The sequence below is a fragment of the Delftia sp. BGA-UO-ETr-SB1 genome, from assembly GCF_059567865.1.
Genome location: NZ_JCAQOW010000004.1, coordinates 2018689 through 2069324, shown reverse-complemented (window position 1 = coordinate 2069324; position 50636 = coordinate 2018689). Strand labels below are relative to the sequence as shown.

General features: G+C 64.2%; 51 protein-coding genes and 4 pseudogenes. 45 read left to right on the top strand and 10 right to left on the bottom strand.

Annotated features, from left to right (window positions below):
* The 11 genes and pseudogenes from AC57B5_RS10150 to AC57B5_RS10100 form a co-directional block, all read left to right on the top strand.
* A partial coding sequence (locus AC57B5_RS10150) for an RHS repeat-associated core domain-containing protein (RefSeq protein WP_496399421.1) occupies window positions 1-1158 on the top strand: 1158 nt, incomplete at its 5' end.
* Window positions 1159-1568: 410 nt separating this feature from the next.
* A pseudogene (locus tag AC57B5_RS10145) lies at window positions 1569-2445 on the top strand (RHS repeat-associated core domain-containing protein); the annotation flags it as partial.
* 5 nt (window positions 2446-2450) lie between these two features.
* Entirely contained in the window at window positions 2451-2894 is a 444-nt protein-coding gene (locus tag AC57B5_RS10140; RefSeq protein WP_496399420.1) for a hypothetical protein, read from the top strand.
* Window positions 2895-2970: 76 nt separating this feature from the next.
* A pseudogene (locus AC57B5_RS10135) lies at window positions 2971-3381 on the top strand (RHS repeat-associated core domain-containing protein); the annotation flags it as partial.
* Window positions 3382-3485: 104 nt separating this feature from the next.
* Window positions 3486-3710: a hypothetical protein gene (locus tag AC57B5_RS10130; protein WP_496399419.1), complete on the top strand. Its 225-nt coding sequence runs from the start codon at window positions 3486-3488 to the stop codon at window positions 3708-3710.
* Between the two features lie 70 nt (window positions 3711-3780).
* Window positions 3781-4134, top strand: coding sequence for a hypothetical protein (locus tag AC57B5_RS10125; protein ID WP_496399418.1), 354 nt, complete (start codon window positions 3781-3783; stop codon window positions 4132-4134).
* A 117-nt stretch (window positions 4135-4251) separates the two neighbouring features.
* Window positions 4252-4492: pseudogene (locus AC57B5_RS10120) on the top strand (RHS repeat-associated core domain-containing protein); the annotation flags it as partial.
* A gap of 185 nt (window positions 4493-4677) precedes the next feature.
* Window positions 4678-5256, top strand: coding sequence for a hypothetical protein (locus AC57B5_RS10115; RefSeq protein WP_496399417.1), 579 nt, complete (start codon window positions 4678-4680; stop codon window positions 5254-5256).
* A gap of 281 nt (window positions 5257-5537) precedes the next feature.
* Window positions 5538-5786, top strand: a complete 249-nt coding sequence (locus AC57B5_RS10110) for a hypothetical protein (RefSeq protein ID WP_349613885.1) — start codon at window positions 5538-5540, stop codon at window positions 5784-5786.
* A 628-nt stretch (window positions 5787-6414) separates the two neighbouring features.
* Window positions 6415-6930, top strand: a complete 516-nt coding sequence (locus AC57B5_RS10105; protein ID WP_496399416.1) for an SCO4402 family protein — start codon at window positions 6415-6417, stop codon at window positions 6928-6930.
* A 174-nt stretch (window positions 6931-7104) separates the two neighbouring features.
* On the top strand, window positions 7105-7506 hold the full coding sequence (locus AC57B5_RS10100) for a hypothetical protein (RefSeq protein ID WP_123693936.1): 402 nt from the start codon (window positions 7105-7107) through the stop codon (window positions 7504-7506).
* A 19-nt stretch (window positions 7507-7525) separates the two neighbouring features.
* Here the strand turns inward: AC57B5_RS10100 and AC57B5_RS10095 are convergent, their stop codons facing one another.
* Window positions 7526-8272: an enolase gene (locus tag AC57B5_RS10095; RefSeq protein ID WP_496399415.1), complete on the bottom strand. Its 747-nt coding sequence runs from the start codon at window positions 8270-8272 to the stop codon at window positions 7526-7528.
* Window positions 8269-8523: a DUF7661 family protein gene (locus AC57B5_RS10090; protein WP_017407498.1), complete on the bottom strand. Its 255-nt coding sequence runs from the start codon at window positions 8521-8523 to the stop codon at window positions 8269-8271. The genes AC57B5_RS10095 and AC57B5_RS10090 overlap by 4 nt, the downstream gene beginning before the upstream one ends.
* A 187-nt stretch (window positions 8524-8710) precedes the next feature.
* On the opposite strand from AC57B5_RS10090, the gene AC57B5_RS10085 reads away from it, so the two are divergent.
* Genes AC57B5_RS10085 through AC57B5_RS10055 form a run of 7 tightly spaced genes read left to right on the top strand, consistent with a single transcriptional unit; the run spans window position 8711 to window position 16487 of the window.
* Window positions 8711-11059 (top strand): bifunctional salicylyl-CoA 5-hydroxylase/oxidoreductase, encoded by a 2349-nt coding sequence (locus AC57B5_RS10085; RefSeq protein ID WP_496399414.1) that lies wholly within the window; start codon window positions 8711-8713, stop codon window positions 11057-11059.
* Window positions 11056-11859, top strand: coding sequence for an SDR family NAD(P)-dependent oxidoreductase (locus tag AC57B5_RS10080; protein ID WP_496399413.1), 804 nt, complete (start codon window positions 11056-11058; stop codon window positions 11857-11859). Before AC57B5_RS10085 ends, AC57B5_RS10080 begins: the two co-directional genes overlap by 4 nt.
* Before the next feature lie 45 nt (window positions 11860-11904).
* Window positions 11905-12762, top strand: a complete 858-nt coding sequence (locus AC57B5_RS10075; RefSeq protein ID WP_349613879.1) for an enoyl-CoA hydratase family protein — start codon at window positions 11905-11907, stop codon at window positions 12760-12762.
* A gap of 2 nt (window positions 12763-12764) precedes the next feature.
* A complete protein-coding gene (locus AC57B5_RS10070; RefSeq protein ID WP_496399412.1) occupies window positions 12765-13934 on the top strand; it encodes an acyl-CoA dehydrogenase family protein in 1170 nt (389 codons plus the stop codon).
* Window positions 13935-13975: 41 nt separating this feature from the next.
* Window positions 13976-15616, top strand: coding sequence for an AMP-binding protein (locus AC57B5_RS10065; RefSeq protein ID WP_043821269.1), 1641 nt, complete (start codon window positions 13976-13978; stop codon window positions 15614-15616).
* Window positions 15617-15625: 9 nt separating this feature from the next.
* On the top strand, window positions 15626-16078 hold the full coding sequence (locus AC57B5_RS10060; protein ID WP_496399411.1) for an acyl-CoA thioesterase: 453 nt from the start codon (window positions 15626-15628) through the stop codon (window positions 16076-16078).
* A gap of 4 nt (window positions 16079-16082) precedes the next feature.
* On the top strand, window positions 16083-16487 hold the full coding sequence (locus tag AC57B5_RS10055) for a RidA family protein (RefSeq protein ID WP_012206268.1): 405 nt from the start codon (window positions 16083-16085) through the stop codon (window positions 16485-16487).
* Window positions 16488-16574: 87 nt separating this feature from the next.
* Here the strand turns inward: AC57B5_RS10055 and AC57B5_RS10050 are convergent, their stop codons facing one another.
* Both AC57B5_RS10050 and AC57B5_RS10045 read right to left on the bottom strand, forming a co-directional pair.
* A complete protein-coding gene (locus AC57B5_RS10050) occupies window positions 16575-16853 on the bottom strand; it encodes an H-NS histone family protein (protein WP_012206267.1) in 279 nt (92 codons plus the stop codon).
* Window positions 16854-17094: 241 nt separating this feature from the next.
* Entirely contained in the window at window positions 17095-17487 is a 393-nt protein-coding gene (locus AC57B5_RS10045) for a hypothetical protein (protein ID WP_496399410.1), read from the bottom strand.
* A 134-nt stretch (window positions 17488-17621) separates the two neighbouring features.
* Here AC57B5_RS10045 and AC57B5_RS10040 point away from each other — a divergent pair, with 134 nt between their 5' ends.
* The 6 genes from AC57B5_RS10040 to AC57B5_RS10015 all read left to right on the top strand — a co-directional run bounded on the left by AC57B5_RS10040 (window position 17622) and on the right by AC57B5_RS10015 (window position 24688).
* The gene (locus tag AC57B5_RS10040) at window positions 17622-18236 is read left to right on the top strand and encodes a TetR/AcrR family transcriptional regulator (protein WP_012206266.1); all 615 of its coding nucleotides are present in this window, start codon (window positions 17622-17624) and stop codon (window positions 18234-18236) included.
* Between the two features lie 134 nt (window positions 18237-18370).
* Window positions 18371-18760 (top strand): DUF2946 family protein, encoded by a 390-nt coding sequence (locus tag AC57B5_RS10035; RefSeq protein ID WP_496399409.1) that lies wholly within the window; start codon window positions 18371-18373, stop codon window positions 18758-18760.
* Window positions 18761-18877: 117 nt separating this feature from the next.
* Window positions 18878-21085: a TonB-dependent siderophore receptor gene (locus tag AC57B5_RS10030; RefSeq protein ID WP_496399408.1), complete on the top strand. Its 2208-nt coding sequence runs from the start codon at window positions 18878-18880 to the stop codon at window positions 21083-21085.
* An 8-nt stretch (window positions 21086-21093) separates the two neighbouring features.
* Complete coding sequence (locus AC57B5_RS10025; protein WP_496399407.1) at window positions 21094-21903, top strand: ABC transporter ATP-binding protein; 810 nt, start codon at window positions 21094-21096, stop codon at window positions 21901-21903.
* Complete coding sequence (locus AC57B5_RS10020) at window positions 21900-23327, top strand: ABC transporter permease (RefSeq protein ID WP_496399406.1); 1428 nt, start codon at window positions 21900-21902, stop codon at window positions 23325-23327. Before AC57B5_RS10025 ends, AC57B5_RS10020 begins: the two co-directional genes overlap by 4 nt.
* Entirely contained in the window at window positions 23324-24688 is a 1365-nt protein-coding gene (locus AC57B5_RS10015; protein ID WP_496399405.1) for a DUF3526 domain-containing protein, read from the top strand. Before AC57B5_RS10020 ends, AC57B5_RS10015 begins: the two co-directional genes overlap by 4 nt.
* Before the next feature lie 114 nt (window positions 24689-24802).
* Here AC57B5_RS10015 and AC57B5_RS10010 read toward each other — a convergent pair whose 3' ends face one another.
* Window positions 24803-25228 (bottom strand): Fur family transcriptional regulator, encoded by a 426-nt coding sequence (locus tag AC57B5_RS10010; protein ID WP_012206260.1) that lies wholly within the window; start codon window positions 25226-25228, stop codon window positions 24803-24805.
* A gap of 681 nt (window positions 25229-25909) precedes the next feature.
* Between AC57B5_RS10010 and AC57B5_RS10005 the strand changes: the two are divergent.
* A pseudogene (locus AC57B5_RS10005) lies at window positions 25910-26325 on the top strand (phage late control D family protein).
* Window positions 26326-26449: 124 nt separating this feature from the next.
* On the opposite strand, the gene AC57B5_RS10000 reads toward AC57B5_RS10005, so the two are convergent.
* Entirely contained in the window at window positions 26450-27226 is a 777-nt protein-coding gene (locus tag AC57B5_RS10000) for an SDR family oxidoreductase (protein WP_063325673.1), read from the bottom strand.
* Window positions 27227-27376: 150 nt separating this feature from the next.
* Window positions 27377-28264: a LysR family transcriptional regulator gene (locus tag AC57B5_RS09995; protein ID WP_496399404.1), complete on the bottom strand. Its 888-nt coding sequence runs from the start codon at window positions 28262-28264 to the stop codon at window positions 27377-27379.
* Between the two features lie 122 nt (window positions 28265-28386).
* Between AC57B5_RS09995 and AC57B5_RS09990 the strand changes: the two genes are divergently transcribed.
* The 14 genes from AC57B5_RS09990 (at window position 28387) to AC57B5_RS09925 (ending at window position 42004) form a co-directional block, all read left to right on the top strand.
* Complete coding sequence (locus AC57B5_RS09990) at window positions 28387-29250, top strand: amidohydrolase family protein (protein WP_496399403.1); 864 nt, start codon at window positions 28387-28389, stop codon at window positions 29248-29250.
* Complete coding sequence (locus AC57B5_RS09985; RefSeq protein ID WP_496399402.1) at window positions 29247-30257, top strand: tripartite tricarboxylate transporter substrate binding protein; 1011 nt, start codon at window positions 29247-29249, stop codon at window positions 30255-30257. Before AC57B5_RS09990 ends, AC57B5_RS09985 begins: the two co-directional genes overlap by 4 nt.
* Window positions 30258-30441: 184 nt before the next feature.
* Window positions 30442-30960, top strand: a complete 519-nt coding sequence (locus AC57B5_RS09980; protein ID WP_034395652.1) for a hypothetical protein — start codon at window positions 30442-30444, stop codon at window positions 30958-30960.
* Window positions 30961-31140: 180 nt separating this feature from the next.
* Window positions 31141-32265 (top strand): 4-oxalomesaconate tautomerase, encoded by a 1125-nt coding sequence (locus AC57B5_RS09975; protein ID WP_428145495.1) that lies wholly within the window; start codon window positions 31141-31143, stop codon window positions 32263-32265.
* A gap of 101 nt (window positions 32266-32366) precedes the next feature.
* Complete coding sequence (locus AC57B5_RS09970) at window positions 32367-33749, top strand: MFS transporter (protein ID WP_496399401.1); 1383 nt, start codon at window positions 32367-32369, stop codon at window positions 33747-33749.
* Between the two features lie 49 nt (window positions 33750-33798).
* Window positions 33799-34827 carry an amidohydrolase family protein gene (locus AC57B5_RS09965; protein WP_496399400.1) on the top strand — a complete coding sequence of 343 codons (1029 nt, stop codon included), beginning with the start codon at window positions 33799-33801 and terminating at the stop codon, window positions 34825-34827.
* Between the two features lie 33 nt (window positions 34828-34860).
* The gene (gene ligK / locus AC57B5_RS09960) at window positions 34861-35544 is read left to right on the top strand and encodes a 4-carboxy-4-hydroxy-2-oxoadipate aldolase/oxaloacetate decarboxylase (RefSeq protein WP_013801814.1); all 684 of its coding nucleotides are present in this window, start codon (window positions 34861-34863) and stop codon (window positions 35542-35544) included.
* 13 nt (window positions 35545-35557) lie between these two features.
* Entirely contained in the window at window positions 35558-36475 is a 918-nt protein-coding gene (locus tag AC57B5_RS09955) for an amidohydrolase family protein (protein WP_123693905.1), read from the top strand.
* A 48-nt stretch (window positions 36476-36523) separates the two neighbouring features.
* Window positions 36524-36979, top strand: a complete 456-nt coding sequence (ligA, locus tag AC57B5_RS09950; protein ID WP_496399399.1) for a protocatechuate 4,5-dioxygenase subunit alpha — start codon at window positions 36524-36526, stop codon at window positions 36977-36979.
* 1 nt (window position 36980) lies between these two features.
* Window positions 36981-37850, top strand: a complete 870-nt coding sequence (locus tag AC57B5_RS09945) for a class III extradiol dioxygenase subunit beta (protein ID WP_013801816.1) — start codon at window positions 36981-36983, stop codon at window positions 37848-37850.
* A gap of 82 nt (window positions 37851-37932) precedes the next feature.
* Entirely contained in the window at window positions 37933-38892 is a 960-nt protein-coding gene (locus AC57B5_RS09940; RefSeq protein WP_180319234.1) for a Gfo/Idh/MocA family oxidoreductase, read from the top strand.
* 167 nt (window positions 38893-39059) lie between these two features.
* The gene (locus AC57B5_RS09935; protein WP_012206245.1) at window positions 39060-39944 is read left to right on the top strand and encodes a 4-hydroxyphenylpyruvate dioxygenase; all 885 of its coding nucleotides are present in this window, start codon (window positions 39060-39062) and stop codon (window positions 39942-39944) included.
* 65 nt (window positions 39945-40009) lie between these two features.
* Complete coding sequence (locus AC57B5_RS09930; RefSeq protein ID WP_065346192.1) at window positions 40010-40906, top strand: sugar phosphate isomerase/epimerase family protein; 897 nt, start codon at window positions 40010-40012, stop codon at window positions 40904-40906.
* Window positions 40907-40978: 72 nt separating this feature from the next.
* On the top strand, window positions 40979-42004 hold the full coding sequence (locus AC57B5_RS09925; RefSeq protein ID WP_496399398.1) for an aldo/keto reductase: 1026 nt from the start codon (window positions 40979-40981) through the stop codon (window positions 42002-42004).
* Between the two features lie 16 nt (window positions 42005-42020).
* On the opposite strand, the gene AC57B5_RS09920 is transcribed toward AC57B5_RS09925, so the two are convergent.
* Window positions 42021-42458, bottom strand: coding sequence for a nuclear transport factor 2 family protein (locus AC57B5_RS09920; RefSeq protein WP_496399397.1), 438 nt, complete (start codon window positions 42456-42458; stop codon window positions 42021-42023).
* Between the two features lie 17 nt (window positions 42459-42475).
* A complete protein-coding gene (locus tag AC57B5_RS09915) occupies window positions 42476-43246 on the bottom strand; it encodes an IclR family transcriptional regulator domain-containing protein (protein ID WP_012206241.1) in 771 nt (256 codons plus the stop codon).
* Window positions 43247-43442: 196 nt separating this feature from the next.
* Between AC57B5_RS09915 and AC57B5_RS09910 the strand changes: the two genes are divergently transcribed.
* From AC57B5_RS09910 to AC57B5_RS09885, 6 genes are all read left to right on the top strand, one after another.
* Window positions 43443-44837 carry an MFS transporter gene (locus AC57B5_RS09910; protein WP_099751513.1) on the top strand — a complete coding sequence of 465 codons (1395 nt, stop codon included), beginning with the start codon at window positions 43443-43445 and terminating at the stop codon, window positions 44835-44837.
* Window positions 44838-44885: 48 nt separating this feature from the next.
* Window positions 44886-45719, top strand: coding sequence for a shikimate dehydrogenase family protein (locus tag AC57B5_RS09905; RefSeq protein ID WP_065346196.1), 834 nt, complete (start codon window positions 44886-44888; stop codon window positions 45717-45719).
* Window positions 45720-45810: 91 nt separating this feature from the next.
* Window positions 45811-46962, top strand: coding sequence for a porin (locus AC57B5_RS09900; RefSeq protein WP_496399396.1), 1152 nt, complete (start codon window positions 45811-45813; stop codon window positions 46960-46962).
* A 10-nt stretch (window positions 46963-46972) separates the two neighbouring features.
* On the top strand, window positions 46973-48031 hold the full coding sequence (locus tag AC57B5_RS09895) for a Gfo/Idh/MocA family protein (RefSeq protein WP_496399395.1): 1059 nt from the start codon (window positions 46973-46975) through the stop codon (window positions 48029-48031).
* A gap of 55 nt (window positions 48032-48086) precedes the next feature.
* Window positions 48087-48524, top strand: coding sequence for a type II 3-dehydroquinate dehydratase (aroQ, locus tag AC57B5_RS09890; protein ID WP_496399394.1), 438 nt, complete (start codon window positions 48087-48089; stop codon window positions 48522-48524).
* Window positions 48525-48608: 84 nt separating this feature from the next.
* Window positions 48609-49880 (top strand): MFS transporter, encoded by a 1272-nt coding sequence (locus AC57B5_RS09885; RefSeq protein ID WP_496399393.1) that lies wholly within the window; start codon window positions 48609-48611, stop codon window positions 49878-49880.
* 6 nt (window positions 49881-49886) lie between these two features.
* On the opposite strand, the gene AC57B5_RS09880 is transcribed toward AC57B5_RS09885, so the two are convergent.
* The gene (locus AC57B5_RS09880) at window positions 49887-50543 is read right to left on the bottom strand and encodes a GntR family transcriptional regulator (RefSeq protein WP_043821229.1); all 657 of its coding nucleotides are present in this window, start codon (window positions 50541-50543) and stop codon (window positions 49887-49889) included.
* Between the last annotated feature and the right edge of the window lie 93 nt (window positions 50544-50636).

Sequence of the window (50636 nt, the reverse complement as noted above, 5' to 3'; positions counted from 1 at the left end):
GGCAGCTTCACGCCCCTGGTGCGCCTGAGCACCACGGCCAGCGGCGACCCCCAAGACGAGCCCCACCTGCTGGTGCAAGCCATCACCGCAGGCCTGCCCGACCAGGACGACCCCAACCACAGGCCGGCCCTGGCCCTCATGCAAACCATGCTCGACGCCATGCCGCGCGACATGCAGCAAGACGCCGCCCGCCATCTGCGCCACACCCTGGACCACGGCCTGCCGCCCAGCGCCCAGGCCATGCTGGGCGAACAGGCCGAAAGCACCGCGCGCCTGCTCACCGGCATGCAGGCCAAGCTGCAGGAACAGGAAAAAGAACAGCACGCCCGCATCGCCATCCACCACTACCACTGCGACCACCTGGGCACGCCCATGGCGCTGACGGACAAGACCGGCCAGGTGGCCTGGGCCGCGAAGCTGGACCCCTGGGGCAATGTGCTGCAGGAGTACAACCCGCAGGGCATCCACCAGGCGATCCGGCTGCCGGGGCAGCACCATGACAGGGAGACGGGGCTTTATTACAACCGGCATCGGTATTACGATCCGTTGGTGGGGAGTTATATCAATCAGGATCCGATTGGTTTGATGGGTGGGACTAACCCCTACGGATATGTTAGAAATTCGCCTGTTAATTTGGCCGACCCGCTTGGTCTTGAGCCAGGAACAATGGCGCAACGGGGCTATTTAAGCAACAATAGAAAGAGCTACCCCGGATTGCTAGGCGAAGACAGTAACGGAGTAATGCTTTTTGATGAAGGCAACAACGACTTTCACAGTTACAACACGAGGAATTCTTGCAAGAAGAGTACAAGTGGCTGCACTCTTAAAAACGTATCCGAAGGACTAATGCGTTATCCAGCTCCAGGTGCAAAAGGGGAGCCTATACAAAACGGCCAGCGCGGTTTCGCAATTCCTGTGGGCCCCGTGAGCCATGTAGTTAATTCAGATCGTACAATGGTCGTTAACGTTACGGAAAATTCGCACCTACTCTACCCAGGAATAGTACGCCGTTGGGTCTCAGAAAGCGCAACTGAGGTGACAGTGCATACGTTCGGGGAAGGTGTTGGTCCTATGGGTGGAATAAACAGTGCACTTGCAGACACACTTTGGGGCCAAGTTGATAAAAATGTCTTCGAATATGCGGAAAGCTGCAAATGATTAAGTTAATACAGCCAAGCATCGTTTCATCTGTAATTATTGGATTTCTCTTTACGGGGTTAATGACGGATAAAGATTATAAATCGCTTTATGTTTATTTTTTCTTATTCGTTTTTCTAATTTCGCTGCCTCTTAATTTTTTGTTTCAATTATTTCTTGGGTATTTAAAAAACAAATACGGCATATTTTTCTATTTCTGTATCTCTGCAACTATTGGAGCACTTGCAGTCATCACAATTAAGAAATTATTTTTCAATTTATCCTTGGCAATTGATCTTCTCGATTTTTATTATCTGATATTTGGTTTTTTTGCTGGCATCATTTCGTCTATGATTTTTGTCATATTTGAAATAAAAAATAAACCAATTTGAATGTGCCAGATGGGGCGATTTTATGCTGAGCGCCATGCGCACAGCCTGCAGCCCAGCGCCCAGGCGATCCTAGGCGAACAGGCCGAGGGGGCCACACGCCTACTGAGCGGCATGCAGGCAAAACTGCAGGAACAGGAGCGGCAACAGCGCATCGCCATCCCACTACCACTGCGACCCACTGGGCACGCCAATGGCCCTGACGGACCAGACCGGCCAGGTGGCCTGGGCCGCGAAGCTGGACCCCTGGGGCAATGTGCTGCAGGAGTACAACCCGCAGGGCCTGCACCAGGCGATCCGGCTGCCGGGGCAGCACCATGACAGGGAAACGGGGCTGTATTACAACCGGCATCGGTACTACGATCCGGTGGTAGGGAGTTATATCAATCAGGATCCTATTGGGTTGGCCGGAGGGGTTAACAAAAGTATATATGCGATAGATCCCATGATTTCCATGGATCCTTTGGGCTTGGCCCCCGTAAAAACGTGTGCAGAGAGAATTTTGAAAGCAGCGGAGAAATTAAATAATCAAGAAAGATACTCATACTCCTCGAATTATGGCTTTGGGTCAAAGAGAAATAAATGTAATCTCTTTGTTCATGAAGTGCTAGAAAATGCAGATGTCGAATCTCCCTCGCGCTACAGATTTGGAATTATCCCAAGAGGACCAGCAACTGCTGGAGATTGGGCAAATCCACAAAAAGCGATTCCCGGATTCGAAATTGTTACGTCTCCAAAGCCTGGTGATATTGTTGCGGTAGCATATCCATATGGGGACGCTACTGGGCATGTGGCAGTCGTGACAGGGAGTAGTACAACCATTGGCGCAGGCTCAGAAGACGGATCACATTCAACAGGTTGGCCATGGAATGGGGCATCGCCTAAAGGCAATCCAATATATAGAAGATGCAAAGATTGAAAAAGATGATGAAGACAGTAATTTACATAATAGCCGCAACGCTTGGTTTTCAAATAATATCTTTGCTAACTTTCTTGATGGCACCAATGAAAATTGATTTGTCGGATATAGAGGGATTTAATTTATCTTATATTTTTAATAAACTGGGAAATCCAGACTATGATTTGAGTGTCAAAGATATACTGGGATGGCAAAGCCATCGTTATCTAATTCGTCAAAATGTCGAACTTAGGATAAAAGAATCGAGCATTAAACCAACTGCTTTCCCTGCATCAATAAGTATTTCAAATACATTGGGAGAAGAAACTCATTATTTCAAGTTATCAAAACACTCAAGATCTGACGGAAATAAAAATTTTATTAGAACGACCACCATAACCATATGGCCATACGGTGATTTTCTAATAAGTAAAGAGATTGTTGAAAATAAAGATCACCAGTCACAGTGAGTCTCGATATGCGTGGATTGTTCAGCCCCATGGGTTATAACAAGATGGGGCCAAAACGCGCGCAGATCGCTTGGTCATGTTGGGTATCCACGACGAGCACACCATAAAAATGCTGCAGGAGATGCGCAAGTAACTGCAAAAGCAGGAGCGAGCGCAACAGGGCTCCGTACCCATCCATCATTACAACTGCGACCATCTGGGCACGCCCATGGCCCTGACGGATCAGACCGGCCAAGTGGCCTGGGCCGCGAAGCTGGACCCCTAGGGCAATGTGCTGCAGGAGTACAACCCGCAAGGCATCCACCAGGCGATCCGGCTGCCGGGGCAGCACCATGACAGGGAAACGGGGCTGTATTACAACCGGCATCGGTATTACGATCCGGTGGTGGGGAGTTATATCAAACAGGATCCGATTGGGTTGACTGGAGGTGCAAATATGAGCAGCTACCCAACAAATCCTGTGGATTGGATTGACCCACTGGGATTAAATAAGATGAGGAGAGGTAAAAGTGGTTTTACGGGCAAAAGCCTAAACCTCCGGTAAAGCCAGATCCAACATCAACGGGGAAAATTGCTGAAGGCTGGAATCAGATGAAACAGAAAGTTTCCGATGTGACGGATTCATTTGCAGAATTGAGGAACAAACTCTCAGGCAAGGATGATATGCAGAAGAGGACTGAAGAAGCAATTGTTTGCACGAAACAGGAGAATAAAGAAACCAAAGAAGTTTCAATTCCCACAGACATCATTGTCCCGGACTCTAGAGGTGTTGGGGTGATAAGACCTCCATCTCCATCCGAAATAAAAATGCATTAGCCAAAAGCTAAGAGTCATACCGTCAGGGCCACTCCCAGGTATGTCAGCGCCTGGTCAATAAAATCTTGGTATGAGAAAACATATATATAAAACAATGGTAATTGCTATATCATTCTATGCAGGATATTGGCTGGGTATCTATAAAAATAATCAATACACTATGGAGTATATGAATTTCTTAAATAGTCAGTATATTGCAATAAGAGCAGCTAATGGAATTCATGGTATTTCAAATATGAAAAACCATATTATGAATAAAAATCTTTTACTTTGCGAAATGAAAAAGGAAGTTTCTCGTCTTTCAGAAGATTGGATGGATTGCAAATCTGATAAATCTTGTTCAAAAGAAGTTGACGGTGGGTTTTTCTCAAATATCGAGGGAATAATATCTGAATTTAAAAATGAAATCTGCGAAGATAACTAATTGCCAAAATACCATTAAATTCAATACTATATTAGCGAGCAGCATGCAAGTCTAACTGTAAGCACAATACAAATAACAAACAGATCATCCCTATCCACTACCAATACAGCTCCCCCAAAACAGAGGGGTCAGGTGGCCTGGGCCGCAAAGCTGGATTCCTGGGGGCAATGTGCTGCAGGAATACAACCCGCAGGGCATGCACCAGGCGATCCGGCTGCCGGGGCCGTACCATAACAAGGAGACGGGGCTGTATTACAACCGGCATCGGTATTACGATCCGGTGGTGGGGAGTTATGTGAATCAGGATCTGATCGGGTTGATGGGTGGGGTAAATTTCTTCACCTATCCCTCAAATCCACTGACAAGAAGCCACGATAGTATTCCTTCCACTCCTAAATCAATGCCTTTACCAGTTGGCGAAAAATGCAATAAATCCCGACTGAAGAGCGACCCCGCCGGGCCAGGCACCGCTCCTGCAGCAGATACGGACGATATATTGGAAATGATGCAAAAAATCAGGACTAGAAAAATAGGCACTCGACGATGAGATATTTATTTTATGTATTTGCTATTTGTTTGAATTTTTCTTCATCGTACGCCAAAGATATTGAAAATCGAGAGCCGGAATGTTTGGTTGGCGTAGACTCAAAGAAATTTGTGGCCAGTTTTCAAATTATTGATAAAGATCAAAAAATATGGATTATTAATGATAGAAGTAATGAAAAAAATGAAATCAACTATTATTGGATGGTTGAGCCTGGGTTAATAAAGAATGGTAATTTTCTTCCTGTAAAATATGCATTTGGTGTCGGGCATAGAAATGAGTATGAATCAAAGGGGAGGCAAGAAAATTCGCTATCGGTTTTGTTGGAAGAAATAAAAAATAGTGGAACGATTTATATAAATAGCCCTGATAAAAAGAATAGGCAGAAAATATCGAGGATTTTGGAAAATGTTCAAATTCATATGCTTTTAAACAAAGATGAAATAATTCTCTATTCCAGGGATATTGAAGGAAAAAATGCTATTTTCTCAAGTAAGCCTACACATGCAAGGATGACCATGAGAACTCCATATAAATCGCAATCTTACATCTGCTTAGCAGAAATTGATTATCAATAGAATTCGTGTTGGGAGATCATTGATTAGTTTGTTGCGGATTATTTGTATCTCTGAATTCGGTGTGTTTATTGCTATTGACGCAAGTGGGGTATTCATTTTAATTAATTGACTGTGCTTTGGGGGCCAGGCTGGGTATTTACTTAGGGAATTTCTGCACAAAGCACGATTTCTACTTTGTAGACATAGTTGGTTCCTTAGGAGCAGGGGCACCGTTAAACAGTATTAGGATATCAGTTCGACCAGGAGCAAATGAATTAATAACGACATATCTTGAGTGAATTATGAAAATATTCGAAACCATTGAATGTCCAAGCTGCAGGCAAGATAAATTAATTATCTCGAAAAATACAGATACGGGAAAACTTTATTTGTATTGTAGCGAATGCTTTGCTGCGTGGAATTCAATTGAAGAAGTTTCCGAAAAAAATCGCATGTTTATTGATCTGGATGGAAATTCAGAAGATCCTAGTTACGAAGAAATATTGGCTAATGGATGGGATTTATTAGTATCTAGAATAATTGAGGTTTAATTTTCGGAAAATAACAATTAATGTGAATATATTTATTTCCGATTAAAAATCCAATTTCCATTGACTGTGACGTGGTTTGGGGTTGTTGGTTGAATAGTATTTGATAAATATTATTGCTTTCTATTTTCTTTGGTTTATAATCCAATGAAAACGGCAATCTCATGAATGTAAGATAAATGGGCGCTGCAGAGTTTTACTTTGGATGCATATTCCTGGCAGGGCCCTTGGTTTCAAAACACCAAGCCTAGAGACATTGAACCAGAGAGCTTGATGCAATTGTTGAGTCCTTCTCCCGACGAAGTGATGCATATGCACCCCATGCTGTGCTTCCCCATCGAAGGAAAGGGAGGGCAGACATGGGGTGTAGTGGCCACCTTCGATCCACAAAACAAGCTGAGTACTTTCAGCCTGGTGCATTCTGGAGATTGGCGCGAAGCAGCGCCTATTCCACAACCTGAGCAAGTCAGTGCAGCGCCCGTCGAAACACCTACACGCAGATCATTGACTTGCCGCTCTGGAGCAAGAACACCCGAATCAGGTATCTGGGAAGGGCGGCTACCGGCAGGCCACCCACAGGCTCAGATGCTGGCAGAGGCACCGCACAGGTTTGTTTTCAAGCGTGCTGGTGATGCAATGGCTGACTTGGGTCTTGCCCCGTTTGATGAAGCAACGGTGGTTTGGACTTGGCTACGAGCCTAGTGCTACTCACAATCGACAGGGAGCAAGACAGGACGATATTGAGATGCCTCGCTTGAAATACCCTGAAATGAGGATGGAATTGCTCGGATATTTGAGGAAACTCAAGGATTTGAAGTATCAAATGAAAGCCTGGGTGAACCATAATTTCCCTGCAGGCGTTCAATACGACCATCTTGATTTGGCCATACATTTCATTTTTGACGATACGGATCTTGGCAGTGATGCTCGTATGGCGATCGGTGAGATTCTTCTCGATGAGCAGGAGGCAGCGCTGATGGGGCAGTTGGTGGATGCCATCAATGCCATCTTTGAGGCGTACGGCACGGACATGCCGGACGGCTTCTACATGCAAGTTGGCGAATGGAGGGTGGTGGCCTGTGCCGAAAGGGCGTTCGATTGTCTGGAGGGGAGCAACGCCGCTGGCTGCCCCGAGCCGCTGGATTGACACGGGCATGCCTGCCAGCCGACTAGCCGGGGCAAGACCATGGCTGATCGTGATGTCCAGTCGATGGTGAAGAGTACCGTAGCGTTGCCAGGTTCGTGGAACAACAAGATGTTTTCCACTGGTAGCCCGCCCCCAAACCTGCCGGACAATCCATGGAAACCAAGGCACCGTTCCATGACAACTTCAACCCTCCTTCCCGAACCCGAATTGAGAGCCTTCGCCGCAGCGGCGGCCGAGCAGCAGCGATGCACGGACTGCGCTGTGCTGTGGAGGCCGGGCTGGGAGTCCTTGTCGGGGGCGGACAAGACTTCGCATCTGCAGCAGGTTGGTGCGCTGGGCACGCCGGAGACACGGGAATTGCTCGATGAATATCACCCACAGGGCACGAACCAGTGGTCGCCGGATGCTCCCATCGCCCTGGGCTGGCACCCGTACAACCGCTGCACGCTTTGGCGCTGCCACCATTGCAATGCCGCCTTTCTGCGCTACACGGAATACGGCGGCTACTACCAGGACGATCGCATCCGTCCGCTGCTGGCGCATCTGATCGTCACGCCCGAGCAGGGCCGCGTCTGAGCGGCGCTGCTCGGCCGGCTCAGGTCCAGTCGAACGTGAACAGCACCGTGCGGCTCTCCGGTTCGTAGAACAGTAGGATGCTGTCCGCTCCCGTGGCGCACCAGTTGTAGCCGGCCACGTTGGCCACGTGGAAGAAGGGTTTGCCGTCGCGGGTGATGCGGATGCCGTCGTCTTCCAGTTCATCGCCCATGCCGGCGTTTTCCGCTTCGTCCAGCTGAAAGGCCGGGGGAATGGGCGGGTGGCCGGTCCAGTTGCCGTACCAGATTCCGCCGCCCAGGCTGTCCAGGTAGTCGTGCTCCATGGGCTCGCCCTTGCCGTAGCGCGAGTAGCTGGCCAGGCGGCCGTGCTCGGCGTAGTAGGCACTGGCCTTGGCGTGGCTGGCCAGCATTTCGTCGGTGTGCTCGCAGGCGAAGGCATCCTTGGTGAACTGGCCGCCATGCTGCGGCGCGCGCTGGAAGAAGCCTTCGTTGCCCAGGAAGCGGTAGCGGTTGTCGGGCGTCAGCTCCAGTGCAAACCAGTTGGGGGCGGTGAAGGCGTTGTGGTGGGCTTCGGTCTCATCGCCGATGCAGCCCTCGAAGGGCTCGACGGGGCACAGCATGTGGACCACGGTGCCGGCCAGTTCGGGCCGCACCAGGCCCAGGTCGATGGAGATCAGCGGCAGCAGGTGCTCGGCCAGCCAGGGCTGGTCGGCCACGAAGATGTCGGCGGCATCGGGAAAGGGGCTGAGGCCCGGCTTCAGTTCGCGGACTTCGGTTTGCTGGGTCAAGAGGAACTCCTGGGTGAGGGGATGGTGGTGCCGGGGGTGATCTCGAAGATGTCCTGGTCCGATGCGGCCGCGCTCTCGTGGTAGATGTCGTAGAGGTACTGCGCCAGTTCGGCATGGGTGACATCGCAGGGAATGGCCAGCAGGGCGGGCGCGCGCTTGCCGTCGGCGCCGACGTTGAAGCAGCGCCACTGGGCCTGCGCGCGTTCGATGGCGATGATGCGGCCGAAGACATTGAACCGGTATTTTTCCAAGGGAGATCCTCCTGGCGATCCGGCATCGTAGCGGCTGTCGGGGGGCTCATGCGTGTTCTCCCTAGGTTCGTGCCGGCGTTTCGTCTATATATTTCAAACCTAAACTATTCAGGCTTAAAGTTCTTGGGCCTGGATTCTGAACCTGGGGCGTCCTGTGCCGTCGCCCTGCGAGAAAAGGGTTTGCGGTATGAAGATCGTCTGTATCGGTGGAGGTCCCGCCGGCCTGTACTTCGGCCTGCTGATGAAGCTGCAGGACCCCGCCAACGAGGTCACGGTGGTGGAGCGCAACCGGCCCTACGACACCTTTGGCTGGGGCGTGGTGTTCTCGGACGCCACCATGGACAACCTGCGCGAGGCCGATCCTGTATCGGCCCGCACCATTGGTGACGCATTCAACCACTGGGACGATATCGACATCCACTTCAAGGGCCGCAGCCTGCGCAGCAGCGGCCACGGCTTCATCGGCATAGGCCGCAAGAAGCTGCTCAACATCCTGCAGGCGCGCTGCGAGGACGTGGGCGTGAAGCTGGTGTTCGAGAACTTCGTGCAGGACGACCAGGCGATTGCGCGCGAGTACGACGCCGACCTGGTCATCGCCTCGGACGGCATCAACAGCCAGGTGCGCACGCGCTATGCCGATACCTTTCGGCCCGATATCGACCAGCGCCGCTGCCGCTTTGTGTGGCTGGGCACGACCAAGGTGTTCGATGCCTTCACCTTCGCCTTCGTGCAGACCGAGCACGGCTGGTTCCAGGCCCATGCCTACCGCTACGAAGACGGCATGTCTACCTTCATCGTGGAGACGCCCGAGGAAACCTGGCAGGCCGCCGGCATAGAGCAGATGAGCCAGGAAGAGGGCATTGCCTACTGCGAGAAGCTGTTCGCCCCCTGGCTGGATGGCCATGCCCTGGTCAGCAATGCCACGCACCTGCGCGGCTCGGCCATCTGGATCCGCTTTCCGCGCGTGATCTGCAATACATGGGTGCACTGGAATGCGCTGGACACGCCGCGCGGCCCGCGCAGCGTGCCCGTGGTGCTGATGGGCGATGCGGCGCACACGGCGCATTTCTCGATTGGCTCGGGCACCAAGCTGGCGCTGGAGGATGCGATCGAGCTGGCGCGCAGCCTGCGGTCTGCGGGGGGCATCGAGGCCGGCCTGCGCCACTACGAGGAGGTGCGCAGCGTGGAGGTGCTCAAGATCCAGAACGCGGCGCGCAATTCCACGGAATGGTTCGAGAACGTGGAGCGCTATGCGGGCCTGGAGCCGGAGCAGTTCGCCTATTCGCTGCTGACGCGCTCGCAGCGCATCTCGCACGAGAACCTGCGCCTGCGCGATGCCGCCTGGCTGCAGGGCTTCGAGCGCTGGATTGCCGAGCATGCAGGCGAGACGGTGCCCGAAGGCCGCCGCCCGCCCATGCCCATGCTCACGCCCTACCAGGCGCGCGGCCTGAGGCTGAAGAACCGCATCGTGGTCTCGCCCATGGCCATGTATTCCTGTACCGACGGCGTGCCTGGCGACTTCCACCTGGTGCACCTGGGCGCGCGCGCCATGGGTGGTGCGGGCCTGGTGATGGTGGAGATGACCTGCACCTCGCCCGACGCGCGCATCACGCCCGGCTGCCCCGGGCTGTGGAACGACGAGCAGGCGCAGGCCTTTGGGCGCATTGTCGATTTCGTGCACGCGCAGGGCGGGGCGCACATTGGCGTGCAGCTGGGGCATGCGGGGCGCAAGGGATCGACCCAGCTGGGCTGGCAGCAGATCGACCATCCGCTGGAGCAGGGCAACTGGCCGCTGCTGTCGGCATCGGCCCTGCCCTATATCGAGGGCCTCTCGCAAGTGCCCGCCGCCATGACCCGCGCCGACATGGACCGCGTGCGCGAGGACTTCGTGGCCGCCACGCGGCGCGCCGCAGCAGCGGGCTTTGACTGGCTGGAGCTGCACTGCGCCCACGGCTATCTGCTGTCCAGCTTCATCTCGCCGCTGACCAACCAGCGCGATGACAAATACGGCGGCGGCCTGGACAACCGCCTGCGCTTTCCGCTGGAGGTGTTCGAGGCGGTGCGCGCAGCCTGGCCGCAGGACAGGCCCATGTCGGTGCGCATCTCGGCCCATGACTGGGTGGAGGGCGGCATCACGCCCGACGATGCGGTGGAGATCGCACGCCGCTTCAAGGCGGCGGGCGCCGACATGATCGACTGCTCCTCGGGCCAGGTCAGCCCCGACCAGAAGCCGGTGTACGGCCGCATGTACCAGACGCCGTTTGCCGACCGTGTTCGCAACGAGGCCGGCATACCCACCATTGCCGTGGGCGCCATCTTCGAGGCCGACCATGCCAACGCCATCATCGCCTCGGGCCGGGCCGACCTGTGCGCGCTGGCGCGCCCGCACCTGGCCGATGCCGCCTGGACGCTGCGCGAGGCCGCACGCCTCGGTGCGCAGGATGTGGATTGGCCGAACCAGTACCAGCCCGGCAAGCGCCAGTTGGAAACCAACTTTGAACGCGCCGCCGCCATGGCGCAGTTGGACCTCAAATGACTCCAAGTCCACAAACCCTGGAAGGGCGCCATGCCCTGGTGACGGGCGGGGCGCGCGGCATAGGCCTGGCCTGTGCGCGGGCGCTGCTGGCGCGCGGCGCGCGGGTCACGCTGTTGGGACGCGATGGTGCGGCGCTGGAGGCTGCCGTGCGCGAGCTGGGCGGCACGGCACAGGCAGCACAGATGGTGCAGTCCGTGCAGGCGGATATTGCCGACGAGGCCTCGGTGCGCCAGGCCTTCGCGCAGGCCGAGGCGGCCTTCGGTCCCGTGCAGGTACTGGTCAACAACGCGGGCCAGGCCAGCAGCCAGAAGTTCGAGCGCACCGACGCCGCACTGTGGCAGTCGATGCTCGCCGTCAATCTCACAGGCACCTTCCACTGCATGCAGGCCGCGCTGCCGGGCATGCTGGCTGCGCGCTGGGGCCGCATCATCAATGTGGCCAGCACGGCAGGGCTGATCGGCTATGCCTATGTCAGCGCATATTGCGCGGCCAAGCATGGCGTGATCGGCCTCACGCGCTCGCTGGCGCTGGAGACGGCGGGCAAGGGCGTGACGGTGAACGCCGTCTGCCCCGGCTATACCGAGACCGACATCGTGCGCGGCGCCGTGGCCAACATCGTGGACAAGACCGGCATGACGGCGGATGAGGCCCGCGCCAGGCTGGCCGAACGCAACCCGCAGGGCCGCCTGGTCCAGCCCGAGGAAGTGGCCGAGACCGTGGCCTGGCTGGCCCTGCCGGCGTCCGCCTCGGTCAACGGCCAGTCCATTGCCGTCGACGGCGGCGAGGTGATGACCGGCTGAACCCGGTCCACTCCCCCCGTTTTCTGAATTCTTGATGGAGACACCATGAGCACCCAGCCCGAAGAACACAGCATGAAGCACCACAAGCGCCCCCTGGCCGGCTACGAGGCCAGGACCTTTGTGTGGCAGGTATCGGCCGACGGCAAGATCGGCACCATCACCCTGAACCGGCCCGAGCGCAAGAACCCGCTGACCTTCGGCTCCTACGCCGAGCTGCGCGACCTGTTCCGCGCCCTGGTCTATGCCACCGACGTCAAGGCCGTGGTGGTCACGGGCGCGGGCGGCAATTTCTGCTCGGGCGGCGATGTGCACGAGATCATCGGCCCGCTCACCAAGATGAGCATGCCCGAGCTGCTGGACTTCACGCGCATGACGGGCGACCTGATCAAGGCCATGCGCGCCTGCCCGCAGCCCATCGTGGCGGCGGTGGACGGCATCTGCGCCGGCGCGGGTGCCATGGTGGCACTGGCCGCCGACATGCGCCTGGGCACGCCGGCCGCGCGCACGGCGTTTCTCTTCACCCGCGTGGGCCTGGCCGGTGCCGACATGGGCGCCTGCACGCTGCTGCCGCGCATGATCGGCCAGGGCCGCGCCTCCGAGCTGCTGTACACGGGCCGCGCCATGACGGCCGAGGAGGGCGCTGCCTGGGGCTTCTTCAATGCCTTGCATGGCGCCGAACAGATCGGCGAAGCCGCCCATGCGCTGGCCGCCCAACTGGCCGCAGGCCCCACCTTTGCCCATGGCGTGACCAAGAAGCTGCTGCACCAGGAATGGAACATGGGCGTGGACGAGGCCATCGAGGCCGAAGCCGAGGCCCAGGCCATCTGCATGCAGACGCGCGACTTCCACCGCGCCTACGAGGCCTTCGTGGCCAAGCAAAAGCCTGTCTTTGAAGGAAACTGAAAATGCGTGATTCCTCCTGGCTGGACTGGCCCTTCTTCGACGACGCCCACCGCACGCTGGCGCATGAGGTCGATGCCTGGTGCGCCCAATCCCTGGGCGATGTGGACCACCACGATGCCGATGCGGCCTGCCGCCAACTGGTGAAGGCCCTGGGCCAGGCCGGCTGGCTGCGCTATGCCGTGCCGTCCGGCCCCGGCGGCGCCTGGGGCGGGGCCTTGCCCGAGGTGGACTCGCGTGCGGTCTGTATCCTGCGCGAGACCCTGGCCCGCCATGAAGGCCTGGCCGACTTCGCCTTTGCCATGCAGGGGCTGGGCAGCGGTGCCATATCACTCATGGGGTCGGACGCGCTGCGCCAGCGCTACCTGCCGCGCGTGGCGCGCGGCGAGGCCATTGCGGCCTTTGCGCTGTCCGAGCCCGATGCGGGCTCCGACGTGGCTGCCATGGCCTGCGAGGCGCGGCTCGAAGGCGACCACTATGTGCTCAACGGCGCCAAGACCTGGATCTCCAACGGCGGCATTGCCGACTTCTACTGCGTGTTCGCCCGCACGGGCGAGGCGCCTGGGGCGCGCGGCATCAGCGCCTTCGTGGTCGATGCGGACACGCCGGGCTTTTCCATTGGCGAGCGCATCGAACTGATCGCGCCGCACCCGCTGGCCACCATCCGCTTCGACAACTGCCGCATACCCGTGTCGCAGCGCCTGGGCGAGCCGGGGCAGGGCTTCAAGCTGGCCATGATGACGCTGGACATCTTCCGCGCCTCGGTGGCCGCCGCCGCACTGGGCTTTGCGCGCCGCGCGCTGGATGAAGGCCTGGCACGCGCCAAGTCGCGCCGCATGTTCGGCCAGACCCTGGGCGACCTGCAACTGACCCAGGCGGCGCTGGGCGACATGGACACGGCCATCGACGCATCGGCCCTGCTGACCTACCGCGCCGCCTGGATGCGCGATGTGAAGAAGACGCGCACCACGCGCGAGGCGGCCATGGCCAAGATGACGGCCACCGAATCGGCCCAGGCCGTGATCGACCGCGCGCTGCAGATGTTCGGCGGGGCGGGCGTGGTCTCGGGCATGCCGGTGGAGACGCTGTACCGCGAGATCCGCGCGCTGCGCATCTACGAGGGCGCGACCGAGGTGCAAAAACTCATCATCGCGCGCGAGCTGCTCAAGGCCTGAGCGGCAGGCTGCCCATTCAACGCAAAGCCAGGGAACATCGCATGCAAGCCTCCGCCCACATCGATACTTTCGCCCGGGACAACCTGCCGCCGCCCGACCAATGGCCCGAGTTCCTGCTCGACGGGCCGGACGTGGCCTATCCCGAACGCCTGAACTGCGCGGCCGAACTGGTCGATGCCATGGTGGCGCGCGGCCAGGGCGGCCGCGTGGCCCTGCGCTGGAGGCAGGGCGCCGACCAGGCCGCCATGACCTATGCCGAACTGCAGGCGCTGACCAACCGCATCGCCCATGTGCTGGTGGAAGACCTGCAGCTGGTGCCCGGCAACCGGCTGCTGCTGCGCGGCCCCAACAACGCCATGATGGCCGCTTCCTGGCTGGCCGCCATCAAGGCCGGGCTGGTGACGGTGCCCACCATGCCGCTGCTGCGCGCCAAGGAGCTGCAGCAGATCATCGCCAAGGCCCAGGTGCAGGCCGTGCTGTGCGATGTGCGCCTCAAGGACGAGGTGCAGCTGTGCCTGCAGCCCGGCCATGAACACCATTGCCCGGACCTCTCGCGCGTGCTGTATTTCAACGACGGCGCAGCCGATGCGCTGGACGCCCTGGCCGCAGCCAAGCCCGACACCTTCGCCTGCTGCGATACAGCGGCGGACGATGTCTGCCTGATCGCCTTCACCAGCGGCACCACGGGCGCGCCCAAGGGCTGCATGCATTTCCACCGCGACGTGCTGGCCATGTGCGACCTGTTCCCGCGCCATGTGATCCGGCCGGGCCCGGACGACATCTTCTGCGGCACGCCGCCGCTGGCCTTCACCTTTGGCCTGGGCGGGCTGCTGTGCTTTCCGCTGCGCGTGGGCGCCAGCACCGTGCTGGCCGAAAAGCTCACGCCCGAAGGGCTGCTGCAGCTGGTGCAGGATTTCCGCGCCACCATCGTCTTCACCGCGCCCACCTTCTACCGGCAGATGGCGGCGCAGGCAGCGCGCTTTGATCTGTCGTCGCTCAGGAAAAGCGTGTCGGCCGGCGAGGCCCTGCCCGACGCCACGCGCCAGCTGTGGAAGCAGGCCACGGGCATCGAGATGATCGACGGCATCGGCGGCACCGAGCTCATCCACGTCTTCGTGTCCAGCCCGCCCGAGGAGGTGCGCGCGGGCGCCATCGGCAAGGTCGTGCCCGGCTACGTGGCCCAGGTGGTGGACGACGACATGCAGCCCGTGCCCGACGGCACGCCCGGCCGCCTGGCCATCAAGGGGCCGACCGGCTGCCGGTATCTTGCCGACGAGCGTCAGAAGCGCTTTGTGCAAAACGGCTGGAACCTGCCCGGCGACACCTTTGTGCGCGACGCCGACGGCTATCTGTTCTATCAGGCGCGCAATGACGACATGATCATCTCGGCCGGCTACAACATCGCCGGCCCCGAGGTGGAGGATGCGCTGCTGCGCCACGAGGCCGTGGCCGAATGCGGCGTGATCGGCGCGGCAGACGACGAGCGCGGCCAGGTGGTCAAGGCCTTTGTGGTGCTCAAGCCCGGCTTTGCGGCCGGCGACGACATGGCGGCCACGCTGCAGGCCTTCGTCAAGGCCAGCATTGCGCCCTACAAGTACCCGCGCGCCATTGTCTTCGTGCCGGCCCTGCCGCGCACCGAGACCGGCAAGCTGCAGCGCTTCGTGCTGCGCAAGATGCCGTGAGCGCGCGCCATGGCCTCCGCCTTCGTCAGCCAGGTGCAGGTGCTGTTTCGCCATTGCGATCCGGCCGGCATCGTCTTTTACCCGCGCTATTTCGAGATGGTCAACGACCTGGTCGAGGAATGGTTCGACAGGGGAATGGGCCTGCCATTCCACACCCTGCATGTACAGCGCCAGGTGGGCACGCCCACGGTGTCGGTGCAATGCGATTTCACGGCGCCCAGCCGCTGGCACGACACGCTGCGCCAGGTATTGGAGGTGCGCCGCATCGGCGGGGCGTCGTTCCAGTTCGATGTGCGTTTCGAGGGGCCAGATGGCCAACGCCGGCTGTCTGCGCGCATGACCATCGTCACCATGGATTTGCGCAGCATGAAGGCCATGCCACTGCCGGCCGATCTGCGCGAGCGCCTGCAGGCCTATCTGGTGCCGCAGGACGGTTTTATGGATTCAACGAGAACAGGATGAAGCAATGAAGACTCTGCAACCCCCGGACTGGCTGGCGCCCCGAGGCTATGCCAATGGCATCCTGACCGAGATGACGGTCGGCTCCCGGCTGGTGTTCGTCGGCGGCCAGATTGGCTGGAACGGCCAGCAGCAATTCGAGTCGGACGACTTTGCGGAACAGGTGCGGCAGGCGCTGGCCAATATCGTCGCCATCCTCGCCGAAGGCGGCGCCAGGCCCGAGCACATCGTGCGCATGACCTGGTATGTGACCGACAAGCAGGAATACGTGGCGGCCTATCCCGCCATTGGAAAGCACTACCGCGAACTGATCGGGCGGCATTTCCCGGCCATGACGGCGGTGGAGGTGGCGGATCTGGTGGAAGACCGGGCCAAGGTGGAGATCGAGGTCACGGCGGTGGTGCCGGCCTGATGTCCATCCGCGCGCCATTCGCGCGACAACCGGGCAATGCCCGCGCATGCGTGCCGCCGAGCGGGCGGGCACATGCGCGGCAGGGACTCACTTGATTTCGAACAGGGTGCGGTCCTTGCCCAGGATCCAGTTCGGCGGCTTGCCGCGGCCGGTCCAGGTCTTGCCGGACTCGGGGTCCTGGTATTTGGCGGGAGCGCTCTTTTTGCCATCGGGCTTCCAGGGGAAGACCTGTTGTGCCGTGAAGCCGAACTCACGGACCAGCTCCTGCACCGATGCCAGGGCCGCTTTGGACTCCAGCTTGCGGGCATCGTCGATTTGCTGGTCGAGCAATTTTTTCTGGGCAATCAGCTCTTGGTATGTAGTCATCTTGATGGAAGAATTTCTAAGTGCGGCTATTTGTGTGAAAACTGCGCAGCAAGAGCCTGGACCCAGGACTCTTTGCAGAATGGTCAATTCTGGTGCATGTGCAGTGGGGATGAAGAACTCACCGTAAGTACAAATACTGATGATGTTGGCGCTCTATGGAGGGTAGGGCGCTTCTTCTCATGCCTGGGCATATTCCAAGGCGATCCGCATTATATCCAGGGCAATCTTGATAACCGGCACTTTACAAAAGCTGTTGTGCCGTTGTTACATTTGCAGAGCACTGTGGTTGGCGCTTCCTCCTCTGGAGACGACGTGCTGTCATGGCTTTTTCAGGGGAGTGCGCAACGTTGGCCGCGAAAGTTCCGCCTTGGTTATGGAAAACAATCAACATTTGCATTTTAACAATCAAATCATAAAATCGATTTATAAAATATATTACATGTGATTTGATCGAGTTATCCAGTGCATTGATTGATACCTGTGGTTTCATTTGAATAATCGATTTGCAGGATAGGTTTTTTTTATTGTCAAAGACTGCTTGTTCGAATGGTGAATGGCGGCGCCTTCTGTCTATACAGGACAAGCGCATCGGCTTACCGATTGCCGGAGCCATTGCAGTCTGCAGTTGTTTCAAGGGTGATTCTTGAATCGGATTTCGCGGCCCGGCCATGCGGCAGTCGGCGGGCGGGCGGCACCGAACGCTTGATTGGCGCGCTACCAACAGCCTGTTAGGATCGCCGCACTACAACGATCCACCACCTGGCAGACATGGCAAGAAGGCAGACCAGCGCCCACGACGGCAACGAGACCCGCGAGACCCTTCTCAAGCTGGCCGCCCGTACCTTCGGTGAGCAGGGCTACTCTGCCACCACCATGCGCAACATTGCCGAGCAGTCCGGGATCGAGGCCGCCAGCATTTACTACCACTTCGCCTCCAAGGAGGAACTGGTGGACGAGGTCATGGAGCAGGGCGGCAACCGCATCATCAGCCAACAGCAGGAGCGCCTTGCCGCGCTGGGCGCCGACGCCACGGCCGAGCAGCGCTTTCGCGCAGCCGTGCTGGGCCAGATGGCGGGGCTGGTAAAGCATGGCGACTTCGCCCTGGCCCACGGCCGGCTGCTGGGCCAGCTGCCCGACAAGGTGCGCGAGCGCCAGATCAAGCGCCGCGAGCGCCACCAGAAATTCTGGAGCGGCCTGCTGGAAGACCTGCGTGCCGAAGGCCGCCTGCGGGCCGACGCCGACATCCACCTGGCGCGCATCATGATCCTGGGCAGCATCAACTCCATACAGTCCTGGTTCAACCCCCGCAAGGGCTCGCTGGAGAAGGTGGCGGACCAGATCTGCGACATGTTCTTCCGGGGCGTGGGACCGGCAGATAAATAGGCGCAAGGCTGAAAATCGCCAATCGGCCTGTCACATGCCGGTGGCATATTCCCGCGCTGCTGTCCCGGCCCTGTGCAGAAAATGGCGGCGGGTTGTTAATGATATTTAACTGTCAATAGTAAGATCGCCGTCTTATGCGTCTGCTTGTTTTGCGCCTGCTATTGCTGGCCGTGTTCTTCAACACGGCCATTGGCATGCCCCTGCACGGCGCAACGCATATCCGGCAGGCGGTGGCCGGGCCTGCACAGGCTTTTGTAGGCCTCAACGGCTGCGAAGAGGATGCACTGGCCGGCCAGGCCGGCCAACGCGGCCAGGCTGGCGAAAAGGCTGAAGTCGTCGAAGCCGCCGAAGCCGTCTGCGCATGGTGCATGGGCCATGCACCGCATGCGGCGGCCTGGTTGCCGCACTTCGGCCTGCCGCTGGCCGTGGCCGTGCCGCCTGAGAGGGTGCCGCCGCGCACCGTGGGCGGCGCCATCCCCTCGCAGAACCGCTGGGCCTTTGCATCGCGCGACCCGCCGCGCTGAACCCGCAAGCACTTTTCTCCTTCTCTGCCGCCAGCGCCCATTGGTGCTGGCGGCATGTCCGTGTTTGCGCGCGCCGGCTGTGGATGCCGGCGGCATGCGCCTGTGCCCGTTTTCAACATGACTGCCTTCTTCTTCCCCGCGAAGCCGCTTCCCCGCCTTCGCCCGCTGCCGCTTGCCCTGAGCGCTGCCGCCTTCCTGTCCATGCCTGCGCTGGCCCAAGGCCAGGATCCGTCCTCCGGCCCCGGCCCCGCCGCCGCTTCCGATTCCGCTTCCACGCAGGAGCAGACCCTGCTGCCTGCCGTGGAAGTCGTGGGCCGAACGGCCTCGGGTGCCTATCACACCGACGAGGCGGCCGGCGCCAAGACCGACCTGCCGCTGCGCGAGCTGCCGCAGTCGGTGCGCGTGATCACGCGCCAGGCCATGGACGACCTGGGCGCCACCAAGCTTGACGACGTGCTGGACTACGTGGGCGGCGTCTCGCGCCAGAACAACTTTGGCGGGCTGTGGGACAACATCGTCATCCGCGGCCTGCCCGGCGACCAGAACGTGGGCATGGCCACCCTGTTCAACGGTTTTTCCTCGGGGCGCGGCTTCAATGCGCCACGTGACCTGGCCGGCGTGGAGCGCATCGAGTTCCTCAAGGGCACGGCCGCCGCGCTCTACGGCAGCAGCGAGCCGGGCGGCACGCTGAACGTGGTCTCCAAGCGCCCGCTGTGGACGCCTTCGCATTCCGTGGAAGCCTATGCAGGCAGCTACGGCCTGCGGCGTGGCGCGCTGGACACCACGGGACTGGTGGGCGAGAACTTTGCCTACCGGCTCAACATCGCCGTGGAGGACCGCGACAGCTTCCGCGATTTCGTGGGCGCCAGCCGCCAGGTGATCGCACCGGCCTTCACCTGGAAGCTGGGGCGCGATACGGTGCTGGAGTACTCGGGCGAGCTGCTGCGCCACAAGACGCCGCTGGACCGCGGCGTGGTGGCCGTGGGCGACCGGCTGGGCGCCATCTCGCGCAGCCGCTTCCTGGGCGAGCCGGGCGACGGCGATGTGACGGTGGAAAACCGCACCCACCAGTTCATCCTCTCGCACGAGTGGAGCGCGCAGTGGCGCAGCCGCCTGGGCCTGTCCTACCGCGAGACCTCGATCAACGGCTTTTCCACCGAACCCCACGCGCTGCTGGCCAATGGCGACCTCACGCGCCAGCGGCGCTTTCGCGACTACCAGTCCGACGACATCGCCGTGCAGGCCGAGCTGCAGGGCACGGTGAAAACGGGCGCCGTCGAGCACGAGCTGCTGCTGGGCCTGGAGAGCTTCCGCTTCGAGATGGACACGCTGATGCTGCGCGCCAACCCGACGGCGGCCAATCCCTACGCCATCAACATCTACAACCCCATCTACGGCGGCGCGCGCCCCGTGCCCACGGCCAATACCGACACCTTCGAGCGGCAGCGCAACACGGCGTTCTACCTGCAGGACGCCATCAAGCTCTCGCCCCAATGGCGCGTGGTGGCCGGCCTGCGCATGGACCGCTACGACCAGTCGCTGCACAACCGCCGCACGGGGGCGACCACGCAGCAGGACCCGACCTCGACCTCGCCGCGCCTGGGCCTGAGCTGGCTGCCGCTGCCGCAATGGACCTTCTATGCCAACGCGGGCCGCTCGTTCCGGCCCAACGTGGGCGTCGATGTGGCCGGTGCGGGCTTCAGCCCCGAATCCGGCCGTTCGATGGAGCTGGGCGCCAAGTGGGAAAGCGCCGACCAGCGCATGGGTGCCACGGCCGCGCTGTTCGACATCCGCAAGCGCAATGTGCTGACGGCCGACCCGGGCAACGCCGGCTACTCGGTCTCGGCCGGCGAGATCCGCAGCCGGGGCCTGGAATTCGACTTCGCCGGCCAGGTCACGCAGCGCTGGCGCCTGAATGCGAGCCTGGTGCTCAACGATGTGGAGATCTCCCGCGACAACACGCTGGAGGTGGGCGGGCGCCTGCTCAACGTGCCCAAGGTCAATGGCAGCGTGCTGGCCGTCTACGAGAACGCCTTCTCCAACGGCCAGCGCTACGGCATCGGCGGCGGCGTCACCCACATGGGCAAGCGCCTGGGCCAGGCCCGCACGCAGGCCGAGGCCGATGCCGGAAAGGCCGCCTTCGAGCTGCCCAGCTACACCACGGCCAAGCTGGTTGCCTACTGGCGCATCAGCCCCACGCTGCGCCTGACGCTGGACGTGGACAACCTCTTTGACAAGACCTACTACACCAGCTCGTACAGCCGGCTGTGGGTGACGCCGGGCACGGCCCGCACCGTCACCGTAGGCCTTCAAGCAAAGTTCTGAGCCCCGCCATGCATCCATCCCTTCCTGTTTCTTCCAACCCCACTTCTGCCTCCACGCCCGTGCTCCAAGCGCTGGGCGCCGTGGTGGACTATGGCGAGCGCACCATCCTCCAGGGCCTGGACCTGGCGGTGCATGCGGGCGAGATCTATGCGCTGCTGGGCGCCAACGGCGCGGGCAAGACCACCACGCTGAGCCTGCTGCTGGGCTTTGTGCGGCCGCGCAGCGGACAGGTGCGCGTGCAGGGCGTGGACCCGGTGACGGCGCCTGCGCAGGCGCGTGCCCTGATCGCCTATATCCCCGAGAACGTGGCGCTGTACGAGCACCTGAGTGCGCGCGAGAACGTGGCCTACCTGCTGGAGCTGGCGGGCCAGCCGGCCGCGGCCGGTGCCATCGGCCAGGCGCTGTCTGCCGCAGGGCTGGACGCTGCCGCGCACGACCGGCGCGTCTCCGGCTTTTCCAAGGGCATGCGCCAGAAGGTGGCGATTGCGCTGGCGCTGGCGCGCAGGGTGCCGGCGCTGCTGCTGGACGAACCCACCTCGGGCCTGGACCCGCAGGCCACGGCCGAGTTCAGCCGGCTGCTCATGCAGTTGCGCGGCCAGGGCGTGGCCATTCTCATGGTCACGCACGACCTGCTGGGCGCCGCCGACGTGGCCGACCGCATGGGCTTCATCACAGGCGGGCGCCTGGTCGAGGAAGTGGCGGCCAGCGGCGAGGAGCGCTTCGATGTGCGCGCACTGCACCGCCACTATGCAGGGGTGGGCACGGACACGCACATGCAAACGCACATTGAAGCCGACACGCAGGGAGCGGCGGCATGAGCGCGGCCTGGACCATTGCGCGCGAGGAATGGCGCCTGCTGCTGCGCGACCGCGTGGCCGTGCTGGGGATGGCGCTGTGGCTGCTGCTCAGCGCCGCTGCCGCCTTCACCGCCTGGGACCAGCGCAGCGCGGCCCAGGCCCAGCGCGAGCGCCACCAGTCCCAGGTGGACAGCGAGTTCGAAGCCCAGCCCGACCGCCATCCGCACCGCATGGTGCATTACGGCCACTTCGTGTTCCGCCCGCTCAATCCGCTGGCGGCCTTTGATGCGGGCATCGACGCCTACACCGGCCACACGCTGTTTCTGGAGGGCCACCGCCAGAACAGCGCCAACTTCGGCGATGTGCGCCAGTCCTCTCTGCTGCTGCGGTTCGGCCAGCTCACGCCGGCCTTTGTGCTGCAGGTGCTGGCGCCGCTGCTGTTGATCTTCATGGGCCATGCCTGCATTGCACGCGAGCGCGAGGCCGGCACCCTGCGCGTGCTGCTGGCCCAGGGCGTGGGCACGCGGCAGTTCGTGGCCGGCAAGCTGCTGGCGCTGGCGGGCGTGGCGGCCCTGGTGCTGCTGCCGGCCCTGCTGGCCCTGGCCTGGATGGCCGTGGCCACGCCGGTGCCCCTCAGCCTGGTGGCCACGCTGGCGGCAGGCCATGTGCTGTGGCTGATGCTTTGGGCGGTGGGCATCGTCGCTGTCTCGGCCGTCATGCGGCGCGGGCGCGATGCCTTGCTGGCCCTGCTGGCGGCCTGGGCCGTCGCCGTGGTGCTGCTGCCCCGTCTGGTGCCGGAGCTGGTGGGATCTGCCCTGGCGCTGCCCACGCGCTTCGAGACCGACATCGCCACCGCGCGCGAGCTGGCGGCGCTGGGCGACAGCCACAATCCCGACGATCCCTATTTCGCCGCTTTCCGCGCCAGGGTGCTGGCGCAGTACGGTGTCTCGCGCGTCGAGGATCTGCCCGTCAACTACAAGGGCTTGGTCGGCATGGAAGGCGAGCGGTTGACGAGTGAACTCTTCAGGCGCCATGCCGAGGCCAGCTTCGATCTGCAGGCCGAGCAACTGCGCCGGGCTGACGCATTTGCCCTGATCAGCCCCGTGATCGCGCTGCGCCGCCTGTCCATGGCCGTGGCCGGGACCGACTTGCAAGGCTACCGGCGCTTTCTTGAGCAGGCCGAGCAGCATCGCTACCGCATGGTGCAGGCCCTCAACCGCCTGCAGGTGGACAAGCTCAGCTATGCGGGAGACCGATCGAGCCGCGACAACCGCATCGGCCACGAGCACTGGCGCGGCGTCTCCGATTTCCACCATGAGCCCGATCCACCGCTGGCGGCCCTGCGCCGCGCGGCGCCTGCCGCCTATGTGCTGCTGGCATGGCTGGCTGTATTGACGGTGGCCTTGCTGCTGGCCACGCAACAGCTGGGGAGGGTGGCGCGATGAGCTGGCTCCTGCATGAATGGCGTCTTCTGACGCGCTCGCGCCTGGCGCTGTGCGCCCTGGCCTTGCTGTTGCTGCTGTCCACGCTGGCCGTGCTGTCTGGCCTGCGCGAGATCGCCTCGCAACGCCTGACCCTGGACCGCCTTGCGCAACTGCAGCAGCAGGACATGGCGGCCCAGGCAAGCCGGCATGCCCAGTCCGGCGACGCAGGCTCGGTGGCCTATTACGGCTTTCACGCCACCTGGGATGCGCCATCGTCCACGGCCTTTCTTGCCCTGGGCCTGCGCGATGCCGCGCCCTATGTGCTGCGCGTGCGCGCCCTGGCGCTGCAGGCACAGCTGCATGAAGGCGAAAGCTTCAACCCGGAACTGGCGCTGGCGGGCCGCTTCGACTTCGCCTTTGTGCTGGTCTACCTGGTGCCGCTGTTCCTGATCGCGCTGCTCTACGACCTGGTCTCGGGCGAGCGCGAATCGGGCCGCCTGGGCATGCTGCAGGCCATGCCTGGCACCGGGCGGCGGCTGTGGCTGCGCCGTGCGGGACTGCGTTCCGTGCTGGTGCTGGCCTGCGTGGCGCTGCCTGCCCTGGCAGGCGCACTGGCCGGCGGGGCAGCGGCGGGCGCCCTTGCCACGGTGCTGCTGTCCGCCACGGCCTATGTGGTTTTCTGGAGCGGCCTGTGCCTGGTGGTTGCCGCGCTGGGCGGCAGCTCGGTCGCCAATGCCATGGCCCTCATGGGCTGCTGGGCCGTGCTGACCCTGGTGCTGCCCACGCTGGCCAATGCCGCGCTGTCGCGTGCCATCCCCGTGAGCCAGGGCGTGGAGCTGATGCTGGCCCAGCGCCAGACCGTGCATGGCGCCTGGGACCTGCCGCGCGAGCAGACCATGGAGCGCTTTTTCCGCAACCACCCCGAATGGCGCGACACCGCGCCGCTGCCTGCAGGCTTTCACTGGAAGTGGTACTACGCCTTCCAGCAGCTCGGCGATGAAAGTGTCGCGCCCCAGTTCGCCGCCTACCGCGCCGGCCTGCAGGCGCGCCAGGCCTGGACCGGGCGCCTGGGCTGGCTGCTGCCCGGCGTGGGCGTGCAGGCTGCGCTGCACCGCCAAGCTGGCACCGACCTGCTGGCGCAACTGGCCTATCAGGACGACATCGCCGCCTTTCACGCACGCCTGCGCGCCTTCCTCTATCCCTACCTGTTTGAGGGCCGCACATTCGGTGCGCAGGATTTTGCAGCCCAGCCCGTCTTCACGGCCAGCCCACGGCCTGCGCGGCAGGCCTGGGGGCAGACGGCAATGCTATGGGTGGTGGCTGCGCTGGCCTTGCTGGCCGGCGGTGTTGCCGCAGGCCGCGTGCGGCCGGGCAGGCGCTGAGGCAAAGGGCGGGTGAAAAAGGAAACAGCCATGGTTCAGGCGGGGCCTGCACCATGGCTGTCATCTTCTTGGATCCGTGGGCCCGAGGCGGAGCCTGAGGCGGGCGGCTCCCTGTTATTGCACGTTCTGGTGGCAGTCGCTGCAGACGCCGTACAGCGTCATCTCATGGCGCTCCACCACAAAGCCTTCGGGGGCGATGCGCTGCATGTCGCCCGGACAGCCGGGCACGTTGAACACGCGGTTGCAGCTCATGCAGCGGAAATGGTGGTGGTGGGCGCGGCCGCTGAGTTCGTAGCGCGTGGCCTCGCCGGGCAGGTCCACGGCCTGCACTTCGCCCGCTTCCATCAGCTGCTTGATGTTGCGGTACACCGTGGCCAGCCCGATGGCTGGCACCTCGCGCTGCGCTGCGCCGAGGATCTCGGCCGGCAGCAAGGGGCGTCCAGCCTCTTCCATGACCGTGCGTATCGAGCTGCGTTGACGGGTCGAGCGTTCCATAGGCCTGAACAAGCGCTCCACGATGGGCTGAGTGTGTCTAGTCATGGTGGTTCCGTTATTTACTATAACAATCTCGACGCGATTAATCAGTGCTCACGAGCGCTCACAGCTGAAATTTACACTGTGTTTACCTGCGGGTCCCACAAGCATGGAGATGCAGTGTGTGCAATGGATCTCTGCCCCAAGGGGAAGAAATTCCATTTGACAGACACCAGATGCTCCATTCCTGCCAGTTTTCGCGAGTATATGTGGTGAGCATTCGATGGACCTTATGCGCTGGTTAAATGCCATAGCCGTCAACAATGCTGTAATGGGATGTAATTGATCTATTGATTGAAGAGTGCTTGGAATGAGGGTGTGTGTGGTGCTTGCCGTCAGGGCTGCAAGAGGCGGTGCTGGCCCAAGGTGAGATGCAATTACTTACATGGACAGTGTATTGCCAATACGGGTAGATTGCCTCAATGCGCTTCGTTTGTCCATGATCCGTTTCCTTGAAAGGGGAAAGGACGCCGCCCCGGAACTGACGCCCAGGGTGGTTTACGCAATGACATGCCGAGTCGCAATCCACAGGCGATTGGGCCATGAAGTGCATTTTTGCGAATTGCGCGGCCGAAAAAAAATCAGCCAGCCTTTCAGCCTCGATTGGGAAATGCTCAGCGAAAGCATCTTCGCCAAGGCCCTGTTGGGTAAAGCACCACCATAGAAATACAAATCCAGGGCGGCGCAATGCGCTACATCGACGGAATCGTCACCCGCCTGGGCATGCAGGGCCAGAACCACCGCGGCTACGCCTGCAAGGCCCGCCTGAGCCCCTGGCTGTGGCTGGCCACGCGCAGGAGCGACTTTCGCATCTTCCAGAACCAGACCGTGCCCGACATCGTCGAGCAGGTATTGGCGTCTATGGCCATCCGCTGCGAAAGAAACGCACGCGCGGCTATCGCAGCGGGGACTGCTGCGCTCAATTCAACGAAAGCGATTGCGACCTTATCCCGCGATGGATGCAGCACGAAGGCATCTACTTCTTCTTCGAGCATGCCTCGCACGGCGCATTGCCCGGGGATGAATCCATTCCTTTCTATCCTCCTGAAAAGGCCGGCGCAGGCGATCCGCAAAACATCCACGCCCGGCAGCTGGAGCAGTAAATCAAGCCGGGCCGCCATTGCAGCGACGGCCCTGAAGTTGCACGGGCAGGCATGGCCAGGACGGGGACAGATGCGGTCCAGGCGCTGCGGCCCCTGGCCTGGGCATGCCGGCCAGGGATCTCGTTCAAGTCCGGTTGATGGACACGCCACCATCGACCACCATGGCCGTCCCCGTGATGAAGCTGGATGCGTCCGACGCCAGAAACAGCGCCGCCGCCGCGATTTCCGCGGGCGTGGCGAGGCGCTTGAGCGCGTGCAGGTTTTCGACGAAGGCGCGCGCCTCGGGCGTGGGGGTGCTGGCGCGGCCCATGGGAGTGTCGGTGCCGCCGGGCAGCAGGGCGTTGGCGCGCAGGCCGCGGGGGCCGTATTCGGCGGCGATGACCTGGGTGAGGCCGACGAGGCCGGCCTTGCTGGCGGCATAGGCGCCCATGCCGGGCAGGCCCGCCGTATGGCCCACGAAGGTGGACGTGAAGATCAGCGAGCCGCCGCCGCGTGCCAGCAGGGCCGGTATCTGGTGCTTGGCGCCCAGAAAGGCGCTGGTGAGATTGGTGGCGATGGCGTCCTGCCAGGCCTGCAGCGAGAGATCGGGGAGGGCGCAGGGATCGCCGGTCATGCCGGCATTGTTGAAGGCGATGTCCAGGCCGCCAAAGCGTGCCGTGGCGGTCTCGACCAGGGCCTGTGCCAGCGGCTCGTCCCGCACGTCGCCGGCCAGCGCGATGGCCTGGCCGCCGTCCTGCTCGATCTCTGCCACCAGCGTCTGCAGTTCCGGCTGGCGGCGGGCCGTGAGGACCAGCCTGGCGCCGTGGCGGGCAAACAGCCTGGCGGCTTCGCGGCCTATGCCTGAGCTGGCGCCCGTGATGAGGGCGACTTTTCCGTGGAGTTGCTGTGGCGATGGCTGCATCTCGCACCTTTTCTTTCCGTGAATGAGGGAAAGCGGTTTGTAGTGCGGCGCAGGCGGGCGCGCATCCCGCTTCTTGCACTGGCGCCGGGCCGCGCTCGGTGGTGCCGGGTTGTGCCGCGCTGCACATGGTCGCAGCGGGCTAGGGAGCGCTCAGTCTTCGCCCAGCTCCAGGTGCGCGAACAGGTCGGCCAGCGTGGGCGTGGAGCGTGCGGGCCAGATGGCGCTGAGGTCCAGGCTGGGCAGGGCCTGGCCGTCACGCACCTCGCAAAAGCGCACGCCGCGAAAGTCCATGGAGCGTATCCAGCTGGGCAGCAGTGCCACGCCGCAGCCGCCGGCCACGCAGGCCAGCACGGTGAGGGTGCGGTTGGCTTCCTGCGCCACATGGGCCTCGTGCCCGGCCTTGCGCAGCGCGTCGAGGATGCCGGCATGCAGCACGGGCAATTGCGCCTGCGGGTACATCACCAGCCCGGCCTCGGCGATCTGGGCCAGGCTGACCTGGCCGTCCTCGCCGATCTGGAATTCATCGGGCACGGCGGCCACCAGACGCTCGCGCAGCAGCTGGCGCTCGCGCATGCGCCCGCCCACGGCCACGGGCGTGTGCATGAGGCCGATATCGATGGCGCCGGTCTGCAGGGCCTCGGCCTGCTCGGCATTGCTCATCTCGCGCAGCATGACGCGCACGCCGGGCGCCTGCTGCCGCAACGCGCGCAGGGCGCGGGGCAGGGTGCCGAAAAGCGCCGAGGACACCAGGCCCACGGTCAACTGGCCCGCACTGCCCCTGGCGATCTCGCGCGCGCGGCTGGCGGCGGCATCTATGCGGGCCACGCTGGTGCGCACATCGTCCAGCATGGCCAAGGCGGCCGGCGTGGGCAGGGCGCCCTGGCGCGAGCGCTGGAACAGCTGCACGCCCAGGTCTTTTTCCATGCGGGCCAGGGTCTGGCTCAGGGCCGGCTGTGCAATGCCCAGCCAGTCGGCTGCGCGGCTGACGCTGCCCTGGTCCACCACCGCGAGAAAGTAGCGCAGATGCCGGGTTTCCATATTGATCCGGTATGAATAAATCCATTTTGAAGAATGGAAATATATACCCCCCGTTCCTAGAATCCGGCCCCATGCCCCCAGCGCCGCGCCTTGCGTGGCGCAACCCACAAGGAGTTCTTCCCGTGTCTGCCGTGCCCCGGTTCGCCATTGCGTCCAGCGTCGATACCCACGCCCATGTCTTCGAGCGTGGCCTGCCCATGCCGGATGCGCGCCGCTATGCGCCCGAAGAGGACGCGCTCCTGGGCACCTATCTGCACCACCTGGACACGCACGGCCTGGCCCATGGCGTGCTGGTGCAGCCCAGCTTTCTGGGCACGGACAACAGCTACCTGCTCCAGGCGCTGCGCGCCCAGCCGCAGCGCCTGCGCGGCGTGGCCGTGGTGGATGAGAGCACGGGCGATGAACAACTGCAGGCTATGGCCGATGCCGGCGTGGTGGGCATGCGCCTGAACCTGATCGGCCTGCCTTTGCCCGATCTGAATGCGCCCGGCTGGCGCCGCGTGCTGGAGCAGGCCAACGCCCTGGGCTGGCATGTGGAGCTGCACCTGCAGGCCGGGCGCCTGCCGGACCTGCTGCCCGCCTTGCTGGCGGCCGGCTGCCGCGTGGTGGTTGACCACTTCGGGCGTCCTGACCCGGCCCTGGGCGTGCGCGACCCGGGCTTTGGCTATCTGCTGCAGCAGGCCGGCAGCGGCCGTGTGTGGGTCAAGCTGTCCGCGCCCTACCGCACCTGGCGGGCCGCCGACTGCGCCGCCTCGGGCCGGCAGGCCACCGCGCAATTGCTGCAGGCCTTCACGGCCGGGCGGTTGCTCTGGGGCAGCGACTGGCCGCACACGCAGCACGCCGGCCAGGCCAGCTATCCGGCGGCCGTGCGCTGGCTGCAGGACTGGCTGGACGATGCCGGCCCCCTGCAGGCCGTGCTGGGCCGCACCGCCTTCGAGCTGTTCCGATTCCAAAACGACATGCCAAACCAAGGAGACACACCATGAATTCCCTGTCCAGACGCACCGCCAGCCTGTGGGCTGCCGCAGGCCTGCTTTCGGCTGTTGCCGGCATGGCCGCGCCGGCTGCAGCGACTGCGGCGGCTGCAGCGGCCAACTACCCCGAGCGCCCCGTCACTCTGGTCGTGACCTATCCGCCGGGCGGCACCGTCGATGTGGTGGCGCGGCTGATCGGCCCCAGGCTGGCTGCCGAGCTGGGCCAGCCCGTGGTGATCGAGAACCGGGGCGGGGCAGGCGGCATGATCGGCGGCGCCCAGGTGGCCAAGGCCCAGCCCGATGGCTACACGCTGATGCTCGATGCCTCCAACCACGCGCAAAACCCCGCCATCCACGCGCGCATGCAGTTCGACACGCTCAAGGCCTTCGCGCCGGTCTCGCTGCTGCTGCGCGTGCCCAACGTGCTGGTGGTTGCACCTTCGTCGCCCATCAAGAGCGTGCAGGACCTGATCCAGGCCGGCCGCTCCGAAGGGGGCGGGCATCTGTACTTTGCGTCGGCAGGCCCGGGCTCGGCCCAGCACCTGGCGGGCGAGCTGTTCAACCTGCTGGCCAGGACGCAGCTGCACCATGTGGCCTACAAGGGCGGCGGCCCGGCCATGATGGATGTGATGTCGGGCCAGGTGCCGCTGATGTTTGCCAGCATGGGCTCGGCCTGGCAGCACGTGAAGACCGGCAAGCTGCGCGCGGTGGCCGTGGGCGGGCTGGAGCGCTCCAAGGCCGCACCCGAGCTGCCGACCATTGCCGAGTCGGGCGTGCCCGGCTACGAGACCTATGAATGGAACGCCATCTTTGCGCCGGCCGGCACGCCGCCCGCCATCGTGAACCGGCTGTCCACGGTGCTGGCCAAGGTGCTGCGCGAACCCGCCATCGTGGAGCGGCTCGCTGGCATAGGCGCCGAGCCCATAGGCTCCACGCCGGCCGAACTGGAGACATTCCGCCGCGCCGAGATCGCCAAATGGCAGAAGGTGGTGAAGGATTCCCGGCTCAAGCTGGACTGAGCGCGTGCAGGCCAGAAAGCGGACCATTGCGGTCTGCTGTGCACCGCAGGCAGCCCTGGCGCGTTGAACAGGTACGGGCGCTGGCTTGAACGGGTTCTTACACCTTTTCAGGCGCAGCGGCCCACGCGGCCCCGCGCGCTTGGTAGAAACGGGGCCTTTCCTGTTTCACCCACTTCAAAAGAACATGGCCCTGCTCACCTTGCGAACCACCTTGCGCGCCGCGGCCGCCTTTGCGCTGGCCTGCTCGGCCCTTGCGGCCCAGGCGCAGACCTACATCAGCGGCTCGGTCTCGGGCCAGCTGGCACCGGGCGTCTACGGCACCGTGGACATCGGCAACGCGCCGCCGCCAGCGCTGCTGTACCAGCGCCCCGTGATCATTGCGCCGGCCCCCATGGCCCCGCCGCCTGTCTACATGTGGGTGCCCCCGGGCCACGCCAAGCACTGGGGCAAGCATTGCGCCCGCTACGGCGCCTGCGGCCGCCCGGTGTACTTCCTGCGCAACCCGCCGCCGCACTGGCATGCCGGGCCGCCGCGTCCCGATCCGCGCTGGCGCGAGGAGCGCCGCCACCGCGAATGGGAACACCGCCGCGATGACCGCCGCTGGGACCGTGACGACCGCCACGATCGCCATGGCGGGCGTGGTGATGATCACCGTGGCCCCGGGCATGGCCATGATCGCGGCCGAGGCCATGGCCGCGATTGAGCGGCACCGCACAAAAATAAGTTGTATCAAGCAGTTGCGGCGCACGGGCGCCGCAACCTGTTGCGCAAGCCTGGCACTGAGCTATGCCGGTTTGCTATAGCTGCTAGCGGGCTTGCTCAGTGGTGCCTGGCCCGCGCCATGCTCACAATAGCTGTCATACCCATACTGATAGAGACAGCCATGCAAACGGCCATTCCCTGCCTGCTGATGCGGGGCGGTACTTCCAAGGGCCCCTTCTTCCGGGCCACCGATCTTCCCTCCGACCTGCCCACGCGCGACCGCGTGCTGCTTGCGGCCATGGGCTCGCCCGACAAGCGGCAGATCGACGGCGTGGGTGGCGCGCATCCGCTGACCAGCAAGGTCGGCATCGTCAGCCTCTCCGACAAGGAAGGCATCGACCTCGAATTCCTCTTCGCCCAGCTGCAGCCCGACAAGGACACGGTGGACACCACGCCCAACTGCGGCAACATGCTCGCCGGCGTGGTTCCCTTTGCGCTGGAGACCGGCATGGTCTCCTCGCGCGGCGAGACCAGCACCTTCCGAGTGCTGACGCTGAACACCGGCATGGCGGCCGACATCACCGTGCAGACGCCTGGCGGCCAGGTGGAGTACGAAGGTTCGGCCCGCATCGACGGCGCGCCCGGCAGCTCGGCACCCATCGAAATCAGTTTCCTGGACACGGCCGGCTCGGTCTGCTCGGGCCTGCTGCCCACGGGCAAGCCCCGGGACACGGTCACGGTGACGGGCGAGGGTTTCGAGCCCTTCACGCTTGACGTCACCTGCATAGACAACGGCATGCCGCTGGTGATCTTCAAGGCCGCCGACGTGGGCGCAACCGGCCTGGAGACCGTGGCCGAGCTCAACGCCGACACCGATCTCAAGCGCCGCATCGAGGCGCTGCGCCTGCAGATCTCCCGGACCATGGGCCTGGGCGATGTCTCGGCCAAGAACTATCCCAAGATGACGCTGATCGCGCCGCCCCAGCATGGCGGCGCGCTGACCACGCGCAGCTTCATCCCCCACGTCTGCCATGACGCCATCGGCGTGCTGGCAGCCGTCACCGTCGGCACGGCCGTGAAGATGCCGGGCACCGTGTGCGACGGCGTGGCGCAACTCACGCAGGGCGCGGGCCCGCTCACGGTGTCGGTGGAGCATCCCACGGGCGAATTCAGCGTGACGCTGGACAGCGACCCGGCCCACCCCGAGGTGGTGACCAAGGCGGCCCTGCTGCGCACGGCGCGCCTGCTGATGCGCGGCGAAGTGATGGTTCCGCGCTCGGTCTGGGACGGCCGCAGGCAGGACTGAAGAAACAGCGCAGGGGCTTGCCGGCCCCTGCAGTGCAAGGGGCGGGTCGCGCGCGCAGATGCGGTATCCGCCAGGCCGAGAGACAGTGGAAGAGACAAGTCATGACATCCGTCCAGAAGGACGCCGCAGCAACCGGCGTCAATGTGCAGACCCTGCTCAACGAGCACCCGTTTTCGGGATTCCAGTGGGTGATCTTTGCGCTGTGTTTCCTGATCGTTCTGCTCGATGGCTTTGACACGGCGGCCATCGGCTACATCGCGCCCTCGCTGATCGGCGAGTGGGGCGTGAGCAAGCCTGCACTGGCGCCCGTGCTCAGCGCGGCGCTGTTCGGCCTGGCTGCAGGCGCCCTGTTCTCTGGTCCGCTGGCTGATCGGCTGGGCCGCAAGACCGTGCTGGTGGGTTCGGTGGCGGTGTTTGCCGTGTCCTGCCTGGCTTCGGGCTTTTCGCCCGACATCTGGACGCTGGCCGTGCTGCGCTTCGTCACCGGCCTGGGCCTGGGCGCCGCCATGCCCAATGCCGTCACGCTGATGAGCGAGTACTGCCCTGATTCGCGCCGCGCCACGCTGACCAACGCCATGTTCTGCGGCTTTCCGCTGGGCGCGGCCTTCGGCGGCTTTCTGGCGGCCTGGATGATCCCGCATTTCGGCTGGCGCAGCGTGCTCATCCTGGGCGGTGCCGCGCCGCTGCTGCTGCTGGTGGCCCTGGTCGTGCTGCTGCCCGAGTCGGTGCGCCACATGGTGGCCAACAACTACCCGGCCGAGCGCATCCGCAAGGTGCTGGCGCGCATTGCCGGTGATGCCGTGCAGGGCGTGCAGCGCTTCGTGATGACCGAGTCCAAGCCCCAGCGCGAATCCCAGGCCAGCAGCGGCATGGGCGTGGTGCTGTCGCGCGAGTACCGGGTGGGTTCGATCATGCTGTGGATTGCCTACTTCATGGGACTGGTCATCTTCTACGCGCTGATGAACTGGATGCCCGTGCTGTTCAAGGAAGCGGGCCTGGACCCCAAGACCGGCACCCTGGTGGCCGCGCTGTTCCCGCTGGGCGGCGTGGGCGCCGTGCTGTTCGGCTGGCTCATGGACCGCTTCAATGCCAACCGCATCATCGCCATCGGCTATGCGCTGACGGCGGCCTCCATCTGGTGGATCGGCCAGACGGCCGGCCACCTGGGCTGGCTGGTGGTGGCCGTCTTCCTGGCCGGCACCATCATGAACACCGCGCAATCGTCCATGCCGGCGCTGGCCGCTGCCTACTACCCCACGCGGGGCCGTGCCACGGGCGTGGCCTGGATGCTGGGCATTGGCCGCTTCGGCGGCATTGCGGGCTCCTTCCTGGTGGCCGAGCTGTCGGCGCGCCAGCTGGGTTTCAGCGAGATCTTTGCGGTGGTGGCCATTCCGGGCGTGATCGCCATGGCCGCCCTCATCATCAAGCAGTACAGCAGTCCCGAGCCGCAGGGCGGCGCGGCGCCTGCCACACCCCTCCACTGACCCCTCCACTGACACATTCCCACCCCATAAAGACGCAGGAGACCATCCGATGATCATCGACGTACACGGCCACTACACCACCGCGCCCGCGGCCCTGGGCGCCTGGCGCGACCTGCAGATCGCAGGCCTCAAGGACCTGTCCAAGGCCCCCAGGGCCAGCGACCTGAAGATCAGCGACGACGAGATCCGCGAGACCATCGAGACCAACCAGCTCAAGCTGATGAAGCAGCGCGGCTCCGATCTCACCATCTTCAGCCCGCGCGCCAGCTTCATGGCCCACCACATCGGCGACTTCCAGACATCGAGCACCTGGGCCGCCATCTGCAACGAGCTGTGCTACCGCGTCAGCGAGCTGTTCCCCGAGCATTTCATCCCCGCCGCCATGCTGCCGCAGTCGCCTGGCGTGGACCCCGCCACCTGCATCCCCGAACTGGTCAAGTGCGTGGAGCAGTACGGCAACGTGGGCATCAACCTGAACCCCGATCCTTCAGGCGGCCACTGGACCTCGCCCCCGCTGTCGGACCGCTCCTGGTATCCCATCTACGAAAAGATGGTGGAGTACGACATCCCCGCGATGGTCCACGTCTCCACCAGCTGCAACGCGTGCTTCCACACCACGGGCGCCCACTACCTGAATGCCGACACCACGGCCTTCATGCAGTGCCTGACCAGCGACCTGTTCAAGGACTTCCCCACGCTCAAGTTCCTGATCCCCCATGGCGGCGGCGCCGTGCCCTACCACTGGGGCCGTTTCCGCGGCCTGGCGCAGGAGCTCAAGAAGCCGCTGCTGGACGAGCACTTGCTCAACAACATCTTCTTCGACACCTGCGTCTACCACCAGCCCGGCATCGACCTGCTGACCAAGGTGATCCCCGTCAAGAACATCCTGTTCGCCAGCGAGATGATCGGCGCCGTGCGCGGCATCGACCCGACCACGGGCCACTACTACGACGACACCAAGCGCTACATCGAGGCCACGGCCAACCTCACCGAAGAGGAGCGCTACCAGGTCTACGAAGGCAACGCGCGCCGCGTGTTCCCGCGCATGGACGCCGCCCTCAAGCAAAAGGGCCTGTAAGCAGGCCGCCACCACAGATCCAAGGAGAACACCATGTACGAACTCGGTGTGGTTTACCGCAACATCCAGCGCGCCGACCGCGCGGCCGCCGACGGCCTGGCCGCCCTGGGCTCGGCCACCGTCCACGAGGCCATGGGCCGCGTGGGCCTGCTCAAGCCCTATATGCGTCCCATCTATGCGGGCCAGCAGGTCTCGGGCACGGCCGTCACCGTGCTGCTGCAGCCCGGCGACAACTGGATGATGCATGTGGCCGCAGAGCAGATCCAGCCCGGCGACATCGTGGTCGCGGCCGTGACCTCGGAATGCACGGACGGCTACTTCGGCGACCTGCTGGCCACCAGCTTTCAGGCGCGCGGCGCACGGGCGCTGATCATCGATGCCGGCGTGCGCGACGTGAAGACGCTGCAGGAAATGAACTTCCCCGTGTGGAGCCGCGCCATCTCCTCCAAGGGCACGATCAAGGCCACGCTGGGCTCGGTCAACATCCCGGTGGTCTGCGCAGGCATGTGGGTCACGCCCGGCGACGTGATCGTGGCCGATGATGACGGCGTGGTCTGCGTGCCCGCCGCCAAGGCCGCCGCCACGCTGGAAGCCGCGCAAAAGCGCGAAAGCTTCGAGGGCGAGAAGCGCGCCAAGCTGGCTTCCGGCGTGCTGGGCCTGGACATGTACAAGATGCGCGAGCCCCTGGAAAAGGCCGGCTTGCGCTATATCGATTGAGGAGGAGAAGCGCATGAGCAATTTCGAGAAGACCCCCGGCTGGCTGGACTGGTACGCCGGCCCCTCCAAGCCGAAGTTCCAGGTGCCCGCAGGCGCCGTGGATGCCCACTGCCACGTCTTCGGCCCCGGCGATGAATTCCCCTTCGCGCCCGAGCGCAAGTACACGCCCTGCGACGCCAGCAAGCAGCAGCTGTTCGCGCTGCGCGACCACCTGGGCTTTGCGCGCAACGTCATCGTGCAGGCCACCTGCCACGGCGCCGACAACCGCGCCATGGTCGATGCCTGCAAGGCCGCCAACGGCAAGGCGCGCGGCGTGGCCACGGTGCGCCGCAGCGTGACCGATGAGGAGCTGCAGGAGCTGCACGCCGCCGGCGTGCGCGGCGTGCGCTTCAACTTCGTCAAGCGCCTGGTGGACTTCACGCCCAAGGACGAGCTGATGGAGATCGCGGGCCGCATCGCCAAGCTCGGCTGGCACGTGGTCATCTACTTCGAGGCCGTGGACCTGCCCGAGCTGTGGGACTTCTTCACCAGCCTGCCCACCACCGTGGTCGTGGACCACATGGGCCGCCCCGATGTGAACAAGCCCGTGGACGGCCCCGAGTTCGAGCTGTTCCTCAGGTTCATGCGCGAGCACCAGAACGTCTGGAGCAAGGTCAGCTGCCCAGAGCGCCTGTCCGTCACTGGCCCCAAGGCGCTGGACGGCGAGCAAAATGCCTACCGCGACGTGGTGCCCTTCGCCCGCCGCGTGGTCGAGGAATTCCCCGACCGCGTGCTGTGGGGAACCGACTGGCCCCACCCCAACCTCAAGGACCACATGCCCGATGACGGCCTGCTGGTCGACTTCATCCCGCACATTGCACCGACTGCCGAGCTGCAGAAGAAGCTGCTGGTCGACAATCCGATGCGCCTGTACTGGCCGGAAGAAGCCTGACGGCAACCATGTCCGGCCTTGATGCCGGACATATTCAAGGAGATATCCATGGCATTGGACAAACCCTATCTGGACGTGCCCGGCACCATCATTTTTGATGCCGAGCAGTCCCGCAAAGGCTACTGGCTCAACCAGTTCTGCATGTCGCTGATGAAGGCCGAGAACCGCGAGCGCTTCAAGGCCGACGAGCGTGCCTACCTGGACGAATGGGCCATGAGCGAGGAACAGAAGCAGGCCGTGCTGGCCCGCGACCTCAACTGGTGCATGCGCACAGGCGGCAACATCTACTTCCTGGCCAAGATCGGCGCCACGGACGGCAAGAGCTTCCAGCAGATGGCAGGCTCCATGACCGGCATGTCCGAAGAGGAATACCGCAACATGATGGTGGGCGGAGGCCGTTCGGCCGAAGGCAACCGCCGCGTGGGCGAGGAGGGCGATGCCCAGTCCCACCGCCAGCCGCAAGGCCTGGCCGGCGCAGCGAACAAGAACAAGGAAGGCAACTGACATGGCGCGCATCACCGCATCCGTCTACACCTCGCATGTGCCCGCCATCGGCGCGGCCATGGACCTGGGCAAGGCCGACGAGCCCTATTGGCAGCCGCTGTTCAAGGGCTTCGAGCACTCGCGCCAATGGCTCAAGGACAACAAGCCCGACGTGATCTTCCTGGTCTACAACGACCACGCGACCGCGTTCAGCCTGGACTTCATCCCGACGTTTGCCATCGGCACGGCCGCTGAATACCAGCCCGCCGACGAAGGCTGGGGCCCGCGCCCCGTGCCCAAGGTCGTCGGCCATCCGGAGCTGGCCAGCCACATCGCGCAGTCGGTGATACAGCAGGACTTCGACCTGACCATCGTCAACAAGATGGACGTGGACCACGGCCTGACCGTACCGCTGTCGCTGATGTGCGGCCAGCAGGACGCGCGCACTGGCGCCTGGCCCTGCCCGGTGATTCCGTTTGCCGTCAACGTGGTGCAGTACCCCGTGCCGTCGGGCCAGCGCTGCTTCAACCTGGGCCGTGCCATCCGCCGCGCCGTGGAGAGCTTCGACGAAGACCTGAACGTGCAGATCTGGGGCACGGGTGGCATGAGCCACCAGCTGCAGGGCGCGCGTGCGGGCCTGATCAACAAGGAGTGGGACAACCGCTTCCTGGACCTGCTGATCGAGAACCCGGCCGGCCTGGCCAAGATGCCGCATATCGACTACGTGCGCGAGGCCGGCTCGGAAGGCATCGAGCTGGTGATGTGGCTGATCGCGCGCGGCGCCATGGCCGATGTGGATGGCCCCGCGCCGCTGCCCAAGGTCAACCACCGCTTCTACCATGTGCCCGCGTCCAATACGGCCGTGGGACATCTCATCCTGGAGAACGGCTGAGGCCCCCACGTTCATCACTGCGTGTATTCACTGCCCCCCGAGGGGGCCTTCGCCTCCTTGAGGCGGCTCTACGGAGACTCATATGAGCAACAAGACCATCAAAGTCGCCCTGGCGGGCGCCGGTGCCTTCGGCATCAAGCACCTGGACGGCATCAAGAACATCGACGGCGTGGAAGTCGTCTCCCTGGTGGGCCGCGAGCTGGCCAAGACCCAGGAAGTGGCCGACAAGTACGGCATCAAGCATGTGACCACCGAGCTGGCCGACAGCCTGGCCCTGCCCGAGGTGGACGCCGTCATCCTGTGCACGCCTACGCAGATGCATGCCGCCCAGGCCATCGAATGCCTGAAGGCCGGCAAGCATGTGCAGGTGGAGATCCCGCTGGCCGACAGCCTCAAGGACGCGCAGGCCGTGGCCGATCTGCAAAAGCAGACCGGCCTGGTGGCCATGTGCGGCCACACGCGCCGCTTCAACCCCAGCCACCAGTGGGTGCACAAGAAGATCGCGGCCGGCGAGTTCAACATCCAGCAGATGGATGTGCAGACCTATTTCTTCCGCCGCACCAACATGAACGCGCTGGGCCAGGCCCGCAGCTGGACCGACCACCTGCTGTGGCACCACGCTGCCCACACCGTGGACCTGTTCGCCTACCAGGCCGGCAGCCCCATCGTGAAGGCCAACGCCGTGCAAGGCCCCATCCACCCGGAGCTGGGCATTGCCATGGACATGAGCATCCAGCTCAAGGCCGCCAATGGCGCCATCTGCACGCTGAGCCTGTCGTTCAACAACGACGGCCCGCTGGGCACCTTCTTCCGCTACATCGGCGACACCGGCACCTACATCGCGCGCTATGACGATCTGGTCAACGGCAAGGAAGAGAAGATCGACGTCTCCAAGGTCGACGTCTCCATGAATGGCATCGAGCTGCAGGACCGCGAGTTCTTCGCCGCCATCCGCGAAGGCCGCGAGCCCAATTCCAGCGTGGCCCAGGTGCTGCCCTGCTATCAGGTCCTGCATGACCTAGAAAAACAGCTCACCCCCTGAGCCGCTTCGCGTCTTCCCCCTGAAAGGGGGACGACACCCTCGGTGCGGGGCGGCCCTTCCTCGGTGTCTCTGAGTTGGGCTGAGCCAGTTTTACGCGTATTTGATCGTAAGAGAACGATGCCACTTGGGCGTGGCGCGACAATCATGTTTCCACCCGGAGTACCGCAATGACCGATTCCTCCTCCAGCAGCCGGGAAGACGTGCCCGAGGCGTCCAATCGCCTCGGGATCGACGGCATAGAGTTCATCGAGTACACGACCAGCCAGCCCCAGGCCCTGGGCCAGGTGCTGGAGGGGCTGGGTTTTCGCCCCGTGGCGCGGCACCGCTCGCGCGAGGTGACGCTGTATCGGCAGGGGGACATGAACCTGGTGGTCAATGCGGGCGCTGCCGATGCGCTGGCCAATGCCGCCTCGGACGGGCAGCCCGTCATCTCGGCCGTGGCGCTGCGCGTGCAGGATGCCCTGCAGGCGCATACGCGCTGCATCGAACTGGGAGCCTGGGCGGCGCCCAGCCAGGCCCAGGCGATGGAGCTGCACATCCCGGCCATCCACGGCCCGGGTGGCAGCCGCTTCTACTTTGTCGATCGATGGCAGGAGTTCTCCATCTATGACATCGATTTCAAGCCCATCGCCGGGGCCGATCCCCATCCACCGGCGCTGGCCGGCCTGGGCTATTTCGGCGTGGTCCAGTACATAGGGCGTGGCCGCAGCGCCGACTGGATCACCTACTTCGAACGCATGTTCGACTTCCACCTGCTCCCCGACGCGCAGCGCTTCGGCATCCTGCCCAAGGGCAAGCTCATGCGCAGCCCCTGCAAGCGCTTCCTGTGGCAGCTCATCGAGCCCGATCCGGGCCTGGAGTGGGACGACATGCCCGAGCGCCTGCAGCGCATCGGCCTGGGCACCACCGACGTGCCTGGCGCCGTGCAGGCGCTGCGCCAGCGCGGCGTGGAGTTCGTGGAATCGAGCCGTCTGCACCCCGATGACCGCGGCGCGCTCACGCGCAACGCCATGGGCACCGTGGTTTTCGAGCTGGTGCACCGCGACGCCTAGCGCAAAGCCTGGCGCGCCGCCGTCCGATTCAACCGCCGATACACACAACGATCCTGGAGGGCAACATGGGCTTGCTGGACAGCTATGGCATGGACACCATCACTCTGAATGGCTCGCTGGAGGCCAAGCTCGACGCCATCCGGCGCGCGGGCTTCACCCAGGTCATGCTCAGTGCGCGCGACCTGGCCGGCCACCCGGGCGGCGTCAAGGCGGCAGCGGCGGCCGTGCGCGCCAGCGGCCTGCGGCCCACGGGCTTTCAGGTGCTGCGCGACTTCGAGGGCCTGTCCGACCACCTGCACCACTACAAGGTGGACATCGCCAAATCCATGCTGGAGATGTGCGCCGAGATTGGCAGCCCCGTGCTGCTGGCCTGCTCGTCCACCTCGCGCCATGCCACGGGCGATCTCGACGTGATTGCGCGCGACCTGCGCAAGCTGGCCATGCTCGGCATTCCGCTGGGCGTGAAGATCGCCTACGAGGGCCTGTCCTGGGGCCGCTCCGTCAATGAGTTCACCACCAGCTGGGACGTGGTCTGCCGTGCCGACACGTCCAACCTGGGCATCGGCCTGGACTCCTTCCACATCCTGGCCGCCAAGACGCCGCTGGACGCGCTGGAGCTGATCGATCGCGACAAGATCTTCCTGGTGCAGCTGTCCGACTTCATGTGGCACGACGCCCCCACCTTCGAAGAGCGCATGGCCACGGCGCGCACCTTCCGCGTGTTCCCGGGCGAGGGCGTGCACAGCGAGCGCCTGGCCGACCTGGTGCTGCGCCTGGACCGCCTGGGCTACCGGGGTGACTACAGCTTCGAGGTCTTCAACGACGACTACCAGCAACTGCCGCTGGACACCGTGGCCGAGCGTGCGCGCCGCAGCGCCCTGTGGCTCAACGACGACGTGCTGCACCGGCCCGTGCCGCTGCCGGCCTGGGCGCGCACGGGCGTTAGGGGCACGTCGGTTTGACGGCAAAATGGGCCTTCGACATTGCAAGGGAGCGCTGGCCGCTCCCTTGCTTCTTTTCCCTGTGAGAAAACCATGACCAACCTGTCCACACGCCACCTGGGTCCCTTCTCCGTCAGCGCCGTCGGCCTGGGCTGCATGAACCTCAGCCACGCCTATGGCCATCCGCCGTCGCCCGAGCAGGGCAAGGCCGTGCTGCATGCGGCGCTGGATGCCGGTGTCACCCTGTTCGACACGGCGGCGCTGTATGGCTTCGGCGCCAACGAATCCCTGGTCGGGCCCGTGCTCAAGTCCCACCGCAACCACATCACCCTGGCCAGCAAATGCGGCATGGCCGGCGTGCGCGGCGACGACGGCGTGGTGCGCCGCGTGATCGATGGCCACCCCAAGACCCTGCGCCGCAATTGCGAAGACAGCCTGCAGCGCCTGGGCACCGATGTCATCGACCTCTACTACCTGCACCGCTGGGACCGCCGCGTGCCCATCGAGGAATCGGTGGGCGAGATGTCGCGCCTGGTGGAAGAGGGCAAGGTGCGCGCCCTGGGCCTGTCCGAGATCGGCACCGACGCGCTGCGCCGCGCCCATGCCACCTTCCCCATCGCCGCGCTGCAAAGCGAGTATTCGCTGTGGTCGCGCAATGCCGAGCTGGGCACGCTGCAGGCCTGCAAGGAACTGGGCATTGCCTACGTGGCCTTCAGCCCGCTGGGCCGCGCCTTCCTCACCGGCAAGCTCCAGGAGGTCGAGGGCCTGGTCAAGGGCGATATCCGCGCCGCCATGCCGCGCTTCGCGCCCGAGGCCTATGCGAAGAACCTGCAGCTGCTCGCGCCCATGCAGTCCATTGCCGAGCGCGCCGACTGCACGCTGGCCGAGCTGGCCATCGCCTGGGTGCTGCACCAGGGCGAGCATGTGATTGCCCTGCCGGGCACGACCAGCGTGGACCACCTGCACGAAGACCTGCGCGGCGGCGCCGTGCGCCTGGATGCGGCCCTGCTGGCCGAACTGGACGACCTCTTCAAGCCCGAGCGCATCCAGGGCGACCGCTATGCCGTGGCCTCGCAACGCGAGGTGGACACGGAAAAGTACGCGTTCGAGACGGTCTGAACACGCCGCAGGCCGCTCATGGCATGGATGCGGCCAGGTCGAATGGCGCCGTGGGTGTGCCCTGGTGGAAGCGCATCTGCCAGCCCAGGGCCGTGCGCAGCCAGACCGAGGAGCGCAGCGTATGCCGGCCGGCCGTTCCATCCTCGGCCACGCTGGCCGAGCGGTAGGTCAGCAGCGCGCTGTCCGGTCCCAGGCGCGCCAGCGCAAAGCCGCCTGACACCAGCCGGGCAGGGGACCCTGCTGGCAAGGCGGCCGCCAGGCTGTCCACGGTGGCGGCCCGGTCGTGCACGCCGCCCGATCGGCCGAATTCCAGAAAGTCTTCATGCAGCAGCGCCTGCAGCTGGCCTGCGTCCGATCGCACCTGCGGATCGTGCAGCCGCACTTCCAGTGCCTGCAGATGCTGCAGCAGACGGTCGTCGCCACCATGCATGTCCAGGTCAGGAAGTTGCGCCATGGCCATGTCGTTCACCATCAGATCAGATCCCGCATGGCCTGCGCCGTCTCGCGCAGCATGGGCAGCACGCGCGCCACGGCGTCCTTGCCGGTCTCGCGGCCCATGGGCATGGTGATGTTGAGGGCGCCGGCCAGCGCGCCGTGGCGGTCGCGCAGCGGCACGGCAATGCCGCGCGAGTCCAGGTTGAGCTGCTGCTCGCACAGCGCCCAGTCCTGGGTGCGGATCAGGGCCAGCTCGCGGCGCATTTCGGCGGGGCAGGTGATGGTGTGCGAGGTGAAGACCGTCAGCGCGCGGTTGTCCAGCCAGTGCTCCAGCTCGGCGTCGCTGCGCATGGACAGCATCAGCATGCCGGCCGCCGTGACCTGGGCCGGCACGCGCGCGCCCAGCACGTAGCCGGTGTTCATGTTGCGGTTGGGGCCGTTGCGCGCGATGTAGACCACCTCGTCGTCGTCCAGCACCGCCAGGTAGGCGGTTTCATGGGTGCCGGCCGCCACGCGCTGCAGGAACGGCTGGACGATGCGCGGCAGCCGCGCCGACTCCAGGTACGACTGCCCCAGCCGCAGCACGCGCGGAGTGAGCCAGAACAGCTTGCCGTCCCCCGCCACGTAGCCCATGTGCTGCAGCGTCAGCAGATAGCGCCTTGCGGCCGTGCGCGTCATGCCCGTGCGCTGGCCGGCCTCGGCGGCCGTCATGCGCGGGTGGGCGTCGTCAAAGGCTTCGATGATCGATACGCCGCGTTCCAGTCCGGCAATCCAGTCGCGCTGGGCGAGGGTGGAAGGTGTTGTCATGGCGAGCTTGAGTTTTCCGTATTAACCCTGGGTGCGTGCGATTATCGAACCGCGCGGTGCGATCAGCGCACATGCCCCTGGAAATTGGCTTGGGCAGATTCATAGGCGGGAACTACATTTTTTACATCCCGCTGGCCTGGCCGCAAGCATCCATCACGTGCCGCAGCGGGGATCTTTTGCCTGGAGGAGACAACACATGAGCGCAACACCGGTACATACGCAGTCAACGCAGCACCAACCCAGGAAGGCCGCCACCAGCGGCTGGATAGGCTCGGCCCTGGAGTACTACGATTTCTTCATCTACGCCACGGCTGCGGCGCTGATCTTTCCGCAGATCTTCTTTCCGCAGGGTGATCCGGCGATTGCCATCATCGCCTCGCTGGCCACCTATGGCGTGGGCTATGTGGCGCGGCCCATCGGCGCCTTCGTGCTGGGACACCTGGGCGATACGCACGGGCGCAAGCAGGTGCTGGTGTGGTGCATGTTCCTGATGGGCTTTTCCACCATCGCCGTGGGGCTGCTGCCCACCTATGACCAGGTCGGCCTGTGGGCGCCCGCGCTGCTGGTGCTGATGCGGCTGATCCAGGGCTTTGCGGTGGCAGGCGAGATCTCGGGCGCCAGCTCCATGATCCTGGAGCATGCCCCGTTCGGGCGGCGCGGCTTCTTCGCCAGCTTCACGCTGCAGGGCGTGCAGGCCGGCCAGATCCTGGCAGCGGCCGTGTTCCTGCCGCTGGCGCACTACATGCCCACCGAGCAGTTCAACAGCTGGGGCTGGCGCATTCCCTTCATCCTGAGCTTCGTGGTCATCATCGCGGGCTGGATCATCCGCCGCGAGGTCAACGAGACCCCGGCCTTCACGGCAGCAGGCCGCAGCGAGGCGCGTCCGCGTTCGCCCGTGGTCGAGGCCTTCCGCCACCATTCGCCCGACATGCTGCGCGTGGTCTGCATGGCGCTGATGAACGTGATCCCCGTGGTGGCCACCATCTTCGGCGCAGCCTACGCGGTGCAGCCCGCCTACGGCATCGGCTTCGCCAAGGACATGTACCTGTGGATTCCCGTGGTGGGCAACATCGTCGCGGTGCTGGTGATCCCCATGGTGGGCAACCTGTCCGACCGCATCGGCCGGCGCCCGCCCATCATCTTCGGTGCGCTGCTGTCGGGGCTGCTGGCCATCGGCTACCTCTACGCCATCAGCACGCGCAACATGCCGCTGGCTTTCGCCATGTCCATCCTGATGTGGGGCGTGGTCTACCAGGGCTACAACGCGGTGTTCCCCAGCTTCTACCCCGAGCTGTTCCCGACCCGCACACGCGTCTCGGCCATGGCCATCTCGCAGAACGTGGGCACGGCCATCACCGCCATGCTGCCTGCGCTGTTCACGGCCGTGGCGCCTCCGGGTTCCCAGAACATCTGGCTGACGGTGGGGCTGATCGCCTTCGGCATCACCGTGGTCGCAGCGCTGGCCGCCTGGAGCGCCCGCGAGACGTACCGCGTGCGCATGGAGGATCTGGGCGAGGCCGGTGCGCAGCCTGTGGACGCCGCCGAGTACGAGCGCCTGCGCACCCAGGCCCTGGCCCAGTCCGGCCGCTGAATTGCACACGCCACATTCCGCCAACCCAAGCATCCGAAAGCCCAGGGAATGATTTCCGGAAAAACCACCCTCATCGCGCACATCGGCGACCCGACCGAGACCTTCAAGTCGCCCATGATCTACAACCCATGGTTTGACGGCCGGGGCATAGACGCCTGCGTCGTGCCCATGGGCGTGAAGGCGGCGCATTTCGCGCCGGACTTCGCGGCCATCATGCGTTTCACCAACCTGCGCGGCGCGCTGATCACCATGCCGCACAAGGTGTCCGTGGTGGACCTGGTGCACGAGGTCACGCCCGCCGTGCACATTGCAGGCGCCTGCAATGCCGTGCTGCGGCGCGAGGACGGCTCGCTGCTGGGCGACCAGTTCGACGGCGCGGGCTTTGTGCGCGGCGTGCTGCGCAAGGGCCGGCAACTGCAGGGCGCGCGGGTGCTGATTTCCGGGGCGGGTGGCGTAGGGTCGGCGATTGCCGCCTCGCTGGCGGCAGCCGGCGTGGGCGAGCTGATGCTGTTCGACACGCGGGACGAGAGCGCGCAGGCCCTGGCCGGGCGGCTCGCTGCCTACTACCCGAGGATGAAGGTGGGCACGGGCTCCAGGGACCCGCAGGGCTTTGACGTGGTCGTCAACGCCACGCCGCTGGGCATGAAGGACGATGACCCGCTGCCGTTCGATGTGCAGCGCATTGCGCCCACCACCTTTGTGGGCGAGGTGGTGATGAAGTCCGAGTTCACGCCCCTGCTGCGCGCCGTGCGCGACAAGGGCTGCGACTTCCAGGTGGGCACGGACATGCTGTTCGAGATGATTCCTGCCTATCTCGAATTCTTCGGCTTCGGCAGCGCCACGCCCGACGAGCTGCGCGCCACCGCCCACATCTCCTACTGATCCAGCCGACAGACAACCGGCCCTGAATGCGTTCAGGGCAGGGCGCAGCCACGCCCGAAAAAGCATTTTTCACAGAGAAGGAGACAAGACCATGCAACAGCAAATGCACCAGACACCGCGAGTGCCGCAGCGCGGGGCCCTTCGCATCCTGGCCCTGACCGCCGTGCTGGGCGCCTGGGGCGCGGGTGCCCAAGCCCAGTCCTCGGTCACCATCTACGGCAGCGTGGACCAGTACATCAACCACATGCGCAGCAGCTCGGGCGCATCCATGACCACGCTGGAGGACGGCGCCCTGCTGCGCAGCCGCCTGGGCTTTCGCGGTCAGGAAGACCTGGGTGGCGGCCTGTACGCGAAGTTCCAACTGGAGATGGGCATCAACGCCGACAACGGCACGCAGGCCGACAGCACGCGCGGCTTCGACCGCCAAAGCTGGGTGGGCCTGGGCGGCGGCTGGGGCGAGGTGCGGCTGGGCCGGCAGAACACCGTGATCTTCGGGCGCGGCGACTACATCGACTTCACCTCGCGCACGTTGGGATCGATGGTCAACAACTTCGGCGTGCCCTCGCGCTTCGACAACGACATCTCCTACACCTCGCCGCGCGTGGCCGGCTTCCTGTTCGAGGCCCACTACGCCATGGCCGAGACCGGTGCTCCAGCGCGCCAGGCCATCTACCAGTTGGGCCTGGACTACCTGAACGGCCCCTACCGCGTCGGCTATGCAGGCCTGTATGCGCGTGCGCCGCAGAACGCGGCCTATACCGACGCGGTCCGCTACGACAACCTCTACGCCAACTACGACTACGGCAAGGGCAAGGTCCAGCTGGCCTTTGTGCGGTCCAACAACAGCACGGCGGGCTCGGCGGGCAACAACACGGGCACGGTGCTGGGCAATGTGGGCGGGCTGGTGGCGGGCACGAATGCCGATGTGCGCCGCTTCTACCGCGTCTGGCAGCTGTCGGCCGACTACCGCGTGACGCCGCAGCTGCGCGTGGGCGCACTGTGGGGCCGCATACAGGATGGCTCGGACAGCGGGCGCGGCGCATCGGGCGGCGCGGTCGCGGCCTACTACGACCTGTCCAAGCGCACCATGCTCTACGCGGTGGCCGAGCAGTTGAAGAACGACCGCAATGCGGGCTTTAGGCTGGCGGCCTCGGGCGGCATGAAGCCCAACTTCACATCGGCCGACGACGTCAACGGCCGCACCATCAAGGGCGTGCAGCTGGGCGTGCTGCACCGCTTCTGAGGGGCATGCCATGGCACAGCTGCACCCGCTTCGCATTGCCGTGGCCGGCGCCGGCGCGATCGGCCAGGCCCATATCGCCGCCATCGGGGCCCAGGCGGATTGCCGCCTGTCCGCCATCGTGGACCCGGCGCCCGCAGCCCGGGAGCTTGCCCAAAGGGCCGGAGTGCCGCTGTGGCGCGACCTGGGCGAGCTGATCGCCCATGACCGGCCCGACGCCGTGGTGCTGGCGACGCCCAACCGCCTGCATGCCCCGCAGGCGGCGCAGTGCATGCATGCGCGCCTGCCCATCCTGCTGGAAAAGCCCGTGACCGCCACCGTGGCCGAGGCACAGCGCCTGGCCGCGCTGGCCGAGCGCAGCGGCGCCCGCGTGCTGGTGGGCCACCACCGCGCCCACAGCCCGATCATGGCGCGGGCCGCAGCCCTCATCGCCCAGGGGCGGCTGGGCCGCCTGGTGGCCGTGACCGGCGCGGCCCTGTTCTACAAGCCGGACGCCTATTTCGAGGAAGGCCCCTGGCGCCGCGAGGCCGGGGGCGGCCCCATCCTGCTCAACATGATCCATGAGGTCCACAACCTGCGCATGCTGTGCGGCGACATCGTGGCCGTGCAGGCCTTTGCCTCGCATGCCACGCGCGGTTTTGCCGTGGAAGACACGGTGGCCATCAACCTGCGCTTTGCCAGCGGTGCGCTGGGCAGCTTTGTGCTTTCGGACACGGCCGCCAGCGCGCGCAGTTGGGAGCAGACCTCGCAGGAGAACAAGGCCTATGCCAGCTATGAGGACGAAGACTGCTACCTGGTGGCGGGCACCATGGGCTCGCTGGCCATACCGAGCATGCGGCTGAAGACCTATGCATCGGCCGGCCAGCGCTCCTGGAATGAGCCCTTCGACCTGGATGTGGCCGCCGTGGAGCGCGAAGACCCGCTGGTGCGCCAGATGGCGCATTTCGCGCAGGTGGCGCGCGGCCTGGCACAACCGCTGGTCAGCGTGCACGACGGCCTGCGCAACCTGCAGATCACCGAAGCCATTGCAGAGGCTGCCCGCATGGGCGCCGCCATCGACACCACGGCGTGATCCGGACACCACCGGCGCGCATCCTTCATCCATGACATCAAGCCACGGAGCCTCCATGAAAAAGATCCTGATGCTGCACGGCATCAACCACAACATGTTCGGCCAGCGCGACCCTACCCAATACGGCACGGTCACGCTGGCCGAGATCGACGCCTCGCTGCGCAGCCTGGGCAGCCAGCTGGGCTGCGAGTTGGACAGCTTCCAGACCAATTGCGAAGGCGCCATGTGCGATCGCATCCACCAGGGCTTTCGGGACGGTGTCGATGGCGTGCTCATCAACGCCGGCGCCTGGACGCACTACAGCTACGGCATCCGCGACGCGCTGGCCATGCTCACCGTGCCCGTGGTGGAGATCCACATGAGCAACATCCATGCGCGCGAGCCCTTCCGCCACCACTCGGTGTTTGCCGACATCGCCCGGGGCCAGATCTGCGGCTTCGGCGCGGACAGCTATATGCTGGGCCTGCGGGCCGTGCTGTCCGCCGCCGCATAGGATGCATGGCGCGCAACTGGCCATGTATCGTCCTTCGAACTCCCTCGCTCGACGCGCTGCATGCCGTGACCAGGCTTCATTGAGATGAACTTCGCCGATCCCGGCCCGCGCCGCTCCGTTTCCTTCCTCCTGCTGCTGCCGCTGCTGCTGGCCGCGCAGCCGGTCGCCACCGATGGCTATCTGCCGGCGTTGCCCGAGATCGCGCGCGACCTGGGCTCGGCCAGCAGCAGCCTGACCGTGTTCATGCTGGCCTTCGGTGTCGCCCAGCTGGTGTGCGGACCGCTGGCCGACCGGTTCGGGCGCCGGCCTGTTCTGCTGACGGGTTTGGCCTGCTACACGGCAGCGGCGGCAGGCTGTGCGCTGGCGGGCAGCGCGGACGCACTGGTGGCCTGGCGCGCCGTGCAGGGCGCGGCCATGGCGGCCATCCTGGTGTGCGCACGGGCTGCGGTGCGCGACCTGTATCCGGCCCATGAAGGGCCGCGCATCATGGCCCGCGGCCTGATGGGCCTGGGGCTGGTGGCCCTGGTGGCGCCGATTGCCGGTGCATGGGGAGTCCAGGCCGCCGGCTGGCGCTGGGTGCTGGTGGCGATGGGCGTCTACTCGCTGGCTTTGCTGGCACTGTGCTGGCGCACTTTCAGCGAGACGCGGCAAGCGCCGGCGGAGTCCGCCCCGGTCCTCGCATCCGTACCCGCATCCGTACCCGTATCCGTATCCGTATCCGCTGGCGGTGTGCGCCAGGTGATCGCCGACCCCGGCTTTTGCGCCTGGACGGCACTGGCCGCAGCCACCTACGGCGGCATCTTCTGCTTTTTGCTGCTGTCGCCGATGGTGTACGTCGACCTGTTCGGCCTGTCGCCCGTGCTCTACGGCTGGATTCCAGCGGGCGGCTCGCTGGTCTACATCCTCGGCATCACATGGTGCCGGCGCCTGCTGTCGCGCCACGGGCCGGTGCGCACGGTGCAGCTGGGCGCTTCGCTCAGTCTGCTGGGGCCGTGCATCCAGATCGCCGGCTGCGTGCTGGCGCCGGCCTCGCCCTTTCCACTGCTGCTGGGGCACGCGGTGTATGCGCTGGGCCATGGCCTGCACCAGCCTTGCGGCCAGGCGGGCGCGGTGGGTGGCCTGCCGCCGCAGCTGGCCGGGCGGGCCGTGTCGTGTTCGGGCTTCGCGATCATGTGCGTGGCCTTCTGCGCCGGCCAGCTGGCAGCGCAATTTGTCGATCCGACCATGCACCACGGTGCCTGGCCGATGGTGTTGCCCATGGCGCTGGCGGGCGTTGTGCTGGTCCTCATCGCCTTTGTCTGGCTGCCGTGGCTGTACCGGGTGCGGTCAGCGCAAAGGGTTCAGCCCCGGTCATGACACTGTTCATGCATCCGCGCGGTATTCCCCTCGATGCTTCATGAACCGGTGGTAGGACATGCGCAGGTGCAGCTGCATCACCTGGCGTGCCAGCTCCCCATCCCTGGCGCGTACGGCGATCACCAGGTCGCAGTGGTGGTGCAGGCTTTGCACCAGCTCTTCGGGCGTGTAGATGTAGAACGACCGCTTGATGATCGGCATGTCGATCATCGTCGCCAGCATGGTCTTGAGGCGCGGCGAGCCCGATGCCTCGATCAGCGCGTGGTGAAAATCCCGGTTGGCTGACTGCACCTCGCCAATGCCGTCGTGGCCAGCGGCAATGCCGGCCTCCATTCGCTGGTTGCTGGCCTCCAGCTCATCGGCCAGCCCCTCGCCGCCGCGCGTGGCCGCGAGGAACGAGGCGTACGGCTCCAGCAGCATGCGCAGCTGGAAGGTCTCCTCCACATCCCAGTCGCTCCACTCCGACACGCGGATACCCTGGCCCGCGCCATCGGTGGCCAGGCCATCTTCCACCAGACGGTGCAGCGCATTGCGCACCGGCGTGCGGCTCAGTCCCAGGTCGCGGGCAATGGGCTCTTCCTTGAGCTGTTCGCCGGGTCGGTAGTGGCCGCCGATGAGCCGCTGCCGCAGAACCTCGTACGCCTTGTCTTTTACGTTTTGCACTGTGTTTGCACCAGGTGGGTGGGGATGGTGCGCCGATTCTAGGTGACGACGGAGGGGCTAGTTGCGCTGCGCTTCATTCGGAAAAATACAAAA

Excerpts from the sequence above, each read along its gene's own strand:
- AC57B5_RS10030 (WP_496399408.1), top strand. The coding sequence starts at position 18,878 with ATGACTGCCTTCTTCTTCCCCGCGAAGCCGCTTCCCCGCCTTCGCCCG.
- AC57B5_RS10070 (WP_496399412.1), top strand. The coding sequence starts at position 12,765 with ATGCGTGATTCCTCCTGGCTGGACTGGCCCTTCTTCGACGACGCCCAC.
- AC57B5_RS10105 (WP_496399416.1), top strand. The coding sequence starts at position 6,415 with ATGCAATGGCTGACTTGGGTCTTGCCCCGTTTGATGAAGCAACGGTGG.
- aroQ (WP_496399394.1), top strand. The coding sequence starts at position 48,087 with ATGAAAAAGATCCTGATGCTGCACGGCATCAACCACAACATGTTCGGC.
- AC57B5_RS09975 (WP_428145495.1), top strand. The coding sequence starts at position 31,141 with ATGCAAACGGCCATTCCCTGCCTGCTGATGCGGGGCGGTACTTCCAAG.
- AC57B5_RS10130 (WP_496399419.1), top strand. The coding sequence starts at position 3,486 with ATGAAACAGAAAGTTTCCGATGTGACGGATTCATTTGCAGAATTGAGG.
- AC57B5_RS10025 (WP_496399407.1), top strand. The coding sequence starts at position 21,094 with ATGCATCCATCCCTTCCTGTTTCTTCCAACCCCACTTCTGCCTCCACG.
- AC57B5_RS10115 (WP_496399417.1), top strand. The coding sequence starts at position 4,678 with ATGAGATATTTATTTTATGTATTTGCTATTTGTTTGAATTTTTCTTCA.
- AC57B5_RS10055 (WP_012206268.1), top strand. The coding sequence starts at position 16,083 with ATGAAGACTCTGCAACCCCCGGACTGGCTGGCGCCCCGAGGCTATGCC.
- AC57B5_RS10020 (WP_496399406.1), top strand. The coding sequence starts at position 21,900 with ATGAGCGCGGCCTGGACCATTGCGCGCGAGGAATGGCGCCTGCTGCTG.
- AC57B5_RS09955 (WP_123693905.1), top strand. The coding sequence starts at position 35,558 with ATGAGCAATTTCGAGAAGACCCCCGGCTGGCTGGACTGGTACGCCGGC.
- AC57B5_RS09935 (WP_012206245.1), top strand. The coding sequence starts at position 39,060 with ATGACCGATTCCTCCTCCAGCAGCCGGGAAGACGTGCCCGAGGCGTCC.
- AC57B5_RS10075 (WP_349613879.1), top strand. The coding sequence starts at position 11,905 with ATGAGCACCCAGCCCGAAGAACACAGCATGAAGCACCACAAGCGCCCC.
- AC57B5_RS10050 (WP_012206267.1), bottom strand. The coding sequence starts at position 16,853 with ATGACTACATACCAAGAGCTGATTGCCCAGAAAAAATTGCTCGACCAG.
- ligK (WP_013801814.1), top strand. The coding sequence starts at position 34,861 with ATGTACGAACTCGGTGTGGTTTACCGCAACATCCAGCGCGCCGACCGC.
- AC57B5_RS10060 (WP_496399411.1), top strand. The coding sequence starts at position 15,626 with ATGGCCTCCGCCTTCGTCAGCCAGGTGCAGGTGCTGTTTCGCCATTGC.
- AC57B5_RS09970 (WP_496399401.1), top strand. The coding sequence starts at position 32,367 with ATGACATCCGTCCAGAAGGACGCCGCAGCAACCGGCGTCAATGTGCAG.
- AC57B5_RS10000 (WP_063325673.1), bottom strand. The coding sequence starts at position 27,226 with ATGCAGCCATCGCCACAGCAACTCCACGGAAAAGTCGCCCTCATCACG.
- AC57B5_RS09980 (WP_034395652.1), top strand. The coding sequence starts at position 30,442 with ATGGCCCTGCTCACCTTGCGAACCACCTTGCGCGCCGCGGCCGCCTTT.
- AC57B5_RS10035 (WP_496399409.1), top strand. The coding sequence starts at position 18,371 with ATGCGTCTGCTTGTTTTGCGCCTGCTATTGCTGGCCGTGTTCTTCAAC.
- AC57B5_RS10100 (WP_123693936.1), top strand. The coding sequence starts at position 7,105 with ATGACAACTTCAACCCTCCTTCCCGAACCCGAATTGAGAGCCTTCGCC.
- AC57B5_RS09940 (WP_180319234.1), top strand. The coding sequence starts at position 37,933 with ATGAGCAACAAGACCATCAAAGTCGCCCTGGCGGGCGCCGGTGCCTTC.
- AC57B5_RS10085 (WP_496399414.1), top strand. The coding sequence starts at position 8,711 with ATGAAGATCGTCTGTATCGGTGGAGGTCCCGCCGGCCTGTACTTCGGC.
- AC57B5_RS09885 (WP_496399393.1), top strand. The coding sequence starts at position 48,609 with ATGAACTTCGCCGATCCCGGCCCGCGCCGCTCCGTTTCCTTCCTCCTG.
- AC57B5_RS10110 (WP_349613885.1), top strand. The coding sequence starts at position 5,538 with ATGAAAATATTCGAAACCATTGAATGTCCAAGCTGCAGGCAAGATAAA.
- AC57B5_RS10125 (WP_496399418.1), top strand. The coding sequence starts at position 3,781 with ATGAGAAAACATATATATAAAACAATGGTAATTGCTATATCATTCTAT.
- AC57B5_RS09945 (WP_013801816.1), top strand. The coding sequence starts at position 36,981 with ATGGCGCGCATCACCGCATCCGTCTACACCTCGCATGTGCCCGCCATC.
- AC57B5_RS09925 (WP_496399398.1), top strand. The coding sequence starts at position 40,979 with ATGACCAACCTGTCCACACGCCACCTGGGTCCCTTCTCCGTCAGCGCC.
- AC57B5_RS09915 (WP_012206241.1), bottom strand. The coding sequence starts at position 43,246 with ATGACAACACCTTCCACCCTCGCCCAGCGCGACTGGATTGCCGGACTG.
- AC57B5_RS10015 (WP_496399405.1), top strand. The coding sequence starts at position 23,324 with ATGAGCTGGCTCCTGCATGAATGGCGTCTTCTGACGCGCTCGCGCCTG.
- AC57B5_RS09920 (WP_496399397.1), bottom strand. The coding sequence starts at position 42,458 with ATGGCGCAACTTCCTGACCTGGACATGCATGGTGGCGACGACCGTCTG.
- AC57B5_RS10140 (WP_496399420.1), top strand. The coding sequence starts at position 2,451 with ATGATGAAGACAGTAATTTACATAATAGCCGCAACGCTTGGTTTTCAA.
- AC57B5_RS09985 (WP_496399402.1), top strand. The coding sequence starts at position 29,247 with ATGAATTCCCTGTCCAGACGCACCGCCAGCCTGTGGGCTGCCGCAGGC.
- AC57B5_RS09995 (WP_496399404.1), bottom strand. The coding sequence starts at position 28,264 with ATGGAAACCCGGCATCTGCGCTACTTTCTCGCGGTGGTGGACCAGGGC.
- AC57B5_RS09895 (WP_496399395.1), top strand. The coding sequence starts at position 46,973 with ATGGCACAGCTGCACCCGCTTCGCATTGCCGTGGCCGGCGCCGGCGCG.
- ligA (WP_496399399.1), top strand. The coding sequence starts at position 36,524 with ATGGCATTGGACAAACCCTATCTGGACGTGCCCGGCACCATCATTTTT.
- AC57B5_RS09930 (WP_065346192.1), top strand. The coding sequence starts at position 40,010 with ATGGGCTTGCTGGACAGCTATGGCATGGACACCATCACTCTGAATGGC.
- AC57B5_RS10080 (WP_496399413.1), top strand. The coding sequence starts at position 11,056 with ATGACTCCAAGTCCACAAACCCTGGAAGGGCGCCATGCCCTGGTGACG.
- AC57B5_RS09905 (WP_065346196.1), top strand. The coding sequence starts at position 44,886 with ATGATTTCCGGAAAAACCACCCTCATCGCGCACATCGGCGACCCGACC.
- AC57B5_RS09910 (WP_099751513.1), top strand. The coding sequence starts at position 43,443 with ATGAGCGCAACACCGGTACATACGCAGTCAACGCAGCACCAACCCAGG.
- AC57B5_RS10040 (WP_012206266.1), top strand. The coding sequence starts at position 17,622 with ATGGCAAGAAGGCAGACCAGCGCCCACGACGGCAACGAGACCCGCGAG.
- AC57B5_RS10065 (WP_043821269.1), top strand. The coding sequence starts at position 13,976 with ATGCAAGCCTCCGCCCACATCGATACTTTCGCCCGGGACAACCTGCCG.
- AC57B5_RS10010 (WP_012206260.1), bottom strand. The coding sequence starts at position 25,228 with ATGACTAGACACACTCAGCCCATCGTGGAGCGCTTGTTCAGGCCTATG.
- AC57B5_RS09965 (WP_496399400.1), top strand. The coding sequence starts at position 33,799 with ATGATCATCGACGTACACGGCCACTACACCACCGCGCCCGCGGCCCTG.
- AC57B5_RS09900 (WP_496399396.1), top strand. The coding sequence starts at position 45,811 with ATGCAACAGCAAATGCACCAGACACCGCGAGTGCCGCAGCGCGGGGCC.